The sequence below is a fragment of the Mesorhizobium sp. WSM1343 genome (genome assembly GCF_055901535.1).
Genome location: NZ_CM148370.1, coordinates 4,733,960 through 4,788,444 on the forward strand (window position 1 = coordinate 4,733,960; position 54,485 = coordinate 4,788,444).

The window sequence follows — 54,485 nt, forward strand, 5'->3', positions numbered from 1 at the left end:
CGGTCCCCATCGTCCAAGCACTTGCGACGGAAATCCGGCGACAATTTGTCTTCCGGAGTTTCGCGTGTTTACCTCAACCACTCGTTAAGGGCAACGCGCGGGCGGTTTTCACCCGCCCGGCGTGGCATTTGTGCACCGATCAAGCTGGCCGGCCTGTCAAAGCCGGCCAAGCGCCTTCAATTCATGCAGCACCGCCGCATCCCTGGCCGAAACATCCGGGAATTCCGGATCCTGGCCGACATCGGCGGTGTAGCGCCATGAGCGTGCGCATTTTAACAGGCCGCGATCCTCGGCCTTCTCGACCACCACGGCGACACCCCTGACGTCGTCGATCGCGAAGGCACCAGCCGGTGCCTCGCCATGCGCGATGACCAGATCGCTGGTGATCGCCATCTCGGCCATGTCGACATCTGAAATCGCCGCTTCGAGCGCTGCATCGTTGATGGTGACGACCGGCACCGCTTCCAGCGACGATCCGATTACCTTCTGGGCGCGCGCGATCTCCAGCGCGCCGGTAACGACGCGCCGCACCTGCCGCACCTGGCGCCACTTTTCCGCCAACGCCTCGTTCTTCCAGTCCGCCGGGATTTGCGGGAACTGGTCGAGATGCACCGAGACCGCGTCGGGATGACGATCGAGCCAGGCCTCCTCCATGGTGAAGGGCAGCATCGGCGCCAGCCATTTCACCAGGCAATCGAAGAGATGGCGCACCACCTGCACCGAAGCCTTGCGCTTCAGGCTCGACGGCGCGTCGCAGTAGAGCGCGTCCTTGCGGATGTCGAAATAGAACGCCGACAGCTCGACCACCATGAAATCGAGCAGCATGCGGGTGATGCGCTTGAATTCGAAGGCGTCGTAGCCCGAGCGCACGACCTCATCGAGCTCGGCCAGCCGGTGCAGCATCAGCCGCTCCAGCTCCGGCATCTTCTCCAGCGGCACCTCTTCGCCATCGTCATGGGCGAGCGTGCCGAGCATCCAGCGGATGGTGTTGCGCAGCTTGCGGTAGGCATCGATGTTGGTCTGCAGCACGTTCTTGCCGAGCCGCTGGTCCTCCCAGTAGTCGGTCGTCACCACCCACAGACGCAGGATATCGGCGCCCGACTGCTTGATGACGTCCTGCGGCACCACGGTGTTGCCGAGCGACTTCGACATCTTGCGGCCATCCTCGTCCATGGTGAAACCATGGGTGACGACAGTATCGTAAGGCGCCCTGCCCCTGGTGCCGCAGCTTTCCAGCAGCGAGGAATGGAACCAGCCGCGATGCTGGTCGGAGCCTTCGAGATAGACGTCGGCCGGCCATTTCAGGTCAGGGCGATCCTCCAGCGTGAAGACATGCGTCGAGCCCGAATCGAACCAGACGTCGAGGATGTCCATCACCTGCTTCCATTTGGAGGCATCGTGATTGCCAAGGAAACGCTCCTTGGCGCCAGCGGCGAACCAGGCGTCGGCGCCCTCCTTCTCGAAGGCGTCCATGATGCGCTGGTTGACCGCTTCGTCCTTCAGCACACTGCCGTCGACATCGGCGAAGACGGCGATCGGCACGCCCCAGGCGCGCTGGCGCGACAGCACCCAGTCCGGGCGCTCCTCGATCATGGCGCGGATGCGGTTCTGGCCGGCGGCGGGCACGAAACGGGTTTCGTCGATGGCCTTGAGCGCCCGGCTGCGCAACGTCGAGCCGTCGCCGAGGTCCTTGTCCATATAGACGAACCATTGCGGCGTGTTGCGGAAGATGATCGGTTTTTTGGACCGCCATGAATGCGGATAGCTGTGCTTCAGCCGGCCACGCGCGAACAGCGCGTTGCGTTTGATCAGCTCGTCGATGACGGCCTGGTTGGCGTTGCCCTTCTTGCCGTTGTCGTCGATGACGCGCGCCGGCCCACCCTCGCGGTCCGGTCCGAAACACGGCGCGTCCTTGGTGAAGAAGCCGCCATCGTCGACGGTGAACGGGATGGCGGGATCGATGCCGCGTGCACGCAGATCCACCGCCGCGTCCATCCAGGCGTCAAAGTCCTCGCGGCCGTGTCCGGGCGCGGTGTGGACGAAGCCGGTGCCGGCATCGTCGGTGACATGGTCGCCGGCGAGCATCGGAACGGCAAATTCGTAGCCGCCGCCCAAGCTCTTGAGCGGATGTGACAGCGTAAGGCTTCCAAGCTCTTGCGCCGAGACGCTGCGGAGACGATTCAAGGTGACCTTGGCCTTGGCCGAGGAGTCTTCGGCCAGTGCGTCGGCAAAGATCAGCTTTTCGCCCGGCTGCGGGCCGAATGCGTTCTCGGCCGCCGTAACCTCGTAGAGGCCGTAGTTTATGCGCGGCGAATAGTTGACGGCGCGGTTGCCTGGGATCGTCCACGGCGTCGTCGTCCAGATGACGACGTGGGCCTGCAGCAGATCGAGGGCGCCCTCCGTCAGCTTGGTCTGGCCATCGTCGATGGGGCGGACAAGGCTGGCGACCGGAAACTTCACCCAGATCGTGTCGCTCTCATAGTCGTGGTACTCGATCTCGGCCTCGGCCAGCGCCGTGCGCTCGACCACGCTCCACATCACCGGCTTGGAGCCGCGATAGAGCTGGCCCGACATGGCAAATTTCAAAAGCTCGCCGGCGATGCGCGACTCGGCATGGAAAGCCATCGTCGTATAGGGGTTCTTGAAGTCGCCGATGACGCCGAGGCGCTGGAACTCGGCCCCCTGCACCGTGATCCAACCCGCGGCGAATTCGCGGCATTCCTTGCGGAATTCGTTGACCGGCACCTCGTCCTTGTTCTTGCCCTTGGCGCGGTACTGCTCCTCGATCTTCCATTCGATCGGCAGGCCGTGACAGTCCCAGCCGGGCACATAGTTCGAGTCGTAACCGCGCATCTGGAACGAGCGGGTGATAACGTCCTTGAGGATCTTGTTCAGTGCATGGCCGATATGGATGTTGCCATTGGCGTAGGGCGGGCCGTCATGCAGCACGTATTTCGTGCGGCCGGCAGCGCTCTCGCGCAGCTTGCGGTAGAGATCCATGTCCTGCCAGCGCTTGACCAGCAGCGGCTCCTTCTCCGGCAAGCCGGCGCGCATCGGGAAGTCCGTCTGCGGCAAATAAAGCGTCTTGGAATAGTCGATCGTTTCAGTTGTGTCGGTCATTGGTCTGCCATGTGCATTGCCCGGCGGGCGTACAAGCTCGGGCGTGAACTATCATGTTATGAAAAAAGCGCGAGGGGCGCGCAGAAACTCCCGGCGGCTCCGGCGGCGCTCAGGCCACCCGGAACACCGGGCCTGTAATTCGTATCGCGATCGCGAAAAGGCGCGAAAAGCTGGTCATGGCTGGGCTTTTAGCCGAAGCCACGGCAGGAATAAAGCGTCTCTCGTTCGATTCACCTACATCGTGAAATCGAAGCGGTAGGTGGTCGACACGCCGACCGTGAACTGGTTGCGGTCGCCACGCTCCTTGACCAGGCTGGAATCGGCCGCCGGTCCCATCAGGCGCGAATATTCGCCAAACAGGCTGGCGGTCATCGGCTCGGTCACCTTCCAGGTTATGGCGCCGCCAAGGCCGGTCGATTTCAGCCCGCCACCGGGATGGTATTCGCTCAGGCCGGAGGCCACCGCTTCCTGCGCGTTGACGCCATAATAGGCGTCGAAATAGTTGCCCGAGGCGAAGGAAACACGCGGTCCTCCCGAAATCCTGACGGTCGGCGTCACGTCGTAGAAGGCATCGGCGGCGATGTCGGCGACAAAGCCGTTGTGGGCGCGAATGCCGTGGCGCAGCTCGGCGCGGGCGCGCAGCCAGTCCGTCGGATAGAATTCGAAGAAGCCGCCGACTTCGCCGCCCCAGCGCACCGGATCGAGGCCCTTCAGTTCATCGGCGTTGTCGTCGTCGCGGGAAAACAGGAACTTGCCGGTCAGGCCGGCGCGGACACCGCCATCGTCGACCAGCGCCAACGAGATGTTGTCGTTGCGCGAGACAAAGCGTGCCGCCGGTCCAGCCTTGCCCAATGAGATGATGGGCTGGGCGCTCAGCATGTATTTCCTGCCGCCCTCGAAATTGGGCGCGACCAGGCCGGTGGCGCCAACGGTCAGATACCAGTCGCCGGACAGCCAGCTGCCCTCGCCCGCATTGGCGGCGCCCGCCCCGCCCAGCACCGCAGCGGCCAACACCAGAGAGATTCTTCCGACCGGACTCATGGCCACTCCACTAACACAACGCATATGACTACCGATGACAGCTTTGACGGCCGTTTGGTAAAATTTGATTTAAACCCGAGACATACGCTCGCGCTTTGCCGCGATGCCGCTGCCGGTCATCGACTGGACGTTGGCCCGCGCCCGGATTACCTTCCATCCGCAGTATTCCGCAGCCCTCGATGGAGACCGCGACAATGACCCTGCATGGCGACGCCCTGAAAATCGCGATCGAACAGACACGGACAAAATGGGGATGGTTTGTCGCGCTCGGTGTGCTGCTGCTCATCTTCGGCGGCATTGCCTTCGCCAACCTGTTCGTCGCCACGGTGGCTTCCGTCTACGTCGTGGGATGGCTGATGCTGATGGCGGGCATCATCGAGATCGTGCACGCGTTCGGCGTCAAGACCTGGAGCCGCTTCTTCTACTGGCTGCTCAGCGGACTGCTGTACGCCGTTGCCGGCTTCTTCGCTTTCGGCAATCCGCTGCTTGCCTCGGCGGTGCTGACATTCCTGCTGGCGATTGCGCTGGTCGCGTCAGGGGTGCTCAGGGCCTGGGTCGGCTACAGCCATCGGCCGGAACGCGGCTGGGGCTGGATCGTCGCTGCCGGTGTCATCACCGCGCTTGCGGGCCTGATCATCGCCATGGGCTGGCCGGTCAACAGCCTGTGGGTGCTCGGTCTGTTCCTGGCGATCGATCTGATCTTCCAGGGCTGGACCTTCATCGCCGTTGGCCTGGCACTGAAGAAGTAGCTTAAAATGCCATCGCAGCGTCGAGGTCGGAGAGCGGCCTGACGCCGGCAAGCAGCGCGCGTGCCTCGGCTTCATCGCGCTTCATCTGCGCGACCAGCGCGTCGAGCCCCCCGAACTTCACCTCCGGACGCAGGAAACCGAAGAAGGAAACCTGACAAACCTCGCCATAGAGGTCACCAGAGAAATCGAAGACAAAGGTTTCCAGCAGCGGCGCGCCGTTGTCGTCGACTGTCGGGCGTCGGCCAAAGCTGGCGACGCCGTCGTGAAGCGTGCCGTCGGCGCGGCGGAAGCGGACGGCATAGATGCCCTCCTTGAGTGCGGCTTCAGCCGAAAGCCTCATGTTGGCAGTCGGAAAGCCAAGGGTGCGGCCGAGCTGCTGTCCGCCGACCACCTCGCTTTCGACGGTGAACCGGTAACCGAGCAGTCCGGCGGCTTCAGCCACCTCGCCCTCGCCCAGCAATCCGCGGATACGGCTGGACGACACCACCTCGGCGCCCTCGTCCCGGAACGCGTCGACGAGCGTGACGCCGAAGCCGTGACGTTCGCCGGCCGCCATCAGGTAGGCCGGGCCGCCCTGACGATCCTTGCCGAAATGGAAGTCGAACCCGGTCACGGCGTGAGTAATGCCGAGGTTCGTTTCCAGCACATCCGTCACGAACGCTTCCGCCGACAGCGAGGCGAAGTCGCGCGTGAACGGTTGTTCGACGAGTGCGGCAAAGCCCAGCAGCGACAGCAGCCGCGCCTTCATCGGCGGCGGCGTCAGCACGAACAACGGGATATCAGGCCTGAAGATCTTGCGCGGATGCGGTTCGAATGTCAGCACCAGGGCCGGCACGCCGCGCCGTCCTGCCTCCGCCGAGGCTCGCTCGAGCACCGCCTGATGGCCGCGATGGACGCCATCGAAATTGCCGATTGCCACGACGCCGCCGCGCAGGTCGGCGGGAAGCGGCGCGGTTGCCAGGATGCGCTGGAAGGCTGCCATCGTCACCTACCGAAGTCTGGGAATGACGGCCACCGGACCATAGCCATGCTTTTCCAGGAAGGCCGCCAATCTTGCCGGATCCGGTTGCAGGGCATCGCCATAGTCGCGGGCATGGATACCGCCGGAGACATAAAGAACATCGAAGCCATTGTCGGCGGCGCCCTTCACATCGGTCATCATGCCGTCGCCGATGGCCAGCACCTGGCCGCGCTCGACCGGCTGGCCAAGAATCTCGGCAACCTCCTTCATCGCGAGATTGTAGATCGGCGCGTAAGGTTTTCCAGCGATCAATGTGCGGCCGCCGAGCTGGGCATAGTCACGCGCCAGCGCGCCGGCACACCAGATGATGCGTTCGCCACGTTCGACCACGATGTCGGGATTTGCGCAGATGAAAGGCAGGTTCCTGGCGCGCAGCCGCCGCAGGAGCTCCGCGTAATCCTCGGGCTTCTCGACCTCGTCGTCGAACAGGCCGGTGCAGACGACGCCGGACGCCTCGAACTCCTCGACAAGCTCGACGTCGAGACCTTCATAGAGGGTGAAGTCGCGGTCGGCGCCGATATGGAAAATCTTGCGCGGCCCTTCGGCGATCAGATCCCGGGTCACGTCGCCTGAGGTAACCACCCGGTCGTAGGCTGACGGTGGAACACCGATCGCGTTCATCTGCGCCACGACATCGGCACTTCTGCGCGGCGAATTGGTGATCAGGACGACGGGGATTTTCGCCTCTCGAGCCCTTGCCAATGCGGAGGCCGCCACAGGGAAATGCGTTTCGCCATTATGGACCACGCCCCAGACGTCGCACAGGATTGCCGAATAGGCCTTCGACACGTCTTCGAGCGAGCCGATGATTTCAGGCGAATCCGCCATGCCGTTTCCTTCAGTCATGATCGTTGCGACCGCCACGACAGACGGTTCGCCGCAGCCGGTTCGGATTAGCCGAACCATTCCGGCCTGTCACCAGCTTTCGCCAGGCACGATTGGTTAGCGGTTGGTGAAGCGCTGCCCCGGCAATAGAGCGATTTGCCAAACCCGGCCTTCAGCGTTTTGTGGAAAGCTGGCGTCGATCGAGAATCCGCCGGCGGGGGCCGCTCCAAGACATGCATGGACTTTGGCGTCAGTTCTGCCGCGACCAACGCGGCAACTATGCTCTTATGACGGTCGTCGCGATGGTTCCGCTGATGGGCGCCCTGGCAATGGCCGTCGACTTCACCGAGATGAGCCGCGAAAAACAGGCAGTTTCGAACGCGCTCGATGCCGCAAACTTCGCCACGGCGCGCCGGCTGACGGAGGGTGCCACCGACGACCAGTTGCGGGCCTATGCGCTCGACTTCTTCAATGCCAACCTCAACAAGATCAATCCCGCCAATACGACGCTCACCGTTACCTTGCCAAGCAACACCACCGGCGGCGGCTTGCTCAAGATGACCGCGCGGCTGGACTACAAGCCCTATTTCTATCCGGTCTTCGGCCAGCTCGTCGGCAAATCCGAAACCGACGCCAACCAGAGGATCAGCTTCAACATCACCTCGGAAGTGCGGCTGAAGAACACTCTTGAAGTCGCCCTGGTACTCGACAATTCCGGGTCGATGACCAAGACCGGAACGGGCTCGGGGCAAACGCGCATCGACCTTCTCAAGACCGCGGCCAAACAGCTGGTCGACACGCTGGCCCAGCAGGCGGCGATGATCAAGCAGGTCGACAGGCCGGTGCAGTTCGGCCTCGTGCCGTTTGCCGCCTCGGTCAATGTCGGGCCCGGCAACGGCAATGCGCCCTGGATGGATACCGAAGGCCTGTCGCCGGTATCGAACGAGAATTTCGACTGGTCGACGCTGAACGCAGCCGACAAATACGCCCAGCAGACCAACGGCATCTGGTACAAGCGCGGCACCGGATGGGGAACCGACGAAGGCCAGATGCTGACCCGGTTTTCGCTCTATCGCGACATGAAGGTCGTCACCAACCATGAGCGTGTCGTCAACAGCAAGCGCGTGGTGTGCGACGAATACAACCCGAACAACACCTGCAAACGCGACCACGACGAATACGACTACATCGACACCTATGGCCCGTTCGCCAGTTGGCAGGGCTGCGTCGAGGCCAGGCCTTATCCCTACAATGTCAACGACGCGGCGCCTTCCGGCGGCTCGGCGAACACCGGCATAGGGGTCGGCGATCCGGCGACGATGTTTGTGCCGATGTTCGCCCCGGACGAACCCGGCAACCATTGGAGGCTCACCCAGGATCCCGACGAGGCCGCGCCGACGACCTATGGCGCCATCAACAGCTGGTGGAATGACGATCCGACGAGCAGCACCGGCCAATCCCGGCTGCGCAACATGTCCAAATATTTCCAACCGAGGCCGATCAATGCGCCGGCGCTGGCCGCCGGCAACGGGCCGAACTACAGCTGCTCCACCAACCCGATCACGCCGCTGACCGATGTCAGCGTTACCACTGGGCTTACCGCGATCAAGGCCGCGATCGACCTGATGAAGCCCGATGGCGGCACCAATGTTCCCGAAGGCATGGCCTGGGGTTGGCGGGTGGTTTCGAGCGGCGAGCCGTTCACGCAAGGCCGCCCGGAAACCGAAAGAGGCAACGACAAGGTCGTCATCGTGCTGACCGACGGCGCCAATACCTACTACACGCCGTCCTCGCTCAGCCATTCCGACCCCGCCGATTCGAAATCGACCTATGCGTCCTTCGGCTATCTCAACCCAGGCTACAACGGCACTTCGGTGGGCCGCCTGTTCATGGGCACATCGAGCGCCATTGGCCAGTTCGACTATTCGAACGGCAACTACACCAACGCGCTCAACGAGCAGGTGGCGACGCTTTGCAACAACGCCAAGGCAGCCAATATCATGGTGATGACGGTGGCGCTCGACCTGTCGACGACCAAAACCGCCGATCAGCAGGCGATCGAGGCGCTGAAATCCTGCTCGTCGAACTCGCGCTTCCGCAAGGATCCAACGGACGCGAGCAAGCCGGCAAAACTGTTCTGGAATGCCACCGGCGCCAGCTTGTCGAACGATTTCAAGGAAATCGGCAACGAATTGTCGAACCTGCGCATCGTCGGCTGATCCTCAGGCTTCGGGGGCTGGCTGGAACAACGGCTGGCGCCGCCATGCACTTGCGCGCGCCTCCCGGGACAGGCACATCTTGGCCGCCTGCCGGATCGCGCGTCCATTCGCGGCGCGCTGGGGAAGAACAGATGCCCGAAACAGCCAATCATCTCGCCTTCGCGCTGGTCTGCCTCGGCATGGTGCTGACGCCTGGCCCCAACATGATCTATTTGATCTCGCGTTCCCTGTCGCAGGGGCCGAAGGCGGGGCTCATCTCGCTTGGCGGCGTGGCGCTCGGCTTTGTCTTCTATGTACTGGCGGCGGCATTCGGCATCACCGCGCTGCTGCTCGCCGTGCCCTACGCCTATGATGCGCTGCGCTTTGCCGGCGTGCTCTATCTCCTGTGGCTGGCCTGGCAGGCGGTGAAGCCGGGCGGACGCTCGCCATTCGAAGTGCGCGAATTGCCGAGGGACCGGCCGCGCAAGCTTTTCGCCATGGGCCTGATGACCAATCTGCTCAATCCGAAGGTGGCCGTGCTCTATCTGTCGCTGTTGCCGCAATTCATCAGCCCCGGCAAGGGTCACGTCCTGTCGCAGCTCCTGGTGCTCGGCGCGACACAGATCTCGATCAGCCTCAGCGTCAATGCCGTCATCGCGGTGACGGCCGGTTCAATCGCCACCTTCCTCGCCGGACGGCCCTCGTGGCTGGTCATCCAGCGCTGGATGATGGGAACCGTGCTGGCGGCTCTCGCGCTGAAGATGGCGACCGACGCGCAGCGCTGAGAGCTAGCCTACATCGGTCGCCTTATCTGCTGTGCCCGCTCCGGCTCGACCACCTTGCGGTAGAGATGCCAGGTGGCATGGCCGAGCACCGGCATGACGACGGCGAGCCCGGCAAACAGCGGGATCGAACCGATCACCAGAAGCACGGCGACCAGCAAGCCCCACAGCGCCATTTGCAGCGGGTTGGCCATCACCGCCCGGGCCGAGGTCTCGATGGCTGAGACGGCGCCGACGTCGCGGTCGAGCAGCAGCGGGAAGGCAACCACAGTGGTGGCCAGCACGATTACGGCAAAGACAAAGCCCGCGGCATTACCGGCAAGGATCAGCGTCCAGCCCTTACTGGTGGTCAGCACGTCGCGGATGAAGCCGCCGATCGAGGCCGGCGGCTGGTCTCCGAACAGGCCAGTGTAGATCGATTGCGCGGTGTAGAGCCACAACAGGAACAGCGCCACCAGCATGACGCCGATGACGGCGATCGACGGGATCGCGGACGAGCGCCGGACATCAAACGCGTGCCGCCAGGAGGTGTTCATGCCGAGCTCGCGCCGGCGGCTGATCTCGTAAAGACCGAGCGCCGCAAACGGCCCGACCAGCGCGAAACCCGACATCAGGGGATAGATGAGCTGGATGGCATTGGCGCCGGACGTCCACTGCGTCAGGATCAGGCCGACGATGGGATAGATCAGGCATAGGAACACGTAGTGCGATGGTTTTGCCCAGAAATCCTCGAACCCGAGACGCAACGCATCCCAAAGGTCCGACGTGGCGATGCGGCGCACCGCCGGCTGCACATGCATTCCACGTGCGTCCGCCATGACATGAAAGCCGGCCATAACCTTCCTCCCGTGTGTCGGGGCGGTCACCGCCTGGATGGCCGCCAGAGCTGCCACTTCAAGATCGAGAAGCATGATAGCAGAGTTGGCGGCGATTGTCGCCGGGTCAATGGCCTGGGGAGCAACTCCTCGTTGTGTTCAACTCTCCGTATGGCCTCTCATATGGCGTACCTTGGCAGACCTTCGTTTTGGCCAATCATTGTGCTGCATTTTAGCATTTACGCATTTTAGCATTTACTTAAATTACTCGTAGGGATCCCTGGCGTATCACCTGAGCTTTACGAGTTTCGGCGAGGGACTATGTTCGCATTGAAAGCCTTCTGGTCTTCGGAGCGCGGCAACTTTGCCATAACGACCGCCTTCGCTATGCTGCCAATAATGATTGGTTTGGCCGGCGCCGTCGATCTGATCGGCACGAGCCATGACGCCTCGCAACTCCAGAACTCGCTGGACGCGGCTGGGCTCGCCATCGGCACGAAGTTCTCTCCCGATATGGCGGCTGGCGATGTCCAGCAGCTTGGGCTGCAGTTCTTCGCCGCCAATATGAGCGCGGCCGACCAGCAGGAATATTTGGGCAGCGTCTCCGCTTTCGCGGCAACGGCAAGCGGCAGTCCAAGCGCCTACTTTATCTCGCTGTCGTCCAGCATAAGCCGCCCAAGCTTCATCAGCGCCTCGGCCCCCTGGCAGGCCTACCGCTCGGCCTCGGTCAAGATAAAACCTGGCGCACAGGCCTGCGTGCTGGCGCTCGATCCGCATGCGTCCGCCGCCGTGAACCTGCAGGGCTCGACCAACGTCTCGATGGACAATTGCGTGATCGCGGCGAACTCGGACGCGTCGGATTCCGTCAACAGGGGTGGTTCCGCACTGGTTTCGGCCGGCTGTGTCTCAACCGTCGGTGGCACCAGCGGGCTGTTGCCACCCAGCGCCAGTCTCGCCTGCGGAACGCCGCACGAACATAGGTACGCGTCCTTTGATCCATTGGCCGACGTCGTTCCTCCCCCTTACACATTGTGTTTGCCTGTCCCGAACGGCAAAACCTACACGCTGTCGCCCGGCACTTATTGCGACAAGACATTATCGGGGAACATCACGCTTAATCCGGGCGTCTACATCATGCGCGGCACCACCATAAAGCCAGGGGGAAACGGCAGCCTGACTGGCCAGGGCGTGACCATTTTCCTCATGGAAAGCGCTCAGATCTACATAAATGCCAATGAGAAGGTGAACCTTTCCCCGCCCACGAGCGGCCCTTATGCTGGCATCACCATTTTCCAGGATCACGGCAACACGTCTGCCCTGACATTGAATGGTGGCGCAAATTCCGTGCTCAGCGGTTTCATCTACGCGCCGGACGCGCCCATTTCCTACGCCGGCAACTCTGATATGAGCGCCCAGGGCGACTGTCTCAGGCTTGTCGGCAATACGATACAGATGACCGGGAACTCTTCCGTCAAGTCGGACTGCGCGGCGGCGCTTGGAAATCGCACAATGTATGCCGATCGGATGATCACTCTGGTGAAATGAGAGACAACCTGACGTGCGGCGGCGCCAGCGGTAGCGTTGAGAAAAATGGCGGTAACGCACGGCCGGATCGGTTTCGATGCGAGGCGCAATCCGGCCAGCCTGGGATAGGCAGCGCCGTCGATCGCCTGGTGAAATTCCGCCCAGCATGCCACGCCGATCAGCGTTATACCGGCCAGCGTCAGTCTGTCGCCCCCTCTTCGATTTTTCGCCGCCCTGCCCGGCAAAAGCCATGATCGCCATTATCTCAGGGGCATGACCATAGCGAAAATCGAAACCCACCCGATCCCGAAGCTGAACAGGCGCATGGTGCTGACCGGCCTCGCAGCCCTGGCGGGGCTCGCCGCCTGCAGCACCGTTTCACTGCCAACCGGTGAAGGCGCCGGGGTCTCCTCCTCCGCCACCAGCACGCTGGCCAGCATCCGCGCCTCGGCCGGGCTCGCGCCGCTGGTCCCCGACCGGCAGCTCGAACAGGCCGCCCTGCAGCAGGCAGGCTACATGGCGCAGCGCCGCCGCATGAGCCACACCACCGGCTGGGGCAAGGATTTCGCCTCGCGCGTCAGGGACAATCGAATTTCCGGTGCCGCGGCGGAGAACATCGCCGAGGGTCGTTTCGACCTCGAGAAGCTGTTCGACATCTGGGTGCATTCACCAGGCCATCGCCGCAACATGCTCGACCCGCGCTTCACACGCTTCGGCCTTGCCTATGTGCGCGACGGCAGCGACAGCAAGCTCCGTTACTGGAGCCTCGTGCTCGGAAAATAGGAAAACGTGCCGGTTCGGTGCGCCACCCCCAAGACGATTTGATGGAAAGCTAGTCCATATGCGCCGCCGGCGCGCCGCCGGCTGGCGCCTGCTTCGGCTTGCGCAGCAGGAAAACAAACGGGATGGCAAGCAGCGTCATCACCATGAGTATTTTGAAGTCGTTGACGTAGGAGATCATCATGGCCTGGAGATTGACCATGCGATCGACCTGCGAGAGCGCCGTTGGGTCGCCGCCTGCGGCAGCCGGCGAGACAGCCCACAGATTGGGGTTGAACGGATTGATGAAGGCCGAAAGCTCGGCATGGTTGATCTGCGTGTTGCGCACCATCAACACCGTCACGACCGACACGCCGATCGACGAGCCAAGATTGCGCACCAGGCTGAACAGAGCCGTGGCATCGGTGCGGAAGCGCACGTCAAGCGTGGCGAAGGCGACGGTCGACAGCGGCACGAACACCATCCCCATGCCCAGGCCCTGGATGACGCCGGAGCTGATGATCAGCCAATTGTCCATCTGCGGGGTGAAGCTGGACATGGTGTAGAGCGACTGCGCGGTCAGCAGGAAGCCGATGACGACGAGGATCCTGGCGTCAATCCTGCTCATGAGCCGCCCGACGACGAGCATCGAAATCATGGTGCCGACGCCGCGTGGCCCCATGACGATGCCGATGGTGACGGTCGGATAGCCGAAGATGGTCGACAGCATCGGCGGCAGCAGCGACATGCTCGCCAGGATGAGCACACCCATGACGAAGATGAATGCCAGTCCGGTCACGAAATTGCGGTCGAGGAAGATCTTGGGATCGATGAAGGGGTGCTCGGCCGTCATGGTGTGAATGATGAACACCCAGAAGCCGGTGAGCGAAAGACCAAGTTCGATCCAGATCTCGACCGAGGAAAACCAGTCGACCTCGCCGCCGCGGTCGAGCAGCAGCTGAAGCGCGCCGACGCCGAGCGATATCATGGCGAAGCCGAAGAAATCGAAGCCGCGCACGCGCCGCGCGATAGCCGGCAAATAAGCGGCCATACCGAGAAAGGCGACGATGCCGACCGGCAGATTGATGAAGAACACCCAACGCCAGTTGAAATTCTCGGTCAGCCAGCCACCGAGTGTCGGGCCCAGAATCGGACCCAGCATGATGCCGGCGCCCCAGATGGCCATCGCCTGGCCATGGCGTTCCCTGGGATTGATGTCGAGCAGGAAGGTCTGCGACAGAGGCACGATCGCGGCGCCGAACACGCCTTGCATCAGCCGGAAGAACACCATGGTCTCCAGGCTCCAGGCGATGCCGCACAGCATCGAAAACACGGTGAAGCCGACCACCGCCGTCAGGAACAGTTCCTTGCGGCCGAAGCGATCGGCCAGCCAGCCGGTGACCGGCGTCATGATGGCGGCGGCAACGATGTAGGAGGTCAGCACCCAGTTGATGTTGTCAGGCGAGGCGCCGAGATCGCCGGTCATGGTCGGCAGCGCGACGTTGGCGATCGTCGTGTCGAGCGCCTGCATGATCGTCGCCAACATGAGCGCGACCGTGATCAGGCCGCGATGCGGCACTTCTTTGAAGGGTTCGGGCGTGCTCATGGCGTGGAACTTCCAGCAGGTAACAAAAACGTGTACAAGGGGTTTCCGGGCGGCAACGCCTTCCGTTGAGAGACCCTCGTCGCGGTGGGACGCGATTGTCGATGTGGGGGTTACATCGACTGAAAGTCTCTGATCAGCGGATGCCTGCCGCCCGGAAACATGAGGACCGACGGGTCCGCGTCGGAGATTTCAGACTTCGGCCAGGCCGCTGTGCGGCGTGCCCAAACGCTGATCCTTCCAGCTCCTCCCATCAGACCAATCCTGCTATTCACCTCCGCCGCTGGTCCTGCGGCATTCTGTTGACGTTACTGCGCGGCCTCGCCGGCCGTGGCGTGACCGAAGATCGAAGGCAGGCCACGCGCCACGCCGGTGTCGACGGTAACGGTGGCGCTCATGCCGGTGCGCAACGCCATCTTGGCGTCCGCATCGGTCAGTTCGAGACGAACCGGGATGCGCTGTGTGACCTTGACCCAGTTGCCGGTGGCATTCTGGGCCGGCAGCAGCGAGAACTCGGCTCCCGTGCCGGCGCCGATCGCCTTGACCGTCGCCTCGAAGGTGCGCCCCGGATAGGTGTCGACCACGATCTCGGCCTTCTGGCCGGGCTTCATGTGGGTGAGCTGCGTTTCCTTGAAATTGGCATCGATCCAGGTGTCGCCGGTCTCGACCAGCGAAAACAGCGGCGTGCCGGAACCGACATACTGGCCGACCTTGAACGACGAGGCCTGGCTGACGATGCCGTCAGCCGGCGCCTTGACCGTGGTCTGCGCCAGGTCGTAGGCGGCCTTGTCGCGCGCGGCGAGCGCGGCCATCACGGTCGGATGCTTGTCGGTTTCGATGTCGGGATTGCCGCCAAGGGCTGCCTTGGCGCTGATGATGCCTTGCTCGGCAACGGCGAGCTGCTGCTTGGCCTTGTCGAGATCGTTCTTGGCTTCGTCCAGCGACGATTTGGCGTTGATGCCCTTCTGGGCAAGATCGGCGGCGCGGTCGAACTGCGACTGGGCGAAGGCGACCTGGCTGGCATCGGACTTCTGCTGAGCCATCGACTGGCCATAGGCGGCGCGCAACTGCTCGACATTGAGACGCGCGCCCGCCACCGCCGCGTCGGCCTGCGCCAACGCGATCCGGTAGGGCTCGGGGTCGATGGCAAACAGCTCGTCACCCTGCTTGACCAGCTGGTTATCGAAGATGTCGACCTTGACGATGCGGCCGGCCGTGTCGGAAGCGATCGACACCTTGGCCTGCTGCAGATTGGCGTTCTCGGTCTCCTGATAACGGCCGCCGGTAACCCAGACATAGCCGCCGCCAACAGCCAATGCCGCAGGCAGCGCGACCATGAGCAGGAAGCGGCCCAGCCGGCGCTTTTTCTTCACCGGCGCCGGAGCCGGCTGCACCGGGGGAGCAACGGTTGCCGGGGCCGCGGCCGGCTGCGCCGGCGCTTCCATTTCCAGTTCGGTCACTTTCTCGTCTATCTTGGCTACCGCGTTCATGCTGCTGCGCCCTCTGTGTTCTTCACTTTTTCAATGGACGGCGTCTCGTCGTCGGTCAGGTTGCGGACCATCGCCTCAAGTCCCTCGACGAGGACGCGACGGGCTTCCGGTTTCACGCCGACCAGCGATTCCTCATAGACTTCTCCGGCAATGCTCTTGATCACGGCGTAGGCATCGCTTGCCTTGGGCGTCAGGAAGATCATGCGGACGCGGCGATCGGCAGCGTCGGAACGACGCTCGATCCAGCCTCCCTCCTCCATGCGATCGACCAGGCGCGAAACGCTGATCGGCTCGATTTCGAGAAGTTCGGCCAGCCGCGCCTGCGCGACACCGTCTTCCTTGGCAACGCGGACCAGAAGCCGCCATTGCGCCGAAGAAAGCCCCAAGCCACTGGCCCTCGCCTCGAAGCGCTTGCGCATCAGGCGCTGCACGTCGTGGATCAAGAAGCCCAATCTGTCGATGCCATCGGAAACCATGAGCAGGATATATAATAAGCGTGCTCACTATTCAAGGTGCCGCAGTGCACACAAAGCCGACAAATGTGCATGACAGCTTTGCCGGGCCAATCATGGTTATCGATTTGCGAACGCATGATGGCCGCGCCGCCTCTCCGCTGGTCGCGTCTGGCATATTGATGTACAGCCGCTGAACAGGATCGGGGGATCAACGCAATGCCGACGCTTTACGCTCTCAAGCCGGCCTTCCAGGGTCGACTGCGGCCGCTGGTCAATCGGCTGGCGGCCATCGGGGTCACCGCAAACAGCATAACCATCCTGGCGGCCGCGATGTCGATAGTCGCCGGCGCGGCCATTGCGATCCGGCATGAATGGCGCTGGCTGCTGTTGCTTATCCCCGTGGTGATGTTCGTGCGCATGGCGCTGAATGCCGTGGACGGCATGCTGGCGCGCGAGCATGGCCAAGCCTCGACGCTCGGCATGTATCTGAACGAGTTGTGCGACGTCGTTTCGGACCTCGCGCTGATCTTGCCTTTTGCCGTCTTTCCGGAATTTGGCGCATGGGGCGTCGTCGCCTTCGCAATATCGGCGGTGCTGACCGAGTTTGCCGGCGTGCTCGGCATCGCCGCCAAGATCGGCCGCAACTATGCCGGGCCGTTCGGCAAGAGCGACAGGGCGCTGGCGCTCGGCGTCGTCGCCGTGCTGTGCGCCCCAGGGCTGTGGCCGGTATCGATCGCGCCATTTGTGTTTCCGGCCATGGCAACGCTTTCGCTGCTGACCGCCATAAACCGGATACGCGCCGGGCTTATTGGCAGCGCCAGCTGAGCATCGAGGCTCGCCATGCCGCCAGTGGGGCCGCCAGAGGGAAAGACCATGATGCACGAACCGGTCGCCGCCGCGGCCACGGAAAGCCTTGCGCGGCAAGCGCAGGAGCGGGTCTTCCGCAGCCATGACGGGACGGAGATCTTCTACCGATTCTGGCCGGCGGCTTCGGCCGATGCCAAAGGCGCGGTGGTGCTCTTCCATCGCGGCCACGAGCATGGCGGCCGCATGGCCCATCTCGTCGATGAATTGCGGATGCCGGGCCACGCCTTCTATGCCTGGGATGCCCGCGGCAATGGCCGTTCGTCCGGCGAGCGCGGCTATGCCCCGTCCTTCTCGGCGCTGGTGCGCGACATCGACTGCTTCATGCGCGAGATCGCTGAAAGGGATGGCTTCGCCACGCGCGATATCGCGCTGATCGCGCAGTCCTTCGGCGCCGTTCTGGCCGCCGCCTGGGTGCATGACTATGCGCCGAAGCTGCGCGCCATGGTGCTGGCCTCACCGGCCTTCTCGGTAAAACTCTACGTGCCCTTCGCCAAGGAGGGCATAGCGCTCTGGCAGAAGATCAAGGGCCGCTTCTTCGTCAATTCCTACGTCAAGGCGAAATTCCTGACCCATGATCCCGTGCGAATCGCCTCTTTCGAGAGCGATCCACTGATCACGCGGCCGATCGCTTCCAACATCCTGGTCGAACTCTACCAGCATGCAGCCCGCATCGTTGCGGACGCCCGCGCCATCACCGCGCCGACGCAGCTTCTGCTTTCGGGCAGCGATTGGGTCGTGCGCCACGGCCCGCAGCACGAGTTCTTCGTCAATCTCGGCAGCCGCATCAAGGAACGTCATGTGCTGCCGGGCTTCTTCCACGACACGCTGGGCGAACGCGACCGGGCAAAGGCCCTCGACCTGATCCGGCCGTTCCTGGCCAGGCAGTTCGCGGCACCGGATGCGCCGGTCGACCTGAAGCAAGCGGACATTGCCGGCTACACACGCGACGAGGCCGACCGGCTTGCTTCACCGCTCGCTTTGATGTCGCCAAAGGGTCTCTATTGGGCATTCAGCCGCGCCTCCATCCGCATGGGCGCCTGGGTTTCCCAAGGCATGAAGACCGGCATTGCCACCGGCTTCGATTCCGGCTCGACGCTGGATTATGTCTACGAAAACGACGCACGCGGCCTTACGCCCCTTGGCCGCGTCGTCGACCGTGTCTTCCTGGAAGCCATCGGCTGGCGCGGCATCCGCCAGCGCAAGCTGCATCTCGAAGAACTGATCGGCTCTTGCCTGGCAACGCTCAAGGCCACTGGCCGGCCAGTGCATATTCTCGACATCGCCGCCGGCCACGGCCGCTATGTTCTCGATGCCATCGTGAAGAGCCCCGACCAGCCGGCGAGCGTGCGTCTGCAGGATTATTCCGACCTCAACGTGCAGCTTGGCCGCAAGCTGATCACGGAGCGGCAATTGCCGGCTGACGTCACGTTCCAGCGCGCCGACGCTTTCGATGCCGACATGCTCGCCAACGCCGATCCGGCGCCGGACCTCGCCATCGTTTCCGGCCTCTACGAGCTATTCTCGGACAATGCGATGATCGCCCGCTCGCTCGGTGGATTGGCCAGCGCCATGCAGCCGGGCAGCCTGTTGCTCTACACCAACCAGCCTTGGCACCCGCAGCTCGAGATGATCGCCCGCAGCCTGACCTCGCATCGCGGCGGCGAGGCCTGGGTGATGCGCCGGCGCACGCAAGGCGAAATGGACCAGCTCGTCGAAGCCGCCGGTTTCGAAAAGCTCGACCAGCGCATCGACCAATGGGGCATCTTCACCGTCTCGCTCGCGCGGCGCCGCTGAGCAGCATGGTGTCATCGCCTGCATCCGTGGCGCGTGCCGAACCCTATAGCCGGGTGGTCGTCAGGGCAGCCCTGTGGCTGGCCTTCCTGGCGCCGTTCTTCTATCTCAGCTACGGCTTCGCCAACTGGCTGGCGTCGCGGCGCGACGATGTCGGCAGTATCGTGTTCTCGTGGGAGCACGGCATCCCGTTCGTCGCCTGGACCATCGTGCCCTATTGGTCGATCAACCTGTTCTACGGCCTGTCGCTGCTGCTCAACAACGACAGGCAAGGGGTCGACCGTCTGGCCGGACGCTATCTCACCGCGCAAATCGTCGCCGTTATCAGCTTCATTCTGTTCCCGCTGACCGCTACATTCGTGCGACCGGCGACGACCGGCCTGCCGGGCTTCCTGTTTGCCGTGCTCGGCGGTTTCGACAAGCCGTTCAACCAGGCACCCTCGCTGCACATCGCCCTTTTGGCGATCATCTGGGATCATTGGCGCCACCGGCTCGGCGGGTTGCTCCTGCCGCTCTGGCATGGCTGGAGCTTCCTCATCGGCGCCTCGGTGCTGACGACCTGGCAGCATCACTTCATCGACATCCCGACCGGCGCGCTGCTCGGGTTCTTTGCGCTGTGGCTGTTTCCGCGTAGCGGCGCATTGCCGTTTGCGGGCTTCCGGCTGACCAACGATGCGAAAGCGCGGCGGCTGGCGCGGTTCTACGCGCTGGGCGCCGTCCTCGCGCTGGCCGGTGCCGCGCTCGGTGCCTTCCTTTGCGCTGTCGCGCTCTTCCTGCTTTGGCCGGCGCTGGCGCTGGCCATCGTCGCCTTCGCCTATGCTGGCGCAGGCGAAAAGGTGTTCCAGAAATCCGCCGATGGCAGCATCACGCTTGCAAGCCGTGTCCTGCTCTTGCCTTATCGCCTCGGCGCCAGGGCAAACATATGGGCCTGGACGCGCAATCTTGCCCCCCAGGTGGCGATTGCCGAAGGTGTCTTTCTCGGGCGCTTTCCCACGGCAAGCGAGGCCAACAGCTTCGGCACGGTCATCGACCTCGCCGCCGAACTCGAAAAGCCGGCGACAACCGATTGCCGCTGGATCAGCTTTCCGATGATCGACCTGTTGCCGCCGCCACTGGCGATACGGCAACAGGCAGCCGGCGCGCTGGAGAATGCACGCCGCGACGGCACCGTCCTGGTGTGCTGCGCGCTCGGCTTCCAGCGCAGCGCCGGCGTCGTCGCCGAATGGCTGGTGGCGACCGGCAGGGCCGGGACGCCGACGCTCGCCCGCGAGATGCTCGCGGCCGCCGGCCGGCCGGTCCACCTTGCAGAGGCCACTGGGCGGGCGGCGTCATGACAGGCAATACCTATCAGGACCGCACCGACCGCTTCGCCGGCATGCTGATGCGACAGGCCGCGTGGCCGGCCGCAATCGTGCTGGCCGCAAATGTCCTTGCGCCTCTAGCCGCGTCGGCGCGCGGTGCCTTCGAGACCTTGCCCGCGGCCATCGCTTTGTCGATCGCCGCCGCGAGCGCGGTTGCGGTGCTGGCGCTGTCGGCATTGCTGGCATTCGACGCGCTGCTGTTCCGACTGATGGCGAGCCATGACGACGAAGCTTCCGGCGGTGCCGCGGTAGATGACATGTTGGCGCGCATGCGCCTGAAACCGGCTCCGTTCGCGACACGCTTGCTCGATGACCGCATGGCCGGCACAAGCCGCTTGCTGTTCAAGCAGCGCGCTGCCCTGGCTCTGTTCGCCGCAGCGCTTCTGGCGGCAGGGTTTTGGGCGCCGCGATGAACAAGCTTTCGCTCAAGACCTTCACCTTGCTGCAGACGGTAACCTCCGTCGGCCTGTCGGCTCTGGCCCGGATGGTGACCGGGGTGCGGCCGATCTGGAACGGCAGCCTGCCCTCCGAGCGGCAGCGCATCTATTTCGCCAATCACACCAGCCATGGCGACTTCATCCTTTTGTCGGCCTGTCTCAGCGAAAGGGAGCGCGCGATCACCCATGCTGTTGCCGCAGGCGAATATTGGGGGAAGTCGCGGCTGCGCCGCTTCATCGCGCAGGACATGTTGTCGTCCGTGCTCATCAACCGGCAATGGACGAGACCTGAGGAAAACCCCATCGAGATCATGCTGTCGGTTCTCGACCAAGGGCACTCGCTTATCCTGTTTCCCGAGGGCACCCGCAACATGACAGACGAGCCGCTGCTGGCGTTCCGCTCCGGGCTCTACAATCTGTCGACGGCGCGGCCTGAGGTCGAGCTGATCCCGTGCTGGATCGAGAACATGTCGCGCGTGCTGCCCAAGGGCCAGTTCCTGCCGGTGCCGCTGCTGTGCCGCGTCGTTTTCGGCGCGCCTGTCGCGGTTGGCCCGGGCGAAGAACGCCGCGCCTTTCTCGAGCGCGCCCACGCCGCGCTTCTGGCGCTCAACCCGCGTCCCGAGCGAGACGATTGATGCGCCACGAGATCTCCATCCTGATCATCGGCCTGCTGGCGGTTTTGACCACCGCCAGCATCGTCGCCACCATCCTTTCGGCGCGAGCGCCGAAGCCGCTGAGCTCGACGCTTGTCAATCTCACGCAGCGCATCAACGCCTGGTGGGTGATGGTGGCGCTGATGACGGTCGCCTTCTTCTTCGGCCGTTACGGGATGACCATCCTGTTTGCGCTGATTTCCTTCGCCGCGCTGCGCGAATTCGTGACGCTGACGCATACGCGCCGCAGCGACCATTGGGTGCTGCTCGGCATGTTCGGCATCATCATCCCGTTTCAGTACTGGCTGGTGTGGACCGCCTGGTATGGGCTCTTCGTCATCTTCATTCCGGTCTACTGCTTCCTCTTGATGCCGGCCATCACGGCGCTGCATGGCGACACCGAACGCTTCCTCGAGCGGATCGCCGCGCAGCAATGGGCGGTGATGATCTCGGTCTATTGCGTCAGCCACGTCCCCGCCCTGCTGACACTCGACGTGCCAGGCTTCGAAGGCCGCACCTTGCTGCTGATCGCCTTCCTGATCATCGTCGTGCAAGGCAGCGACGTGCTGCAGTACATCTTCGGCAAGCTGTTTGGTAAACACCGGTTTTCGCCGAACGTCTCGCCGTCGAAAACCTGGGAAGGGCTGATCGGCGGATTGGTGTCGGCGAGCCTGCTCGGCGCGCTGTTGTCGTTCGTGACGCCCTTCTCGCCGCTGCAGGCGGCAGCCGTGGCCTTCGTCGCCTGCTCGATGGGATTCCTAGGCGGGCTGGTCGCCTCGGCCATCAAGCGCGACCAGGGCGTCAAGGACTGGGGCCATCTCATCGAAGGCCATGGCGGCATGATGGACCGCACCGACAGCCTGGTCTTCGCCGCCCCGGTGTTCTTCCACATCGTGCGCTATTTCTGGACCGTGTGATCCGGCGACCGGTTGCCAAACGCGCTCAAAGCCGGTTGCGGATCAGCATGGTGACGACGAAGAACGCACCGACCGAGCTGGTGATGATGCCGATCGGCAGTTCCTGCGGCGGCAGCAGCGTTCGGGCCAGAAGATCGCTGGCCAGCAAAAGCACCGCGCCGAAGACGGCGCAGCTGGCAACCAGGCGCAGATGCAAGGGGCCTGCCAGCGGCCGCGACAGATGCGGGATCATCAGCCCGACGAAGCCGATGACCCCGGCGACAGAGACCAGGATCGCCGTCGAGAAGGCGGCGACGAGAAACGTCATTCGGCGCATGCGCGCCACTGGCACGCCAAGGCTTTCGGCGGCGTTTTCGCCGGCCAGGAAGGCATCGAGCCGGCGGTGGTTCCACAGCGCGTAAGCCAGAATGGTGCCCGCACCCAGCGCGCCCAACCAGATATTGTCCCAGCGCGCCAGGCCAAGGCCGCCCATCGTCCAGAACAACACGGAGTGGGCGGCGCGCTGGTCGCCGGCAAAGACCAGGTAGTTGGTCAAGGCGGTGAACATGAAGGACACGGCAAGGCCGGCGAGGATCAGCCGCTCCGGCCCTTGGCCCCTCACCCGCGCGACCAGCAGCAGGACGACGCCGGCGGCCAATATGCCGCCGGTGAAGGCCGCGACCGGCAACGTCCAGATGCCAAAGCTGTCGCCGAAGACGGTGATGACGGAAACAGCACCGGCGGCGGCGCCCGACGACAGGCCGAACAGGAACGGATCGGCGAGATCGTTGCGGGTCACTGTCTGCAGCAGCGCGCCGACGACGCCGAGGCCCGCGCCGACGCAGATGGCCAGGATCGTGCGCGGCAGCCGCAGATCGACGACGATCTTGCCGACCGGCCCGGACACGTCGTGCCCGCCTAAGCCGATTGCGCGGCCAAGCGCTGCTACAACGTCGGCCAGCGGGATCAGCGTCGAGCCATAGGCGATCGACAGCAGAGCGAGAGCGGCGATCGCCGCCGCTCCCGCCAGCATGGCCAACGCAAATGCCGGATGGCGCAAGCTCAAAATGCTTCCGGGTGCATGGCCTTGGCGATCTTGTCGATCGCTTCGATGTTGGCGGGTCCAGGCATCAGCTCGGCGTAGCGGAGGGCAACGAAGCGCTCGTTCTTGACCGCGTCGGTCTCCTTCATGGCCGGATGCGCCTTCAGGAAGTCGAGCAGCTTCCTGTAGCCGCCACCGTCCTGGTAATCGAGCAGGATGAGGAATTGCGGATTGCGCGACGCCACCGTTTCCCAATCCGTGTTGCCCCAGCTGGTGTCCATGTCAGCCATGATGTTGTCGCCGCCGGCGGCAGTGATCATGGCGCTGGGGATGGCGAACTTGCCTGCGGTGAACGGCTTGTCCTCGCCGGAATCGTAGAGGAACACCCGCGTGCCCTTGGCGCTGCCGACCTTGGCGGTGATGTCGGCGAGCTGCGCCTTCCAGCCAGAGACAAGCTTTTCCGCCTCTGTCTCCTTGCCGAAGATCTTGCCCAGCTTTTCGACGTCGCCGTAGAGCAGGTCCATCGAGGCGGCGGGGCGCCTCTTGTCGAGATGGACGCAGCTTTCCGCCAGAACCAGCGTCTTGATGCCGTGCGGGGCAAGCGTGTCGGGCGTCACCTCGCCACCCGGCTTCATGCCGTAGTACCAGCCGGCGAAGAAGAAATCCGGCTCCACGGCCACGAGGTTTTCGAGCGTCGGATATTTCGGCGCCAGCTCCGGGATCGAACCCTGCTCTGCCTTGAATTCGGGACCGACCTTGTACCATCCGGTGATGCCGGTCAGGCCGACGATTGACGGCTGCAATTTCAGCGCGAAAGCCATCTCGGCCATGTTCAGATCATGGATGACAGCGCGCTTCGGCGGCGCGTCGAAGGTCAGCGGCTTGCCGCAGCTGTCGACGGTTACCGGGAAGGCGAAGGCGGTCGAGGTCAGCAGCGAGACGGCAAGCGAAAAAGCGAGGCGTTTCACGGGTATGCTCCTTGTGGGTGGGATCGGGTCGACTATGGAACGGCTTCAATCACGACGGCGGCGCGGCACGGTTCGGAACCTCGAACACCGTCAACTCTCGATCCTCGGTCGGATGGCGCAGGCGCAGCACATCGATGCCGAAAATCTCGCGGATCAGCTGTTGGGCCAGCGCTTCGCGCGGTGCGGCGAGCGCTTGCAGGCGGGCATGATTCATCACCGCAACCCTGGTGGCGAAGGGTGCTACCAGCGCCAGATCGTGCAGCACCGCGATCACCGTCATCTCGAAGCCTGCCACGAGGTCGAGCAGTTCGCCGCGGGCGCGCGGGTCCAGATGGTTGGTCGGTTCGTCGAGGAACAGGATTTTGGGCTGCTGGGCGATGGCGCGCGCCAGTTGGGCGCGCTGGCGCTCGCCGCCCGACAGCGAGCCGACGGTGCGGCCAAGCAGCGGCAGCAGGCCGGTCCGGCGCAGCGCATTGACGACAATGTCGCGTTCCTCGCTCCTGCGCCTCAGTCCGGCGTGCGGGACCCGGCCAAGCTCGACATAATCGATCACCGCCAGCCGCGGATCGGGCTGGTCGGTCTGGCCGACAACGGCGATATGCAACGCCCGCTCGGCGGCCGAAATCCTGTCCAGCCCGCGTCCGCCAAGCTTCACCTCGCCGGAACTTGGCCGCAGCATGCCCGACAGCATGCGCAGCAGCGTCGTCTTGCCGGCGCCGTTGGGACCGATGATGGCAAGGCGATCGCCAGCGGCCACCGAGAAGCTGACCGCCTGGACCAGATTCCGCCCATTCGCCATGGCACAGAGGTCATGGGCTTCGAGAAGCGCTGCGCTCATCGGCTGCAGCCCGCCGGATTGCGGGGACGGCAAAGCGTGCGCATGGTGATGCGATGATCGATGGAGCCGTCCAACTTTCCGTCACTTTCCAAAACTGGCGACGGAAGGAAGCTGGCGAACCGGCCGACAAGGCCGGGATTCGCGTTTCCTCCCGGCACACCCCGTCCGGTCAACTCAGTGATGGCAGGTCTCCTGGCTCGCGGGTCGTTGCGCCATCCTGCCTTCCCAGCCTTGCCGGCCAGTGGCATTCACGGATTTTGCTCGCCGCTTACAGTTGCGGGGGCAGCCACGGCCTCGACCTGAACAGGCCTCACCGTGTTCCCTTTTCACCCCTCGCCTTTCGGCTCGGGGACCATCACCACTTCAGCGTAGATTTCCACCAAACGCTTCGCAATGGATTTCTCGGACGAAGTGGTGGGCCAGCTAAGGGAAACAGGCATTGCACGCTCATTTTATGTAATAACATAACATTCTTAGGAGATGACGCGGCCCGCTGTCAAGCGAAAGCCCATGGGATCGGCGCAGATTGCACGGAATGCGCAATTTCGATCAAACTGGCCGCGCCAGGAAACGCCAAGATGATCCGGCCAATGCGAAAAGGAGCCCCATGAACCCGACCGAGAAAGCGCTGTGGTTCGTCGAGAGCCATCTGCCGGAGGCGATCTCGCTTGACGATGTCGCGCAAAGCAGCGGCGTGTCGCGTTTTCATGTGACGCGCGCCTTCGGCGCCGCAACCGGCCGCTCGGTGATGGGTTACATGCGCTCACGCCGGCTGACCGAGGCGGCGCGCAAGCTGGCCGGCGGAGCGCCCGACATCCTCGTCGTCGCGCTCGACGCCGGCTACAACTCGCATGAGGCGTTCACCCGTGCCTTCCGCGATCAGTTCGGCACCACGCCGGAACTGGTGCGCGCGCAAGGCTCGACCAACAACCTCGACCTCGTGGAGCCGATCCTGATGGACCAGTCCCTCCTCACCAATCTCGAACCACCGCGCTTCGAGACCAGCCGGCCGTTCCTGATCGCCGGCCTCGGCGAACGCTACAGCTGTGAAACCAGCGCCGGGATTCCGATGCAGTGGCAGCGTTTTGCACCCTTTATCGGCAACATCCCCGGCGAGATCTCAGGCGTTTTCTACGGCGTGTGCCTTAATGGCGACGACGCGGGCAATTTCGACTATGTCGTCGGCGTCGAAGTGTCCGGCTTTGCGGATCTGCCGAAGGACTTCTATCGGGTGCGGGTGCCGGCGCAGAAATATGCGGTGTTCTCGCACCGCGAGCACATCTCATCCATCCGCCGGACGATCAACACGATCTGGAACAGCTGGCTGCCCGCCTCCGGTCACGAAATCGCGGATGCACCGGAATTCGAGCGCTATGGACCGGAGTTCGATGCCCACAGCGGCAATGGCGGCCTGGAGATCTGGGTACCGGTGAAGGCGTAGCTCGATCACGCCATCGGCAGCGCCGGCCAGCGATCGATGACCTTTCCGCCGGAAAACACGGCGATCGACCCGAATTGCTGCAGCACGGCCTCGCTCTGCGTCGGCCTTAGAAACGCGTAGTCGCCTGTCCTTGCGGTCGCATCGGCGGGCAAGCCCATGAATTGCTGGTTGGAGGACAGGCCGAGCAGGCCGTTCGTCTTCATGCCTTGGGGGAAGACCGGCTCGGCCATCCACTTGCCGCCATAGAGATAGCAGCCCTTGCGCGGAAACCGGCCGAGCGCCTGCAGCAGGCGGGTGACGGCCGGCGGGCCAGGCAGCATCGGCTCGACCACTTTCAGGATCGGCGTGGCGATGAAAGCCGCCGGCTGGAAGCCGTCGAGGCCTGGCGTATCGAAGTCGCTGGGCAGCACGAAGGCCGAGCCCATCGACACTTCATTGGCCGCGCCGCCACGATGAAGCAGCGCGGTCTTGCTGCCGCCGATGTTGAGGATACGGCGCTGGTCGGCGCCGAGACAGGCGACGAACGCCGCAGCCTGCGCCGACGCCTCCGCCAATGCCTTTGCCGGTCCGCCGAAAAGGCCGGGAATGAGCGGTGCATGCGCCTCGTAGGCCATGACGCCTTCGCAATGCAGCCGGGCCGGCAACGCGCTCAACGCCTTCGACAAGGCCGCGGGATCAGCAAAGCCGCCGCGATGCAGCCCGACATCGATCTCGAAAGCGATGCGCAGGCCGATGCCGAGTTCGTCAGCGAGAGCACCGTATTCCGCCAGTCTCTCCTCGCTGTCGATCAGCCAGCAGACACGCGACCAGTCGGCATCACCCTTCACCAGCGCAGCCCTTGCCGCACCGATCGGCATCGGCTTGCCGTAGAGCAGATCGGCATCCGGAAACGCCTTCAGCACCGCCTCGCTGATCGGCGGGTGGAAGGTCATGAAGCGCTCATGGCGAAGCGCCTTGCCTATATGCGCAAGCAGCGGCAGGCAGGCGAGCGATTTGTCGACCAGCCGCACGGCCAGGCCGGGATCCAGCCTCCTTTTTACCAGGGCAATGTTTCCGTCCAGCCGATCGCGGTCGAGCAGCAGGCAGGGTCGGAAGATGCCGGCGGTCTTCAGCGCATCCGAGAGGGTGGAAAAATAGGTGCTCATCATTCGATGCCGAACAGGCCGGCCATGTAGGGCGACACGAAGCGGTTTTCCGGATCGATGTCGCGGCGCGCCGCCATGGCATCGTCCCAGCGCGGGTAGAGCTTTTTCAGCTCCGCCGCCTTGAGGCTATGCATCTTGCCCCAATGCGGCCGGCCGCCATATCTGCGAAAGATCGGCTCTGCCGCCCGCATGAACGGCAAAGGATCGTTCGCGGCGTCATGGTGGATGGCGATGGAGCAGGTCAGCCTGTTGTAGAATGGCGAAAGCCAGAACTGGTCCGGCGCGACCGAGCGCACCTCCATCGGGAAATAGACCTCGGGAAAGCGCTTCTCGGTCAGCTCGATGATCTCGGCCAGCGCCTTCGGCCCTTCCTCGAACGGCAAATGATATTCCATCTCGTTGAACTTGGTCTGCCGGTCGCTGGCATAGACGTTGAGCCAGTCCTGCACGTAGTCCTCGGCGGGAAATTTGGCGGCCGCCGATCGGATCAGGCGGCCACGCAGCGATGGCAGCCAGGCAAGTGAAGTGCGCAGCCTGCGCAGTGTCCTCAAACCCGCCTCGTCCTCTTCCGGCGGCCGCGTGGTGGGTGCGGCATCGCTGAAATCGCTGGCGATGAACTGCGCATAGCCGGAAAACGGAATGTAGTAGAATTCGGCCGAGCGATGCGCGGCCATCATCGCCTCGAAATCACGCAGCATCTCGGTGATCGGCAGCACATATTTGCGGCGGCGCAACCGGTAGGTCGCGATGTTGTTCAGCGTCACTTCGGTGAGCACGCCGAAAGCGCCGAGCGCAACACCGATGGCGTGGATCATGTCCCGATCCCCTGCCCGCTTGAAGTCGCGGACCTTGCCAAGCCCGTCGACGATCTGCACCGTCTCCAGCTGCGTGTGATAGGCGCCGAGCGTCGGTCCCGAGCCGTGCGTGGCTGTGCCCAGCGCGCCGCCGATCGCCTGGCGGTCGATATCGCCCATGTTGGGCAGGCCCTGGCCAATGCCTTGCAGGATGTGCATGAGCGGGCCGAGCCGGGTCCCTGCCCGCACCCGCGCCTGATGTTTTTGCGCGTCGTGCGAGACCAGCCCTTCCAGTCTCTCCAGGGACAGGATCGTGCCCTGCGATTTCACCAGCGGTGTGAAGGAATGACCGGCGCCGGCCACGCGCACCGGGCCAGGCGCGGTCCGGACGAGATCACCGAGTTCACCGACATCGCCGGGGCTGGCGATCAGCTTGGGCTCGGCACTTACGAAGCCCGACCAGTTGCTCCAGGTGTTCGACATGCGCTCCCCGCTCAGGCAACCGCACGACGGCGACGTGACACAAGAACGAAGAGACCGAGCAGCGCCACGCTTGCCACCGCGCTGGCGGCGGCGAATTCCGGCACCGGCCGGAAATCCTTGCCGTCGATGAGCAGCGACGCCGCAATCGGCCCGATCGCCAGGCCGAACAGTTGGGCTGCCGGCACCAGCAGCACGGCGGTGCGCGTCTCGTCGGCGGTGATCGCCAGACGGATCTGGTAGGGCACGATGAACAGCAGGATAAAGCCCATGGCCAGGGCAGCGACCCAGAACGTCGTCAGGCCGGGGCTGCTGGCAAGAACCAGGGAACTGACAAGCGCCACGACGCCGATCGCCGCGATGGCAAGGCGATAATCGATGCGCGCCTCGAACGCGGTCGCCGTCATCGCCCCCAGGACCTGCACCGCGAGGCTGGCCGAGACGATCAGGCCGACGGTGCGGCCATCGATGCCGTATTGCGCGCCTAGCGGCTCCAGGAAAGCCCAGACCGCGCCGAAGAACATGAAGTAGCAGAAGACCGACAGCAGCGCGGTCATCGAGGAAACCGTCAGCACATTGGCCAGATTCTCTTCCTTGGGCAGGTCGGCATAGTCACCTGGGACAGTGAAAGCGACCGCCAGCGACACGACGCAGACGACGGCAAGAACGATGAAGCCACCCGCCGACCCTGCGGCCGGGATGACATAGAGCGCCAGCAACAGGGCGAGCGCGCATTGCGCCAGCGTCTGCATGGTGACGAAATAGCCGCCGATGCGCTCGGCACGCCGCGAGCGGGCGATCAGTTCGGTGGCGATGGCGACCAGACCGCCCTCGGCGAGCCCGGCAAGGGCGCGGGCCGCAATCAGCATGTTGGCGCTCGCGGCATAGGCCGTCCACACATTGGCCAGCGCCAGCAGCAGCAGAAGGACGGCACTTTTCCAGCGCATATTGTGGGCCGAAAGCAGCATCGCCACGACGGCCGAACCGATGGCAATGGCGATCATCTCGGCGGTGGCGACCAGCGCCAGTTCGTCGCCGCTGACATGGCCTTCGGTGTAGAGAGCTCCGAGCAGCACCGGCTGCAGGCCGAGGATGAGCAGGCCGACCGAACCGATCCACAGGGCCGAGGCGAGCTGCCAGCCGGTCGGATTGCCGACCAGCCAGTCGCCACTGCCTGCGTGGCCGATATCTGTCGAAGCCAAAGGCGCCTCCCCAACGTCCTTGCCGCGCGGCAAAAAAGCTGACAACCTGTCAGTATTTCAGAAACTGATACTTGATCATATTTCTTGTCAACCGGAATCTAAAAACCGTGCGAAAGATCGGTGCATGACGGAATTGAAGAGAATGGCGACCGAGCCGAGGCGCAAGCCCAAGCAGGAACGCAGCCGCGAGCGCATCGACGCGATCCTGTCGACGACCATGCGGCTGATCGGGGAAAAGGGTATCGACGCCGTCACTATGAAGGAGGTCGGCATGCTGGCGGGCGGGCCAATCGCCACCGTCTACCACTACTTTCCCAACAAATCGGCGATCCTGGCGATGCTCTATGAGCGGTTTTCAGAGGTCAGCCGGGCACGGCTGACGACGATCATCGCCGAAATCCACGAGGCGAAAGATGTCATCGTGGCCGCTGACCGGCTGCTCGATGATTATCTCAGCCGTGTCGCCGGCGATCCGGCCATCCAGGATCTGCAGAACGCCATCCAGGCCGACAAGGCGCTCAAGAACCTCGACCTCGCCGAAACGCGGCACCAAGCCAAAATGTTCTGCGACCATGTCATCGCCTTGCTGGAGCCCGAGAGGCGCGAGCAGTTCGAACGCATGGTTCTGCTGATCTTCCAGCTCGCCGGCGGCGTGGTGCGCCTGGCGCTTGCCGAGGGCGAAGCGGAAAGCCGCCGGACCATCGAGGATTACCGGTCTATCATTCACACGCAGCTGCGGCTGTTCCTCTAGAGCCGCGCCTATTTCGCCCGATGGACGAGGCCTTCGAAGCCGTGTGTCAGATCCGAAGCGCCGGCCGCGAACATCTTGACGAGATTTTGCGGACGGCCGGGAGTCTTGTTCGCATCGAGGAGGATGGCCCTGCCCTCATGCATGACGAAATCGAATTTTCCATAGTCGAAGCCGAGTTCACGCCGGCGCTCACGCAGTTCGTCGGGCACCGGGACGGGCTCGCGCCGGATCGTCTCCGATGCCTTGACCAGGCCGTTCGGGGAGACGTAGCGGGTGCAGCGCTCTCGCTCTCCGCAAAACACCCAGAAACGAACAGCAAAACCGTCGGGTTCTCTCTCCGGAATGAACTTTTCCACGACGAGATCGTCGCAATCAAAGACGCCGTCTGGAACGTCGCCGAGAGATCCGTGGATCTCATAGGGGTGCAAGATTGGCAAATGCGGAAACGGCGGCTGTTTGCCCGCGCGCTCGGATCGCCGGTTGAGGAGCGTCTCCGGGATTCCCCGATTGTTGAGATTGCTTTTGACGATCACCTGACCTTGCCAGCTGTCGGTTTTGTCGATCAATGCACCACTGATCCGCCGTTTGGATATGTCGGCGGCGCCGATGTTGAGGCAGAATGCAAAACTCCGGGCATAGTCGACATAGTCCGTGGGCGTCACCGTGGCATCGACATGCAATACCGCCATATCGGCGCTGACCGGCTTCGACAGGCCTTGCTGAACCCGAACCGAATGGCCGCGCCTTTTCAATTCCGCAAGAATGTCGAACAGCATGTATGGGCTGCTCCTGCGCAGCAGAATATCGCGCCTGCCCAGGAACCTGTCATGCTCATGCGTTATCACGGCGATACGCGCCACTATCCACCTCCTGGACTGTCTGTAGATGCCTTGAAATGTCTTGGCTTGTCCAACGACCTCTATTAAGCCCCGGTGATATCCAAAATCCAGGCGTGCAGGGGGCCAATGGAATTGCATGACAAATCATTGGGACGATTACCACCGCCATTGGAAACTTCTGGAAGCGCCGCTCCGGCCGACAGCGGAAACCGTCGCTATATTCGATCGCGAACTTGATCTCGGAAATGCCGATGTCCTTCTCTTGGGGGTTACCCCGGAATTGGCAGTTCTGGGCAAGTCGATGTTGGCGGTCGACCAGTCGGCGGCCATGATTTCCGGCGTATGGGCTGGCGACGACGGCTCGCGACGGGCAATCGCCGGCAACTGGCTTAACCTGCCCGTGGACCGCGCAAGCATCGACGCCGTCATCGGCGACGGATGCCTGTCGGCGGTCGCTTCCCAGGCGGCGCGCAGTTCGTTGTTTGGCGAGGTCGCCAGGGTGCTGAAGCCTGGCAGGCGCGCAGCGATCCGCGTCTTCGCACGACCGGAAACGGCGGACGATCTGTGCGGCATCGAAGCTCTGGTTCTGGCCGGCGGGATCGAGAATTTCCACGCGCTCAAATGGCGGATTGCGATGGCGTGTACGACCGACGACCGCGATTTTACCATCAAGGTGGCAACGATCCGCGATGCATTCGGCAGACTGTTTCCGGACCGCGAAGCTCTTGCCGCGCGAACAGGATGGAGCATGAGCTCGATCAACACGATCGACGTCTATGCAGGCTCGGACATAAGCTACAGCTTCGCGACGCTGGCCACGCTGACCAACGAGGCAGCCAACTGGTTCGGCGACGTGCGCGTCGTGCCGAGCGGAAGCTATCCGCTGGCGGAACGGTGCCCGCTTCTGGTGCTCGGTTCGGCCAGGCACCGGTAAGTTCATCATCATGCGCCAAGAGGCGCTCCGAGCGCCTTGACTCCGGCGCGCCGCCAGCCTATTTCAGCGCCACGTTAGCACTCGCCTTTGGTGAGTGCTAACCACATGTCCGGCGCCGCCGGATGGAGGAACTGTTTCTCACGTTCTCATCGAGGAAGAAAAAATGGCAAAGTCGAAGTTCCGCCCGCTTCATGACCGCGTGGTCGTTCGCCGGGTCGAATCCGAATCCAAGACCGCTGGCGGGATCATCATCCCCGACACGGCAAAGGAAAAGCCGCAGGAAGGCGAGATCATCGCTGTCGGCTCCGGCGCTCGTGACGAAGCTGGCAAGCTGGTCCCGCTGGACGTCAAGGCCGGCGACCGCATCCTGTTCGGCAAGTGGTCGGGCACCGAAGTCAAGCTCAATGGCGAAGACCTTCTGATCATGAAGGAATCCGACATCATGGGCATCATCGGCTGATATCAGGCCTTTCCGTCAACTGAATTCCCGGGCTCGATCGAAGCCCCTGCCAGGAGCTAAAAATGGCTGCCAAAGACGTAAAATTCTCCCGTGATGCCCGCGAGCGCATGCTGCGCGGCGTCAACATCCTCGCCGACGCGGTGAAGGTCACGCTCGGCCCCAAGGGCCGCAACGTCGTCATCGACAAGTCGTTCGGCGCCCCGCGCATCACCAAGGACGGCGTCACCGTCGCCAAGGAAATCGAGCTTGAAGACAAGTTCGAGAACATGGGCGCGCAGATGGTCCGCGAAGTTGCTTCGAAGACCAACGACATCGCCGGCGACGGCACCACGACCGCGACCGTTCTGGCGCAGTCGATCGTCCAGGAAGGCCACAAGGCCGTTGCCGCCGGCATGAACCCGATGGACCTGAAGCGCGGCATCGATCTGGCCGTGACCGAAGTCGTCTCGGCGCTCGGCAAGGCTGCCAAGAAGATCAAGACCTCCGAGGAAGTTGCCCAGGTCGGCACGATCTCGGCCAATGGCGACGAGTCGGTCGGCAAGATGATCGCGGAAGCGATGCAGAAGGTCGGCAACGAAGGCGTCATCACGGTTGAAGAAGCCAAGACCGCCGAGACCGAACTCGAAGTCGTCGAAGGCATGCAGTTCGACCGCGGCTATCTCTCGCCCTACTTCGTCACCAACGCCGACAAGATGGTTGCCGAGCTCGAGGACGTCTACATCCTCCTGCACGAGAAGAAGCTGTCCAACCTCCAGGCCATGCTGCCGGTTCTCGAAGCCGTCGTGCAGACCTCGAAGCCGCTGCTCATCATCTCGGAAGACGTCGAAGGCGAGGCTCTGGCCACGCTGGTCGTCAACAAGCTGCGTGGCGGCCTGAAGATCGCTGCCGTCAAGGCGCCGGGCTTCGGTGATCGCCGCAAGGCCATGCTGGAAGACATCGCCATCCTCACCGGTGGCCAGGTCATCTCGGAAGACCTCGGCATCAAGCTCGAGAACGTCGGCCTCAACATGCTCGGCCGCGCCAAGAAGGTGTCGATCTCCAAGGAGAACACCACCATCGTCGACGGCGCCGGCAAGAAGGCCGAGATCCAGGGCCGCGTTGCCCAGATCAAGCAGCAGATCGAAGAGACCACTTCGGACTACGACAAGGAGAAGCTGCAGGAACGTCTGGCGAAGCTCGCCGGCGGCGTTGCGGTGATCCGCGTCGGCGGTGCGACGGAAGTCGAAGTCAAGGAAAAGAAGGACCGCGTCGATGACGCCCTCAACGCGACCCGCGCGGCCGTGGAAGAAGGCATCGTTGCTGGTGGTGGCGTCGCGCTGCTGCGCGCTTCGGCCAACATCAAGGCCACCGGCGTCAACGCCGATCAGGCCGCCGGCATCAACATCGTTCGTCGTGCGCTGCAGGCTCCGGCCCGCCAGATCGCGGCCAACGCCGGTGCGGAAGCATCGATCGTTGCCGGCAAGATCCTTGAGAACAAGGGCGCGACCTTCGGCTACAACGCCCAGACCGGCGACTATGGCGACATGATCGCCATGGGTATCGTCGATCCGGTCAAGGTCGTTCGCACCGCTCTCCAGGACGCGGCCTCGGTCGCCGGCCTGCTGGTCACCACCGAAGCCATGATCGCGGAGGCTCCGAAGAAGGAGTCGGCTGGCGGCGGCGGCATGCCTGGCGGCATGGGCGGCGGCATGGGCGGCATGGGCGGCATGGATTTCTAATCCAGCCCTATCAGCCTTCAGATACGGAAAGGGCGGCAGAGATGCCGCCCTTTTCGTTTACGCGGACCTCGATCGCCGCGCCTCCGTCGGTTCTCAGACGGCGGCATCCGCGCGTTGCTTTACCTCGCCATCAAGCACCGCGGCTTCGATCAACGCCGCGACCTCATCGGCCACGGCCTGTACCGGGGCGCGGTCTCGGGTGGCGCGGGCGATCACCATCAGCCCTTCCAGTGACGATTCGACCAGTAGTGCCAATGCATGCGCGCGGCGCGCGGGCACCCCTGCCCTGACGAAGGCGTCCCGCAGCAGGCCTATCCACTGTTCGAAGGCCGAGCGGCACAACTCCGCCAGTTCCGGCACGTCGGTGGGCGAGTCCAGCACGACAGGCGCGATCGGACAGCCGAGTGAAAACTGGTTGTCTTCCAGCATGCGCCCCACCGACTGGTAGATATGATGGACGGCTACCGCCGGATCCTTTTCGGCGGCCAGCGCTTCGCCCAGCCTCTCCGTCACGTCGGCAACGCTGGCGCGCGTCACCTCGATGACCAATTGGTCCTTGCCGCCGGGAAAATGAAAATACAGCGAGCCCCGCGGTGCGCCGCTGGCGCTCAATATGTCGTTGAGCGAGGTGCCGTGATAGCCGCGCTGCCTGAGCAGCAGCCCAGTCGTCTCGAGTATGCGGGTGCGGGTGTCGTTGGCCATGTCAACCTCTGTCAGTAGGAATCATTATAGGCCTTGCGCAGAATATGACAATCGGTCTACATAATATGTAGATCAGTCTATATATTCCTTGAGGAGAACGAAATGCGCAACTACCGCCTCGAAGGATCCGGGACCGAATCCCTGGTGATGCGCGAGGCGGCGCAGCCAGAGCCGAAACCGCATGAGATCGTGGTGCGCGTTCGCGCCACATCGCTCAACCGACGCGACACGATGATCCTCAACGGCACCTATCCGCTGCCGCCACGCCAAGGCGTCGTTCCGCTGAGCGACGGGGCTGGTGAGGTTGTCGCCGTCGGCGCTGCCGTCACCCGCTTTGCCGTCGGCGACCGTGTCACCGGCAGCTATTTCGCGCGCTGGATCGACGGCCGCATCCATGCCGGGCTCGTCGACCAGCTCGGCTGCACGCTGGACGGCATGCTGGCGGAATATGCGGTTCTCGACGAACAATGGGCGGTGCGGCTGCCCGATCATCTCGACTGGCAAGAGGCCGCAACGCTGACCTGCGCCGGCCTGACCGCCTGGAATGCGGTGACGGGCGCCGGAATTCCGAAGCCCGGCCAATGGGTTCTGGTCATCGGCTCGGGCGGCGTCTCGCTCTTTGCATTGCAGTTCGCCAAGCTGCTCGGCTGCCATGTCGCCGTCGTCACCTCGCGCGGCGAGAAAGCCGACAGGCTGCGGGCGCTGGGCGCCGACCTGGTGATTTCGACACCGGATATGCCGCAATGGGGTGCGGCCGTCCGCGACCAGACCGGCGGCATCGATCTCGTCGTCGAGACCGGTGGCCCGGCGACCTTCGCGCAGTCGCTGATCGCCAGCACGCTTTACGGGCACATCGTGCTCTTGACGCTGCAGGATGCGAAAGGCGGATCGATCCAGCTGCCGGCGGCACTCTACCAGCGCAGCCTCGCCACCATCAGCCGCCTGTTCGTCGGCAGCCGGACCAATCTCGAAGCCATGCTGCGCGCCGTCTCGCAGCACCGCCTGCGGCCCGTCATCGACAAGGTCTTCGCCTTCACCGAGGCCGGCGATGCCTACCGCTTTTTCCAGCAGGGCGACGTCGTTGGGAAGGTGATCATCGACGGCGCCTGACCCATCGAGTCCTCAAACCCAAGGGAGAACGACCATGACAATTCGTGAAGCCTCGGCCAAGTGGCAAGGGACGCTGAAGGAAGGTTCGGGCCGGTTGCGGCTCGGCAGCGGCGTCTTCGAAGGCGCCTATTCCTTCCCGTCGCGTTTCGAGAACGGGCCGGGCACCAACCCGGAAGAACTGATCGCCGCGGCGCATGCAGGCTGCTTCTCGATGGCGCTGAGCGCCATGCTGGGCAACGCCAATCATGTCCCGACAAGCATCAGCACCGTCGCCAAGGTGCATCTTGGCGCAACCGCTGCCGGTCCGACGATCACCCGCATCGAACTCGAAACCGAGGCAGAGGTCGCGGGACTTGCCGAAGATGAATTCGAGCGCCTTGCACAGTCCGCCAAGGCGGGCTGCCTCGTCTCGCGGGCCCTTGGCGGCGTGTCTCAGATCACCCTCAAGGCAACGCTCGTCGAAGCCACCAAAGGTCAATGAAGCCAGGAGAAAGAAGATGACACAGGAGATTGTCATGGACGCAAACGCGTACGGTCTGTCCCAGAAGACGGCCGAGATCATGCGGCGCTACAACGACGTATTCCAACGCCATGATCCTTCGGCACTCGCCGAGCTGGTGGCCGACAATTGCGTGATCGAGAACACCGTGCCGGCGCCGGACGGCGCCCGCCATGCCGGCAAGGAAGCGTGCGTCGGGCTTTGGACGGCGATCGCGACCCAGGCCGGCACGCGCTTCGATATCGAGGAAACCTTCATTGCCGGTGACCGGGCAACGATCCGCTGGCGCTATTTCATGACCGACGGCAATTCGCTGCGCGGCGTCAACCTCATGCGTGTGGCCGATGGGCGGATCGTCGAAGCGATGGGCTATGTGAAGGGGTAGCGCGCCCCGAGCAATGCCCCGAAAGCGCATAACCGCTTTTCGCCCGGAATAGCGCAACAAAGGAGAGCGGATCAGCGAGACTGAACCGCTCCCCGCTACCGATCGGCCAGCGCCAGCTTTGCGCCGAGCATGACGAAGGCGCCGGCGAAGGTCCGGCGCATCCAGGTCAACACCATTGGCCGCGAGACGACATGGCTGCGGATCGAGGCTGCGAAGATGCCGTAGCCGACGAAAACCACGAAGGTCAAAAGCATGAAGACGGAACTCAGTTCCAGCATTTTCGACAGCGCATTGGGCTCGGTGGTGCTGACGAACTGCGGCAGGAAGGCGAAGAAGAAGATCGACAGTTTCGGATTGAGCACGTTGACGAGGATACCGGTGGCAATCACCTTGCCGGCCGAGCGCGGCGTCACATCCTGCTCGACGCTGAGGCCGCCCTTTTCCTTCAACGTGTTCCAGGCCATGTAGAGCAGGTAGGCGACGCCGAGATATTTCAGCGTCTCGAAGGCGAGCGCACTGGTGTGCAGCAGCGCCGCCAGGCCAGTGATTGCGGCGGCCATGTGCGGGATGATGCCGAGCGTGCAGCCGAAGGCGGCGATGATCGAAGCCCGCGCCCCGCGCGAGAGGCCGGCGCTCAGCGTGTAGAGAACGCCGGTGCCGGGCGAAGCCACGACAATCAGGGACGTCAACAGAAATTCGATGCTCACGATGGTTCCTCCGGCACCCTACCCGGCCAGGAAGGTACCGGGCTGCGGGTCGGCGCACAAGCGGAGGCGACGGGAGATTGGCTACACCGGTAATCCGAGCGCCTGGCGTGCCATCAGACACTCCTCGTCGCCGGGCATGCAGGCGCGACAGACGTCCGGCCGCACGTCGTAGATGCCGCAAGCGGTCGACTTGCCGATCTCGCCGGACAGCGCCGAGCAGCGCACGCCCTCGCAACGCATGCCTGACAGGTCGGATGCGACATATTTTTCCGGGATACGGTCGAGCTGTGCGTCATCTTCGGTGGAAAAGCGCGGCCACTCGGCCGAATAGGAACAGCAGGCACCGCAGCTTTGGCAATCGAAGGTGCCCTGTTGCGACGACAAAACGCTTGCGGCGGCCACCAGGGCGGACAGCCCTGGCGCGGCGGGGTTGTGATCTGCGTCTTGCGGCAAGGCGCTATTTCTTCTTGGCCGTCTTGCCCTTCGGCGAATCCGCCGGCGACTTGAACAGGTCGGTCGCCGCCTCGGTGGCGTCGCCGGCTTTCGGCGCGGCAACCGGCTTGGCCGGTTTTGCCGCGGCACCCGAGGCTGCCGGCTGATCCTTGGAGGAGAATTTTATGGCCATGTCAGTCCTCGTCGGCGAAGCGCGATGATGGCGCGCGCGGATTGCGCAGGCGGCCGATCAGCGCTGAAACGGCCGTGATGTTCATTTCCTCGGGCGACCAGTTTTTCACCGCCTCGATGTGATGGGCCGCCAGCTCGCGATGCGTGCTGCCGCTGTAGGCGGCGTCCTGATACGTCACCCGCTCATGGGTCTTGGCGTCTTCGCGGACATACTCGATCAGGTAGTTCGGGCATTCGGCGCGGCCGCGCACGCCGACGCGAACCTGGGCATCACCGTGGGCACGCTTGCAGCGTTCGAGCTTTTCCAGCACACGCCGGACGAATTCGACCGGTTTGTCGAGGCCTTCGACCATATCGGCAATGGTTGCGTCGGCGGCGATCGGTGTTGGCGGTACGCGTTTGGTGGCCATCAGCGTCGTCCGGCCCGCTTCGGCAAAGCGGCTAGCGCGGCGGCGGCGGCCATCTCGTCGGCCTCCTTCTCCAGGCGCAATTCGCGCAGACGCGCGGTCTTGGCTTCGCGTGCCTCGCTGACGGCGTCGCGCTCGGAATTGATGCGGTTGAGCGACATCGACTGGGTTTGCGTCTTGCTGAACAGGGACACGGCCTGATCGACGGTTGTCTTTGAACTGGTGGTCAAATCTTTCTCCTGTCAGGAGCCTGTGCCGATGGAGCGAGACCGGGTCTTCGGTCAGGATCACGCACAAAGCAACACGCGCGGCGAATTCAAATTGCTGGAGCGTCCCTTAGCACGTCCAGGCCGGCGCGCAGCGCACTTTCGGCGGCAAGGCGCGGAAAATGAAAAAGGCCAGGCACCGCCTGACCTTCCATGAGAGCGTCGCGCAACCAGATGACATCCAAAAGGATGCACCGCACGGGAACGCCCTGCTTATGCACATGATATGCCGTGGAAACTCAGGTCGCCGCGGCCATGCGCCCGAATTCGCCACTCACCGGTGCCAGTACATCCGTGGTCACCGGGAGAGCAGAATTCGTTTTTCAGGCCGCCTTCAACTGGTCGGCGGACATCTTGCCCGACTTGTTGTCGCGGACCATCTCGTAGCCGAGCTTCTGGCCCTCGACGATGTCACGCATGCCGGCGCGCTCTACGGCCGAGATGTGGACAAAAACGTCGGCCGAGCCGTCGTCAGGCTGAATAAAACCAAAACCTTTGGTGGCGTTGAACCATTTAACTGTGCCGGTGCTCATGACGAACCCTTTCCATGGCAAATATTCGTTCGACGCCATGCGGATGCACAACGTCGTTTGTCCCGATTTTTGATGTGGGAAGTTCGTCAAAGGCGCGCTCGAAAGCGCGGATAACAAAAGTCAGTCAAACAAATATCGACGATTTGCTTGTAGGCTTCTTTTGGCGCGCTGTCAAATTTGCATAAAGCCACAGATGCGGATTTCTCCCAAAACACCAGGCCAAACCAGCTGGCATGACGGCAAACCGGGCGCCAAACAGCGCGCTTGCGCCAAGTTGAAAAAATTTTCTGGCATCCAGGAACCATCCACGCAAAGGCGCATTTATGCCTTGTCGTCAGCAGTTCGTGAGAGCAATCGAAAGAACGGTTGATGGCAAAGACGCCCCCCGCACGATAAAAGGTGCGAGGGGCGTTTTCGTTGGATCCGGCTATTCGTCCGGCCCGGGTTCCGGCCACCTCTCCTTGGCCGCCTCGGCATACCAGTGCCGCATCGCCGGCGTTGCCAGCACGGCGTCGAGATAGGCGCGCGTATCCGGCGCAAGCGTGCCGCCATAGGTGTCGAAACGGGTGACGACAGGCGCATACATGGCGTCGGCCGCGGTGAAATGGCCAAACAGGAACGGGCCGCCCCTGCCGTATTTTTCCCGGCACTCGCGCCACAGCGCCTCGATGCGGGCGCGTTGCGCCTCGCCCTCGGCGTCGAGCGGCTTGTGGCCCTTCGGCCGGCGCAAATTCATCGGCCAGCCATAGCGGACCTCGCGAAAGCCGGAATGCATCTCGCTCGCGGCCGAACGCGCCAGCGCGCGGGCGTCGATATCGGCCGGCCAGAGCTTTTTCTCGGGAAACAGGTCGGCGAGATATTCAAGGATAGCAAGGGTTTCCCAGACGATCTTGCCATTGTGATTCAGCACCGGCACCTGACCGGTCGGCGACACTTTCGCCAGATTGGCAAAGGTTTCAGGCGTGCGCAGCCGCACGAAACCTTCCTCGAACGGGATCTCCAGATGCCTCATCGCCAGCCATGGCCGCAACGACCATGAGGAGAAACACTTGTTGCCGATATAGAGCGTGAATTCAGCCATTTTTCTCCCCGCATGCACGGCCATCCAAATTCCATGGTCGACACGTGTTCGCAGCCTAGCCCACCAGCCTTGCCCCAGGGCGGCGGCCGCGCGACCTGATCTGCCGTCCGGGCGACGCCTGGAACCTAACCGACGCCGGCTCGTTAGCTACCGCAAATGAATTCCTCCGAATTCAGAGCCCCAGGAGATGCGCAAAAAATGGTGAATAAGGATCAGGTTGCGGGCGTGGCCAAGCAGGTCAAGGGCTCGGTCAAGGAAGCCGCAGGCAAGGCAACCGGCAACAGGCAGACCCAGGCCGAAGGCACGGGCGACCGGACCGCCGGTAAGGTGCAGAAGGCCTATGGCGACGTCAAGGACAAGGTCAAGAAGGCGCTCTGATCCGACATCGGCAAACGCGCTTTATCGAGGGAAAGGCGGTCGCGAAGGCCGCCTTTTTCAGGTGCTCCAACCCTTGCTGAAAGCATTGGTGAAGACGACCTCGCCGTGATCGCCGGCCGCCTCGACCAGCACCACGTCCATGCCGTCGCTGGTCACCCTGGTCAGCGCGAAACCGCCCATATAGGCAGCCTTCGGCTTGAACAGGTCGATCCCGTCCCTGCGATAGATCAGCGGCGTTTCGTGCTGGTGGCCATGGAAAATGCCGACGACATTGTAGCCCTTCAGCGCCGCCAGCAACGCCTGCCGGTCGGCCTCGCTCCACCAATGCGGCGCACCACTGCCGTCATCATCGAAGTGCCGCTTGGCGGCATCCCAACGTTCCACCGAGAAAGTGTCCCAGCCATAGTGCTGGAACAGGATGACCGGACGGCCGTCCGCCGCATAGGTCGCCAGATCCTGCTTCAGCCATGGCAGGCTGCTCTCGGCGCCGTGGCCGGTATCGCCGGCGAAACGATGCGTCTGGATCAGATGCAGGCCGCCCCAGTCCCAGGAGTAACAGTCGGTGTCGACATCATAGTCGGTGGCCGGCACCGGCGGCTTGAAGAACACGCCGGCGCGATGGTTGACCTCGACATAGTCGCGCAGTTCGCGCCGATACCAGTCGACATGGTGCGGCGGGCCGTTCTGGTCGAGATCATGGTTGCCGAGCCCGATATAAACCGGCATGTGCACGCGATCGGGACCGACGCCCTGGCTGTAGCGCTGGCTGAACTGGAGCAGTTGGGTGCCCTCGCTCGGCTGCGTGATCTGGCCGCCGCCATCGTCGGTGATGTCGCCGCCGACGACAAGGCCGAGCGGCGTGCCTATCCTGCCGGCCGAACGCAGGCCGGTGGCGACGCCATTGATCTCAGTTGGCCAGTCCTTGTCGCCAAGCGCATTCAGCGCCGCCACGTTGCGCAGCAGCGCGGCGTCGGTCTTGCCTTCCTGCAGGCAGTTGGGGCTCAAGCCGCTCGCCATGCGGCAGGCATGGACATCGGCGATGAACAGGAAAGTGGCGTCGATCGACTGGACGCGTTGCCCGGTCTGGCTGAAGGCCGGGCGCGACAAGGCGCCGGCCGCGGCAAATCCTGCAGCCTGCGCCAGGAAGTTGCGTCGGGAAAGCGATGCAGTCGAACGGCGATTCATCATACGCTGATTCAGCATGGACAGCGGCCGGTCGTCCAGCGCCTCTGCGCCATCATCGACATGATGCCACGGGTCTGGCATGTCTCGCTTGCGCAAGCGGAGGAGGACGAAAAATGAAAGCCGCACCTATCTGCATGATCCTGGCCGCGATGTTGTGCGCGAGCACTGCGCATGCGGCCGGTTGCGTCGACGTCAAGTCCGCCAGAAAGGGTTTCGTTCTGGCGAGGCCCGGCATCCAGAGCGAATTTCGGCCCGTGGCCGGCGGGATGATGTCGGTTGCCAACACCTACGAATCGCAATCGCCGCAAACCCAGTATCTGTTTGCCGGCCTGATCGAGGTGTTTCGCGACAGCGACACCGGTCGCCTGGCGATGATCCCGCTTTCCGATCTGCGAAAGCTGTTTCCGCTGAAGGCGGGGACAAAGGCCGCGATAGAGTTCGTCGAGCTGTCGCCGAACAAGCCGCCGAAGGGCACCAAGACGCTGAGCCTGGTCGTCAAGGGCAAGGAGACATTCAGCCTGGGCGAGTGCAAATACAATGTCCTGGCGGTCAAGGAGACCTTCAAGAACGGTGCCGGCGAGACGCTGGATCATTTACCGCCCTCTATGCGCCAGATCTGCAAGCCGCGCTCGCGCGGCGCTACGATGAAGGCACCAGTTCGGAATCCGTCAACGGCTACGAGACGATCAAGCCGCTGGCCGAGTAGCTGAACCAGAGCACGGCGAGTCAAGGGGTTCCCGGCCGTGGCAGTATCCTGTTGCGTCGCCTGGCCGCCAATGCGCCCTGCGATGGCGACGGCGCGCTTCGCTCAAGTCCCGCCAGACAATCCCGCAGCACACCGGCATCCTGCGTGGCCTTGGCCATCGACATCGCTCCGGAATAGGCGGCGACCGTCAGCGCGGCGAAGCGTTCGGGGTCCGTGCCCTCTTCCCTGCCCGCCTGCTGGTCGGCTCGCAGCTTGTCGGAAATCGCCCGCCGCCACCCGGCAAAAATACCGGCAAGGGCAATGCGAAAATCGGGATCGGCAAGCGACAGTTCGTGCGCCAGATTGTTGAGCGGGCAGCCGCGCACGAAACCCTGCTGCTCCAGTTCCGCCGCCACGGCCTCGAACACCGCGCGCACGCCTTCGCGGGCCGACGCCGCCGCCAGCACCGGCGCGATCCATGTCTCTTCGACCGCTGCCGCCACACGCTCGTCGATCACCGCCAGCGCGAGCGCCTTCTTGGTCGGGAAATGGTGATGCAGCGCGCCGCCGCTGACATCAGCCGCCGCCATCAGGTCGCCGATGCTGGAGGCGTGGTAGCCGCGCGCCTGGAACGCATCCTCGGCGACATCGAGCACTTTCTTGCGCATGCCCTCAGGGTCGTTGATGCGTTTTCCCGGGCGCGGTTTTGGTTGAGCGATCATCTCTGCTGACATTGCCGGACATTAGCATATTGACAAAACAGGACAACCGGTCTGTTTTACAAACAGGACAATCACCCTGTTTTGAAGAATGCCGGATGAACCTGCCCCAGAACGTCGCGACGAAACCCTCAGCGCTCGCCTCGCCTGTCGTCGAGCTGCGGCAATACACGCTGAAACCCGGCCGGCGCGACACGCTCATCGACATCTTCGACGGCAGATTGATCGAGGGCCAGGAGGACACCGGAATGACCATCATCGGCCAGTTCCGGGACCTCGACCGCCCGGACATGTTCGTCTGGATGCGCGGCTTCGACGGCATGGCTGCGCGGAAAAATGCTCTCGCCGCTTTCTATGGCGGGCCGGTCTGGGCGGCGCACCGCGATGCGGCCAACGCGACGATGATCGATTCCGACGATGTGCTGCTGCTCAAGCCGGCGTGGCCGGGCGCCGGCTTCGACCTCGCGGGGGCGCAGCGGCCAAACCTGGGCGGCGACGAAAAGCCCATTCGAAACAGGCCGCTGACCGGCATCGTTGTCATCGAGATTCATCAATTGCAGCCCGGCACGGAGGCAGATTTCACCACCCGCTTCGAGATTGAGACGGCGTGCCTGATGACGGCCGACGCACGCCTGCTCGCCGCGTTCGTGACCGAGCCTGCCGAAAACAATTTTCCGCGCCTGCCGGTACGGGCTGACGAAAACGTCTTCATCAGCGTCATGGGTTTTGCCAGCACAGAAGCGCATGCCCGCCACAAGGCCGCGCTTGCCGCCTCGCCGGCATGGCAGGATTTTTGGCGGGCCGCGCAACCCGGCCTGACCAAACCCACGGAGACCTTGCGGCTGTCGCCGACATCGCAATCACTGGTCGGGATCTATTCCTAAAGCGCGTCGACGCGCTTAGGAATAGATCCTTTTTTGTGCATGTCGTTCTCCCAAAACCGGGGCCACTTTTGGGCGACATGCATCAGACTTCAAATGCCTCGACGATGGTCTTGGCGACAAGGGCCGGGTCTTCCCAATGCGGGTTGTGGCCACAGCTCTCGGCCCGGACGAAGACGGCTCCGGCAAGAGCGGATTGCAACGCCTGCTGGTGCGCCTCGCCGAACAGCGGGTCGCAGGCGCCGGCGATGATCAGCGTCCGGGCCTGCACGGCCCGCGCCGCATCGCTCAGATCGGCGCGGCGGATTTCCTCGAGAATCGCGCGCCAGCGCGGCGTCGGCATCGCCGAGGCCTCTTGCGCCAGGCTGGCGAGAAAGGCTGGAGGCACGTCGGGACTGCAGGCATGCCACCAGGCGTAGAACGGATCGGCCGGCGATATCGGGTCGCGCAGCGCCTCGACGCCCGCGACCAGCGGATGATCCGGCGCGAAATCGGGCTTTAGCGTGCCGGCCAGCACCACCAGCCCGCCAATCAGCTCCCTGTGTCGCCCTGCCAATGCGATGGCCACCATGGCGCCCAGCGAATGGCCGACGACGAGCGGCCGGTCGAGCCGCAAGCGTAGGATCAGCCCGGCAATATCGTCGGCGAAATCGGCTATGCCGCAGCCTTTGCCGGCCTGCGAGGCGCCGTGGCCGCGCAGATCCGGCATGATCAGACGGCGGCCGGCCAGATAGGGCGCCAGAAGCGAAAAGCTGCGGCTGGTGTCGGTGAAGCCGTGCACCAACAGCAGTGCCGGCTCGGCGCCTGTTATCTCGACATAGGCGATGTCGAGATTGCCGACAGTGACGAACTGCTTGCGGCCGGCCCAGCCGTCCTGGTTCGCGCAGGCATTCAGCACCGCCGCCCTCACAGGCCGAGCTTTTCCTTGACCGCGGCAAGGCCGGGTTGGCCGTCGAAGGTGGTGACACCGGCGAGCCAGGCATCGAGACGGCTCTTGTTGGCCGTGATTGCCTTCAGCGCGCCGTCCTCCGGCTTCATGCCGTCATTGATCAGATAACCCATGCCGACATTCTCGAAATCGATGTCGAAGGCGAGGTTTTTCAAGAACTGTGCGACGTTCGGGCATTGCTGCAGATAGCCCTTGCGCACCTGCGTCGTCACCGTCGCGGCGCCGAAATTCGGGCCGAAGAACTTGTCGCCGCCGGTCAGATATTTGAAGTCGTACATCATGTTCATCGGGTGCGGCGCCCAGCCCTGGAAGACGATGAACTGCTTCTCCTTGATCTCGTAGCCGACCTCGGAAAGCATGCCGGCTTCGCTCGATTCGACCACCTGCCAGCCGTCCAGGCCAAAGGCGGGATCGGCGATAGCGTCCATCATCAACTGGTTTGAACCGGGCTCGATGCCGTACATTTTCTTGCCGAATTTGTCGGCGAATTTGTGCAGGTCGGAAATGTCCTTGACGCCGGCTTCCCAGACATAGGTCGGCACGGCGAATGTGTATTTGGCGCCTACGAGATTGACGCGCACATTCTCGACCGAGCCGTCATTCTTGTAGGGCTCGTAATAGGTGACCATGGCCGGGTCCCAGTAGCCGAGGAACAGGTCGAGGTCCCTGTTTTTCATGCCCTCATAGATGACATTGATGCCGAGCACCTGGCTTTGCGACTGATAGCCGAGCGCCTCCAACAAGACGTTGGCGACCCCTGTGGTGAAGGCAAGGTCGTTCCAGCCGGGTTCGGCCATGCGGACCGTCTTGCACTCTTCGGCCTCGGCCGCCTGGGCCGCATGAGTGGCCAACATGAGGCCGGCAAGGCAGACGCCATTTGCAAGGATGCGCAACATTTCGGTTCTCCTCGTCCGTAAAATTGACCAATTGGTCTTTTTATTGTCCCATGGGTCAATTCTTGATCTGAACGGACGAAGATGTCAACGTGGATTCGACATGCATGGACCGATTCCGTGAAACTCAAGCGTCTCAGTGAGATCCGCCGCAAGGAATTGCGGCAGGCGGCCTTCGCAGTGCTGGAGCGCGAGGGAATTGCCGGCGCGACACTGGAAAAGGTGGCGGCGCAGGCCGGTGCCTCCAAGGGCATCGTGCTGCACTATTTCCGCAACAAGCAGGAATTGTTCGAGCACGCGATGCGTGAGGCAAACGCCGTCCTGTGCCAAGCGGTGATCGCGCGGCTTCGCCGGGCGCAGACACCGATGGAGCGCATGGATGCGGTGATCGAAGGCAATTTCGAGGAGCATCTGTTCCAGCCGCCTCTCTGCCATGCCTGGCTGTCGCTCTGCGCCGAGGTGCCGCGCGACGAGAAGATGGCTCGTATCCAGAGGGTGATCCATGCGCGCATGCGCTCGAACCTGTTGTCGGGCCTGCGCGGCCTCGCCTCGCCCGGAGATGCCGACGACATCGCGCTTGGCGTCACCGCGCTGATCGACGGGCTTTGGTTGCGGCTCGGCCTGCAGCCGGGCAGCGTGTCGCGCGAACAGGCTGTCCGCCAGGTCAAGAATTATGTCGCGGGACGGCTGGCTTTGGGGGAGCTTGCGACCGCCGGCGCTTAAACCAGCCTCGGCCGGCCTGCCGGATGGCAGCGGTCGAAGTTCATACCGTGGGATAGGCTGACGGCTTGACCTTGGCCGCCACTATACGGTGCTCTCGACGACGCAGAAATCTCGGAGCATCCGATGAGACTTCACAACAAGCGCGCGCTGGTTACCGGCGGGTCGGACGGTATCGGCCTGGCGATCGCCGAGGCCTTTTCGCGCGAGGGCGCGGACGTCCTGATCGTCGGCCGCGACACCAAGAAGCTCGACGCCGCCCATAAGCACCTCGGCGGCACTATCGAGACGCTGTCGGCCGATCTCGCCACATCGGCCGGCATTGCGGCCGTCGTCGAGCACATCAAAAAATCCGGCAGGCCGCTCGATATTCTCGTCAACAATGCCGGGGTGGCTTTCCTGGTGCCGTTCGAGACCGTCAGCGAGGCGCAGTTCCAACAATCCTTCGCGCTCAATGTGACGGCGGTGTTCTTCCTCACGCAGGGTCTGCTGCCGCATCTGGCGGCCGGCGCGTCGGTGATCAACATCTCGTCCTATTTCGCCAACAAGATGATCCCGAAGCGGCCCTCGAGCCTCTATTCCCTGTCAAAGGGCGCGTTGAACTCGCTGACCAAATCGCTGGCCTTCGAACTCGGCCCGCGCAGCATCCGCGTCAACGCCATCGCGCCCGGCACTGTCGACACCGCCATGCGACGCAAGACCGTCGACAATTTGCCGGCCGAGGCAAAGGCCGAGCTGAAAGTCTATGTCGAGCGCAGCTATCCGCTTGGCAGAATCGGCCGCCCCGACGATCTGGCGGGCATCGCAGTGTACCTCGCTAGCGACGAGGCGGCCTGGACCAGCGGCGGGGTCTTCTCCGTCGACGGTGGTTATACTGCGGGCTGATCCGTCCGGGCGCCACGCCAAGCGCCGACATTTTCAGCGACGCCACTTTCTACAAATCCAAGTACGCCTACCGCCTCCAGGACCTGATCGCGAACCCAGCGATGGGGTGGCTCGTCGTCGTGGCGCGCGTGCCAGTACATCCTGATTTCCGGAACAGCAATGGGAAGCGGCGGTTCAAAGATGACGAGCGGCAGGGTCTCGGCCGCCCAAACCGCGAACTGCCTGGGCACCGCCGACAGGTGGTTTCCATTTGCCACGGCTAATGCGACAGCCTGAAAGTGCGGCAGGGTCAGGCTTACACGGCGCGTTCGCCCGATCTTGCGGAGCGCCTCGTCGGTGGAGCCCGACATCGAGCCGTCGATAGAACGAAGAATATGGGGCAGTTCGCAGAAGAGGTCGATCGGCAGAGTCTTGCCTTCCATGATTCCCGCCTGCCTGATCGCAGCGTTGTCGTGCGCGGCGATGATGGCGAATGGTGAATGGAACAGAGGCGTGCTTGAGACCCAGTCGGAGACCTCCAGCGGACGCTCGAGCGCTACGTCGATTTCATCGTCCTGGAGCAGCCGCGAGACATCGCCGCGCGCGCTATCGAGAAACCTTAGCGACGCGCGCGGCGCGGCGCCAGCGATGCGTGCCGCCAGCGCTGGCATCAGCATCATGGAAAAGAAATCCGCCCCCATGAACGTGAAGGTTCGCTCCAGTTCCGCCGGATCGAACGCCTTGGCCGAATGGAAGACGCGTTCGATCTCGCGAAGCGCCACGCGCAACGGCTCGGCCATGCTCTCGGCGCGCGGTGTCGGCATCATGTCATTGCCCCGTCGCACGAACAGCTGGTCGTTGAGGAGATGTCGCAAGCGATTGAGCGCAGCGCTGACGGCAGGCTGGCTGAGGCCGATCTGCTCGCCGGCACGCGTAACGCTTCTCTCCCGCAGAAGGGCGTCGAACACCTTGATGAGATTGAGGTCGAGCGCGTTCAAATTCATCGCATCAATTCGCCCCATACGATCATTCGATTTCCGTTGTCGGCGTATCCCTGGCTAGATCGTCATCGGCCCAGCAGGCACAGGCAACAGAAGGATCAGACACGCCATGACAATGACCCCCGGCACGATCACAGGCAAGGAACTCTTCTGGTTCAACAACACGCTCGTCGCGATCCACGTCTCGTCGATGGCAGGAGAGGACGGCATCTGCGTCGTCGAGCATCACATGCCCTATGGCGACTCGCCGCCGCTGCATGTGCATCGCAGGGAAGACGAAGTGTTTCACATCCTGGAGGGGAGATTGCGCTTTCAGATCGACGGCCACGAACGCATTGCGGACGCCGGCGAAACCGTCATCGCACCGAAAGGCCTGCCGCACACCTACCGGGTCGAATCCCCGGAAGGTGCGCGCACCCTCACCATCACGCGCGGTTCGGATTTTGAGACGATGCTGCGTCAGGCGAGCCGTCCCGCCGAACAGCCCGAACTGCCGCCGCTGATGGAACCAACACCGGAAATCATCGCGGCACTGGTGCAGCTTTGCGCAAAAAACGGCATCGACATTGTCGGTCCGCCGCTGGGGTGAGAGGCCGAAACTGCGCAGCCCTTCCCTTCTTTCCTTTGTGGGAAGGAGAGAAGCGCCGCGCCTTCAACCGATTTGCATCCTCGCCGCCCGCATTCTCCGCTTGAAGCCGTTTGTGCAACGCGATACGCCGTTGCCGACTTCGACAAGGAGAGACCCGTGACCGCTGCAAAGACCAGAACCGAAACCGACACGTTCGGTCCCATCGAAGTCGCCGCCGACCGGTATTGGGGCGCGCAGGCGCAGCGTTCGCTTGGCAATTTCAAGATCGGCTGGGAAAAGCAGCCGGCGTCGATCGTGCGCGCATTGGGCATCGTCAAGCGGGCGGCGGCCGAAGCCAACATGGAGCTCAAGCGGCTCGATCCGGCGATCGGCAAGACGATTGTCGAGGCAGCGCAAGAGGTCATCGACGGCAAGCTCGATGAGCATTTCCCGCTGGTGGTCTGGCAGACCGGTTCGGGCACCCAGTCCAACATGAACGCCAATGAGGTGATCTCCAACCGGGCGATTGAGATGCTGGGCGGTGTTATGGGCTCCAAGAAGCCGGTGCATCCCAACGATCACGTCAATATGAGCCAATCGTCGAACGACACCTATCCGACAGCCATGCACATCGCCTGCGCCGAACGTATCGTGCACGATCTGTTGCCGGCACTGAAGCACCTGCACAAGGCGCTCGCCGCCAAGAGCAGAGAGTTCAATCACATCATCAAGATCGGCCGCACGCACACGCAGGATGCCACCCCCCTTACGCTTGGCCAGGAATTTTCGGGCTATGCCGCGCAGGTCGCTTCGTCGATCAAGCGCATCGAGCTGACGTTGCCCGGCTTGCAGGAACTGGCGCAGGGCGGCACCGCCGTCGGCACCGGCCTCAACGCGCCGGTCGGCTTCGCCGAAAGGGTCGCGGATCGCATCGCCTCCATCACCGGCATCGCCTTCGTCACCGCGCCGAACAAGTTCGAGGCGCTGGCGGCCCATGATTCCATGGTGTTTTCGCACGGCGCCATCAATGCGGCGGCCGCCGCGCTGTTCAAGATCGCCAACGACATCCGCTTCCTCGGCTCAGGCCCGCGCTCGGGCCTTGGCGAACTGTCGCTGCCGGAAAACGAACCGGGCTCGTCGATCATGCCGGGCAAGGTCAACCCGACCCAGTGCGAGGCGCTGACGCAGGTCTGCGTACAGGTGTTCGGCAACAATGCGGCGCTCACCTTCGCCGGCAGCCAGGGTCATTTCGAGCTCAATGTCTACAATCCGCTGATGGCCTACAACTTCCTGCAGTCGGTGCAGTTGCTCTCCGACGCCTCGGTCTCCTTCACCGATAATTGCGTCGTCGGCATCGAGGCCCGCGAAGACAACATCAAGGCGGCACTCGACCGATCGCTGATGCTGGTGACGGCGCTGGCGCCGACCATCGGCTACGACAATGCCGCCAAGATCGCCAAGACCGCGCACAAGAAGGGCACCACTTTGCGCGAGGAAGCGCTCGCCACCGGGCTGGTCAGCGAAGCCGATTACGACCGGCTGGTGCGGCCGGAGGATATGACGCATCCGGGGTAGGCAATTCCAGGAAAAGTGTCTGCGGTTTTCGGTCCGGAATTGCGTCAACCAAAAGCCCGGTATTTCGTGAGGGGAGAATTTACTCCCGTCACGACCTCACCCGAAGCGAATTTTGCGCAGGCCGCCCGATCACGGAAACGTAGGCACTGTGAACAATGTGTCGCCAGTCTGGTGGCTTTGGTGAACAGTCGGTTTGCTCTATCTCCCCGGCATCAACCCATCCCGGAGAGCCACCATGTCCACCAACATTTCAGTCGCCGGTTCCGGCGCATCCAATGCCTCGACCACCATCCTGCTCGGCCGCGTCCTGCTCGCGGTCATCTTCCTGCTTTCAGGTTTCGGCAAGCTCACCGCCATTAGCGGAACAGCGGGCTATTTCGGCAGCCTCGGCCTGCCCTTGCCGACCGTAACGGCCACCCTCGTCGGCCTGATCGAGCTTCTCGGCGGCCTCGCCATCCTCGTCGGCTTCAAGACCCGGATTGTCGCCTGGGTGCTGGCGGTCTTCACGGTCGCTACCGGTTTGGTCGCCCATACCGGTTGGGCCGACCAGATGCAGATGATCCAGTTTCTCAAGAACCTCGCCATTGCGGGCGGCTTCCTCGTGCTGGCTTCCTCGGGCGCCGGTGCCTATTCGATCGACGCCAAGCGCGGCTGAGCCAATAGCCGGCAATAGCCGAACAAGAAAGCGGCGCGGAATTTTCCGCGCCGCTTTTTCGTTGTTGGTACATGCCCGCCGATCTGTCGGCCGGAGTTTTCTGATAGGATCGGCTATCGGGACGAGGCCGGCCGGCGGCCGACAACGGAGGTGAACATGCCCCGCAACGCGCTGCTCCTGCTCTCCCGGCTGCTGCTCGCCGCCCTGTTCGTGCCTTCCGGTTTCCATGCATTGAGCGACATCGCCGGCACCACAGGCTATTTCGCCGGCCTCGGCCTGCCGCTGCCGACACTTGCCGCCTGGGGCACGGGACTGTTCGAACTGATCGCCGGGCTGCTCATCCTGGTCGGTTTCCAGACCCGGATCATAGCGCTTCTGCTCGCTGCCTTCTGTATCGTCGCCGGCTTCATCGGCCATTATGGCCAGGGCGGCGGCGACGCGATGCTCGCCTTCCTGCACCAGCAGATGCTGATGAAGGACATTGCGATATCAGGTGGGTTTGTAGCGCTGGCGATGGACGGCGCCGGCGCATGGTCGATCGACGGGCGCGGCGCGGTTTGATATTTTTGCTTACACGCGCCCGAGCTGGTCGACCCCCACTCCGTCCCGGCTTTGCCGAGCCCTGATTGACGGGGTAGAGGAAGGGCGCGAGCCTATTGCCGCCAACGCTCTTCCAACGAGGCTCCCTTCCTTTCCCTCCGGAGGGGGGAAAGGTGGCGCTGCAAAGCAGCGACGGATTGGGGGAAGCCGGTCTACAAACGCGATGCCGCCGGCGAAGTACGACCGGCAGGTCTCCGCTTAAGTCAGATAAGACACGGGTCTGCTAGCAGCTAGCGCCTTATTTCACCGACATGCTGGGGCCACCCTCGACGGCCAGCACCAGCCGGCGGTTGGTGATCCTGGCCAGCTGCGCCAGGCGCCCGGCCGGCCGCTCGCCATAGAGATCGGCCAGCGATGCCGGCAAGACCAGCGCCAGCACGCCGTTGGCGCGCTGTTCCCATTTCAGCCTGGGCATGATGCCGGGCATCGACGCCGTCAGCAGGTAGACGACGCGCATCATCGCGGCGAGCACGCGGGCGCGCTCCAGATAACGCGGCGATGCCAGAGCCTTGATCTCGGGGGCGATGGCTTCGTTGAAGATGCCGTCGTGACGATAGGCGTTGGCCATCGCCAGGAAAGCACGGCCAGGATGGTCGACGCCGAAGAAGGACGCGTGCGCAATGATGTTGAGCGATTGCTTGCCGCGGTATTCGGGATGCGCGCGCCAGCCGATGTCCGCCAGCAATGCGGCCGCGTGGCGGTAGCGCGCCTCGTCCTCGGTCTCGTCGATGCCGAAGGCGGCAAAGGTCTTGGCGGTCCAGTCGACAAGTTCGTGCGCATGGGTGACGGAGCGCGAGCGCAGGCGGGCGAGTTCCTCCGAGGCCGAAATCAGCGGATCGGCCTTCTGCTCCGCCTCGTCGAGCAGCGAATAGAGAAAGCCTTCGCGCACGCCGAGCGCCGAGACGATGATCTTCGACGGCTGCATCGCCGCCATGATCTCCTGCAGCACGATGGCGCCATAGGGCAGCAGCGAACGGCGGTTCTTCGAAACGCCTTCGATGCCCTTGACCTTCTCGATCTCGGCCTTGGCCACCTGCTTGAGGAAGTTCGCCGCGCTTTCGGCCGATATCTCGTAATGGTGCATGACGCCAAGCGGATAGTTGGTCATTTCCATGTGCAGCCGGGCAAGATTTCGCCAGGTGCCGCCGACGGCGTAGAAGGGCCTGCCCTGCCCGCCTTTCAACAGCTTGGCCTTCGCCAGTTCGTCACGCGCGATCCTGGCCGCCTGGGCCAGCGAGTTCTTCGCCATGTCTTGCAGGCGCAGGCCGCCCAGCGGCAGCGTGATGCCGTCGCCGATCGCCTCGCCGCTGACATCGACCAGTTCGAGGCTGCCGCCGCCCAGATCGCCGGCGATGCCATCGGCCGGATGGAAACCGGAAATGACGCCGAGCGCGGAATAGTACGCTTCCTGACGACCGCTGATCACTCGGATCTCGGTCTTCAGCACATCCTCGGCGCGGTGGATGAAATCGGGGCCGTTGACCGCCTCGCGGGCCGCC

57 protein-coding genes and 1 riboswitch (1 of these 58 cut by a window edge) are annotated in these 54,485 nt (G+C 63.4%); of the genes, 28 read left to right on the forward strand and 29 right to left on the reverse strand.

From position 1 onward, the window contains the following. Nucleotides 1-156 precede the first annotated feature (156 nt). Together ileS and AC0NIL_RS23200 are read right to left on the reverse strand one after the other, a co-directional pair. Nucleotides 157-3,120 (reverse strand): isoleucine--tRNA ligase, encoded by a 2,964-nt coding sequence (gene ileS, locus AC0NIL_RS23195; protein WP_473573517.1) that lies wholly within the window; start codon nt 3,118-3,120, stop codon nt 157-159. A 234-nt stretch (nt 3,121-3,354) separates the two neighbouring features. Further along, the gene (locus AC0NIL_RS23200) at nt 3,355-4,161 is read right to left on the reverse strand and encodes a MipA/OmpV family protein (RefSeq protein WP_024504841.1); all 807 of its coding nucleotides are present in this window, start codon (nt 4,159-4,161) and stop codon (nt 3,355-3,357) included. Nucleotides 4,162-4,355: 194 nt separating this feature from the next. On the opposite strand from AC0NIL_RS23200, the gene AC0NIL_RS23205 reads away from it, so the two are divergent. Then, nucleotides 4,356-4,910 carry an HdeD family acid-resistance protein gene (locus AC0NIL_RS23205; RefSeq protein ID WP_013532362.1) on the forward strand — a complete coding sequence of 185 codons (555 nt, stop codon included), beginning with the start codon at nt 4,356-4,358 and terminating at the stop codon, nt 4,908-4,910. Between the two features lies 1 nt (nt 4,911). Here the strand turns inward: AC0NIL_RS23205 and AC0NIL_RS23210 are convergent, their stop codons facing one another. Together AC0NIL_RS23210 and AC0NIL_RS23215 are read right to left on the reverse strand one after the other, a co-directional pair. Then, entirely contained in the window at nt 4,912-5,892 is a 981-nt protein-coding gene (locus AC0NIL_RS23210) for a bifunctional riboflavin kinase/FAD synthetase (RefSeq protein ID WP_473573520.1), read from the reverse strand. A gap of 6 nt (nt 5,893-5,898) precedes the next feature. Beyond that, entirely contained in the window at nt 5,899-6,759 is an 861-nt protein-coding gene (locus AC0NIL_RS23215) for a TIGR01459 family HAD-type hydrolase (RefSeq protein WP_063170199.1), read from the reverse strand. 230 nt (nt 6,760-6,989) lie between these two features. Between AC0NIL_RS23215 and AC0NIL_RS23220 the strand changes: the two genes are divergently transcribed. Both AC0NIL_RS23220 and AC0NIL_RS23225 read left to right on the forward strand, forming a co-directional pair. Further along, nucleotides 6,990-8,975 (forward strand): TadE/TadG family type IV pilus assembly protein, encoded by a 1,986-nt coding sequence (locus tag AC0NIL_RS23220; protein WP_206523607.1) that lies wholly within the window; start codon nt 6,990-6,992, stop codon nt 8,973-8,975. Between the two features lie 131 nt (nt 8,976-9,106). Next, the gene (locus AC0NIL_RS23225; protein ID WP_127366966.1) at nt 9,107-9,739 is read left to right on the forward strand and encodes a LysE family translocator; all 633 of its coding nucleotides are present in this window, start codon (nt 9,107-9,109) and stop codon (nt 9,737-9,739) included. Nucleotides 9,740-9,747: 8 nt separating this feature from the next. Here the strand turns inward: AC0NIL_RS23225 and AC0NIL_RS23230 are convergent, their stop codons facing one another. After that, the gene (locus AC0NIL_RS23230; protein ID WP_063173641.1) at nt 9,748-10,572 is read right to left on the reverse strand and encodes a DUF2189 domain-containing protein; all 825 of its coding nucleotides are present in this window, start codon (nt 10,570-10,572) and stop codon (nt 9,748-9,750) included. A 300-nt stretch (nt 10,573-10,872) separates the two neighbouring features. On the opposite strand from AC0NIL_RS23230, the gene AC0NIL_RS23235 reads away from it, so the two are divergent. Further along, a complete protein-coding gene (locus AC0NIL_RS23235) occupies nt 10,873-12,096 on the forward strand; it encodes a TadE/TadG family type IV pilus assembly protein (protein WP_027163217.1) in 1,224 nt (407 codons plus the stop codon). A 252-nt stretch (nt 12,097-12,348) separates the two neighbouring features. Further along, nucleotides 12,349-12,858 (forward strand): CAP domain-containing protein, encoded by a 510-nt coding sequence (locus tag AC0NIL_RS23240; RefSeq protein WP_032899511.1) that lies wholly within the window; start codon nt 12,349-12,351, stop codon nt 12,856-12,858. A 49-nt stretch (nt 12,859-12,907) separates the two neighbouring features. On the opposite strand, the gene AC0NIL_RS23245 is transcribed toward AC0NIL_RS23240, so the two are convergent. From AC0NIL_RS23245 to AC0NIL_RS23255, 3 genes are all read right to left on the reverse strand, one after another. Next, nucleotides 12,908-14,440: a DHA2 family efflux MFS transporter permease subunit gene (locus AC0NIL_RS23245; protein WP_013532370.1), complete on the reverse strand. Its 1,533-nt coding sequence runs from the start codon at nt 14,438-14,440 to the stop codon at nt 12,908-12,910. A gap of 305 nt (nt 14,441-14,745) precedes the next feature. Further along, entirely contained in the window at nt 14,746-15,927 is a 1,182-nt protein-coding gene (locus AC0NIL_RS23250; protein ID WP_013532371.1) for an HlyD family secretion protein, read from the reverse strand. Then, nucleotides 15,924-16,403, reverse strand: a complete 480-nt coding sequence (locus AC0NIL_RS23255) for a MarR family winged helix-turn-helix transcriptional regulator (RefSeq protein ID WP_013532372.1) — start codon at nt 16,401-16,403, stop codon at nt 15,924-15,926. Before AC0NIL_RS23255 ends, AC0NIL_RS23250 begins: the two co-directional genes overlap by 4 nt. Nucleotides 16,404-16,598: 195 nt before the next feature. Between AC0NIL_RS23255 and AC0NIL_RS23260 the strand changes: the two genes are divergently transcribed. Genes AC0NIL_RS23260 through AC0NIL_RS23285 form a run of 6 tightly spaced genes read left to right on the forward strand, consistent with a single transcriptional unit; the run spans nt 16,599 to nt 22,408 of the window. Continuing rightward, a complete protein-coding gene (locus AC0NIL_RS23260; RefSeq protein WP_275954751.1) occupies nt 16,599-17,207 on the forward strand; it encodes a CDP-alcohol phosphatidyltransferase family protein in 609 nt (202 codons plus the stop codon). A gap of 51 nt (nt 17,208-17,258) precedes the next feature. After that, nucleotides 17,259-19,043 (forward strand): bifunctional alpha/beta hydrolase/class I SAM-dependent methyltransferase, encoded by a 1,785-nt coding sequence (locus AC0NIL_RS23265; protein ID WP_473573537.1) that lies wholly within the window; start codon nt 17,259-17,261, stop codon nt 19,041-19,043. A gap of 5 nt (nt 19,044-19,048) precedes the next feature. Further along, nucleotides 19,049-20,374 (forward strand): phosphatase PAP2/dual specificity phosphatase family protein, encoded by a 1,326-nt coding sequence (locus AC0NIL_RS23270; protein WP_275954753.1) that lies wholly within the window; start codon nt 19,049-19,051, stop codon nt 20,372-20,374. Next, nucleotides 20,371-20,814, forward strand: a complete 444-nt coding sequence (locus AC0NIL_RS23275; protein WP_013532376.1) for a hypothetical protein — start codon at nt 20,371-20,373, stop codon at nt 20,812-20,814. Before AC0NIL_RS23270 ends, AC0NIL_RS23275 begins: the two co-directional genes overlap by 4 nt. Beyond that, nucleotides 20,811-21,473, forward strand: a complete 663-nt coding sequence (locus tag AC0NIL_RS23280; protein WP_013532377.1) for a lysophospholipid acyltransferase family protein — start codon at nt 20,811-20,813, stop codon at nt 21,471-21,473. Before AC0NIL_RS23275 ends, AC0NIL_RS23280 begins: the two co-directional genes overlap by 4 nt. Beyond that, entirely contained in the window at nt 21,473-22,408 is a 936-nt protein-coding gene (locus AC0NIL_RS23285) for a phosphatidate cytidylyltransferase (RefSeq protein ID WP_027163212.1), read from the forward strand. The genes AC0NIL_RS23280 and AC0NIL_RS23285 overlap by 1 nt, the downstream gene beginning before the upstream one ends. 25 nt (nt 22,409-22,433) lie before the next feature. Here AC0NIL_RS23285 and AC0NIL_RS23290 read toward each other — a convergent pair whose 3' ends face one another. Genes AC0NIL_RS23290 through AC0NIL_RS23300 form a run of 3 tightly spaced genes read right to left on the reverse strand, consistent with a single transcriptional unit; the run spans nt 22,434 to nt 25,235 of the window. After that, entirely contained in the window at nt 22,434-23,420 is a 987-nt protein-coding gene (locus AC0NIL_RS23290; protein WP_081714386.1) for a FecCD family ABC transporter permease, read from the reverse strand. Between the two features lie 29 nt (nt 23,421-23,449). Beyond that, the gene (locus tag AC0NIL_RS23295) at nt 23,450-24,397 is read right to left on the reverse strand and encodes an ABC transporter substrate-binding protein (protein WP_473573525.1); all 948 of its coding nucleotides are present in this window, start codon (nt 24,395-24,397) and stop codon (nt 23,450-23,452) included. Nucleotides 24,398-24,446: 49 nt separating this feature from the next. Further along, on the reverse strand, nt 24,447-25,235 hold the full coding sequence (locus AC0NIL_RS23300) for an ABC transporter ATP-binding protein (protein WP_024504856.1): 789 nt from the start codon (nt 25,233-25,235) through the stop codon (nt 24,447-24,449). Between the two features lie 165 nt (nt 25,236-25,400). Beyond that, nucleotides 25,401-25,607: riboswitch (cobalamin riboswitch) on the reverse strand. Nucleotides 25,608-25,842: 235 nt separating this feature from the next. On the opposite strand from AC0NIL_RS23300, the gene AC0NIL_RS23305 reads away from it, so the two are divergent. Next, the gene (locus AC0NIL_RS23305) at nt 25,843-26,676 is read left to right on the forward strand and encodes an AraC family transcriptional regulator (protein ID WP_027163209.1); all 834 of its coding nucleotides are present in this window, start codon (nt 25,843-25,845) and stop codon (nt 26,674-26,676) included. Between the two features lie 5 nt (nt 26,677-26,681). Here the strand turns inward: AC0NIL_RS23305 and AC0NIL_RS23310 are convergent, their stop codons facing one another. Genes AC0NIL_RS23310 through AC0NIL_RS23320 form a run of 3 tightly spaced genes read right to left on the reverse strand, consistent with a single transcriptional unit; the run spans nt 26,682 to nt 30,297 of the window. Then, nucleotides 26,682-27,821, reverse strand: coding sequence for an alanine racemase (locus tag AC0NIL_RS23310; protein WP_473573528.1), 1,140 nt, complete (start codon nt 27,819-27,821; stop codon nt 26,682-26,684). Then, a complete protein-coding gene (locus AC0NIL_RS23315; protein ID WP_027163207.1) occupies nt 27,821-29,098 on the reverse strand; it encodes a D-arabinono-1,4-lactone oxidase in 1,278 nt (425 codons plus the stop codon). Before AC0NIL_RS23315 ends, AC0NIL_RS23310 begins: the two co-directional genes overlap by 1 nt. A gap of 11 nt (nt 29,099-29,109) precedes the next feature. After that, nucleotides 29,110-30,297 (reverse strand): MFS transporter, encoded by a 1,188-nt coding sequence (locus AC0NIL_RS23320; RefSeq protein ID WP_027163206.1) that lies wholly within the window; start codon nt 30,295-30,297, stop codon nt 29,110-29,112. A gap of 124 nt (nt 30,298-30,421) precedes the next feature. Between AC0NIL_RS23320 and AC0NIL_RS23325 the strand changes: the two genes are divergently transcribed. Further along, on the forward strand, nt 30,422-31,048 hold the full coding sequence (locus AC0NIL_RS23325) for a TetR/AcrR family transcriptional regulator (protein ID WP_027163205.1): 627 nt from the start codon (nt 30,422-30,424) through the stop codon (nt 31,046-31,048). An 8-nt stretch (nt 31,049-31,056) separates the two neighbouring features. Here AC0NIL_RS23325 and AC0NIL_RS23330 read toward each other — a convergent pair whose 3' ends face one another. After that, complete coding sequence (locus AC0NIL_RS23330; RefSeq protein ID WP_224620299.1) at nt 31,057-32,025, reverse strand: ATP-grasp domain-containing protein; 969 nt, start codon at nt 32,023-32,025, stop codon at nt 31,057-31,059. Between AC0NIL_RS23330 and AC0NIL_RS23335 the strand changes: the two genes are divergently transcribed. The 3 genes from AC0NIL_RS23335 to groL all read left to right on the forward strand — a co-directional run bounded on the left by AC0NIL_RS23335 (nt 32,024) and on the right by groL (nt 34,999). Then, nucleotides 32,024-32,821 (forward strand): class I SAM-dependent methyltransferase, encoded by a 798-nt coding sequence (locus AC0NIL_RS23335; protein WP_013532388.1) that lies wholly within the window; start codon nt 32,024-32,026, stop codon nt 32,819-32,821. The genes AC0NIL_RS23330 and AC0NIL_RS23335 overlap by 2 nt on opposite strands. Nucleotides 32,822-32,984: 163 nt before the next feature. After that, on the forward strand, nt 32,985-33,281 hold the full coding sequence (groES, locus tag AC0NIL_RS23340; protein WP_006203049.1) for a co-chaperone GroES: 297 nt from the start codon (nt 32,985-32,987) through the stop codon (nt 33,279-33,281). 62 nt (nt 33,282-33,343) lie between these two features. After that, nucleotides 33,344-34,999 (forward strand): chaperonin GroEL, encoded by a 1,656-nt coding sequence (groL, locus tag AC0NIL_RS23345; protein ID WP_224620301.1) that lies wholly within the window; start codon nt 33,344-33,346, stop codon nt 34,997-34,999. A 93-nt stretch (nt 35,000-35,092) separates the two neighbouring features. Here the strand turns inward: groL and AC0NIL_RS23350 are convergent, their stop codons facing one another. Continuing rightward, complete coding sequence (locus AC0NIL_RS23350; RefSeq protein WP_027163313.1) at nt 35,093-35,701, reverse strand: TetR/AcrR family transcriptional regulator; 609 nt, start codon at nt 35,699-35,701, stop codon at nt 35,093-35,095. Nucleotides 35,702-35,803: 102 nt separating this feature from the next. Between AC0NIL_RS23350 and AC0NIL_RS23355 the strand changes: the two genes are divergently transcribed. The 3 genes from AC0NIL_RS23355 to AC0NIL_RS23365 are packed head-to-tail and all read left to right on the forward strand — an operon-like array spanning nt 35,804 to nt 37,695. After that, nucleotides 35,804-36,811, forward strand: coding sequence for a zinc-dependent alcohol dehydrogenase family protein (locus AC0NIL_RS23355; RefSeq protein ID WP_027163314.1), 1,008 nt, complete (start codon nt 35,804-35,806; stop codon nt 36,809-36,811). Between the two features lie 34 nt (nt 36,812-36,845). Further along, nucleotides 36,846-37,292 carry an OsmC family protein gene (locus tag AC0NIL_RS23360; protein ID WP_027163315.1) on the forward strand — a complete coding sequence of 149 codons (447 nt, stop codon included), beginning with the start codon at nt 36,846-36,848 and terminating at the stop codon, nt 37,290-37,292. Between the two features lie 16 nt (nt 37,293-37,308). After that, on the forward strand, nt 37,309-37,695 hold the full coding sequence (locus tag AC0NIL_RS23365; protein WP_027163316.1) for a nuclear transport factor 2 family protein: 387 nt from the start codon (nt 37,309-37,311) through the stop codon (nt 37,693-37,695). A gap of 95 nt (nt 37,696-37,790) precedes the next feature. Here AC0NIL_RS23365 and AC0NIL_RS23370 read toward each other — a convergent pair whose 3' ends face one another. The 7 genes from AC0NIL_RS23370 to AC0NIL_RS23400 form a co-directional block, all read right to left on the reverse strand. Beyond that, the gene (locus tag AC0NIL_RS23370) at nt 37,791-38,402 is read right to left on the reverse strand and encodes a LysE family translocator (RefSeq protein WP_027163317.1); all 612 of its coding nucleotides are present in this window, start codon (nt 38,400-38,402) and stop codon (nt 37,791-37,793) included. 81 nt (nt 38,403-38,483) lie between these two features. Further along, nucleotides 38,484-38,804, reverse strand: coding sequence for a YkgJ family cysteine cluster protein (locus AC0NIL_RS23375; RefSeq protein WP_032809400.1), 321 nt, complete (start codon nt 38,802-38,804; stop codon nt 38,484-38,486). Nucleotides 38,805-38,859: 55 nt separating this feature from the next. Next, nucleotides 38,860-39,027 carry a hypothetical protein gene (locus tag AC0NIL_RS23380; protein WP_013532397.1) on the reverse strand — a complete coding sequence of 56 codons (168 nt, stop codon included), beginning with the start codon at nt 39,025-39,027 and terminating at the stop codon, nt 38,860-38,862. A 1-nt stretch (nt 39,028) separates the two neighbouring features. Then, nucleotides 39,029-39,436, reverse strand: a complete 408-nt coding sequence (locus tag AC0NIL_RS23385) for a hypothetical protein (protein WP_013532398.1) — start codon at nt 39,434-39,436, stop codon at nt 39,029-39,031. Further along, nucleotides 39,436-39,663, reverse strand: a complete 228-nt coding sequence (locus AC0NIL_RS23390) for a hypothetical protein (RefSeq protein ID WP_013532399.1) — start codon at nt 39,661-39,663, stop codon at nt 39,436-39,438. Before AC0NIL_RS23390 ends, AC0NIL_RS23385 begins: the two co-directional genes overlap by 1 nt. Before the next feature lie 359 nt (nt 39,664-40,022). Then, entirely contained in the window at nt 40,023-40,232 is a 210-nt protein-coding gene (locus tag AC0NIL_RS23395) for a cold-shock protein (RefSeq protein ID WP_010915421.1), read from the reverse strand. A gap of 427 nt (nt 40,233-40,659) precedes the next feature. Continuing rightward, complete coding sequence (locus AC0NIL_RS23400) at nt 40,660-41,313, reverse strand: glutathione S-transferase family protein (RefSeq protein WP_063167709.1); 654 nt, start codon at nt 41,311-41,313, stop codon at nt 40,660-40,662. Nucleotides 41,314-41,511: 198 nt separating this feature from the next. On the opposite strand from AC0NIL_RS23400, the gene AC0NIL_RS23405 reads away from it, so the two are divergent. Beyond that, the gene (locus AC0NIL_RS23405; protein WP_024505721.1) at nt 41,512-41,691 is read left to right on the forward strand and encodes a CsbD family protein; all 180 of its coding nucleotides are present in this window, start codon (nt 41,512-41,514) and stop codon (nt 41,689-41,691) included. A gap of 57 nt (nt 41,692-41,748) precedes the next feature. Here the strand turns inward: AC0NIL_RS23405 and AC0NIL_RS23410 are convergent, their stop codons facing one another. Continuing rightward, entirely contained in the window at nt 41,749-42,879 is a 1,131-nt protein-coding gene (locus tag AC0NIL_RS23410) for a metallophosphoesterase (protein WP_473573780.1), read from the reverse strand. A gap of 110 nt (nt 42,880-42,989) precedes the next feature. Between AC0NIL_RS23410 and AC0NIL_RS23415 the strand changes: the two genes are divergently transcribed. Next, entirely contained in the window at nt 42,990-43,586 is a 597-nt protein-coding gene (locus tag AC0NIL_RS23415; protein WP_473573737.1) for a hypothetical protein, read from the forward strand. A gap of 16 nt (nt 43,587-43,602) precedes the next feature. On the opposite strand, the gene AC0NIL_RS23420 is transcribed toward AC0NIL_RS23415, so the two are convergent. Beyond that, complete coding sequence (locus AC0NIL_RS23420) at nt 43,603-44,229, reverse strand: TetR/AcrR family transcriptional regulator (RefSeq protein WP_473573738.1); 627 nt, start codon at nt 44,227-44,229, stop codon at nt 43,603-43,605. A 149-nt stretch (nt 44,230-44,378) separates the two neighbouring features. Here AC0NIL_RS23420 and AC0NIL_RS23425 point away from each other — a divergent pair, with 149 nt between their 5' ends. Further along, the gene (locus tag AC0NIL_RS23425) at nt 44,379-45,164 is read left to right on the forward strand and encodes an NIPSNAP family protein (protein WP_473573739.1); all 786 of its coding nucleotides are present in this window, start codon (nt 44,379-44,381) and stop codon (nt 45,162-45,164) included. A gap of 82 nt (nt 45,165-45,246) precedes the next feature. On the opposite strand, the gene AC0NIL_RS23430 is transcribed toward AC0NIL_RS23425, so the two are convergent. Together AC0NIL_RS23430 and choX are read right to left on the reverse strand one after the other, a co-directional pair. Further along, the gene (locus AC0NIL_RS23430) at nt 45,247-46,071 is read right to left on the reverse strand and encodes an alpha/beta fold hydrolase (RefSeq protein ID WP_473573740.1); all 825 of its coding nucleotides are present in this window, start codon (nt 46,069-46,071) and stop codon (nt 45,247-45,249) included. Next, nucleotides 46,068-47,006: a choline ABC transporter substrate-binding protein gene (gene choX / locus AC0NIL_RS23435; protein WP_275953542.1), complete on the reverse strand. Its 939-nt coding sequence runs from the start codon at nt 47,004-47,006 to the stop codon at nt 46,068-46,070. Before choX ends, AC0NIL_RS23430 begins: the two co-directional genes overlap by 4 nt. An 81-nt stretch (nt 47,007-47,087) precedes the next feature. Here choX and betI point away from each other — a divergent pair, with 81 nt between their 5' ends. Together betI and AC0NIL_RS23445 are read left to right on the forward strand one after the other, a co-directional pair. Then, nucleotides 47,088-47,726 (forward strand): choline-binding transcriptional repressor BetI, encoded by a 639-nt coding sequence (betI, locus tag AC0NIL_RS23440; protein WP_473573741.1) that lies wholly within the window; start codon nt 47,088-47,090, stop codon nt 47,724-47,726. 123 nt (nt 47,727-47,849) lie between these two features. Next, the gene (locus tag AC0NIL_RS23445; RefSeq protein ID WP_275953543.1) at nt 47,850-48,608 is read left to right on the forward strand and encodes an SDR family NAD(P)-dependent oxidoreductase; all 759 of its coding nucleotides are present in this window, start codon (nt 47,850-47,852) and stop codon (nt 48,606-48,608) included. Here AC0NIL_RS23445 and AC0NIL_RS23450 read toward each other — a convergent pair. Continuing rightward, a complete protein-coding gene (locus tag AC0NIL_RS23450; RefSeq protein ID WP_245469215.1) occupies nt 48,593-49,609 on the reverse strand; it encodes a LysR family transcriptional regulator in 1,017 nt (338 codons plus the stop codon). The two genes, AC0NIL_RS23445 and AC0NIL_RS23450, sit on opposite strands and share 16 nt — an antisense overlap. An 88-nt stretch (nt 49,610-49,697) precedes the next feature. Here AC0NIL_RS23450 and AC0NIL_RS23455 point away from each other — a divergent pair, with 88 nt between their 5' ends. The 4 genes from AC0NIL_RS23455 to AC0NIL_RS23470 all read left to right on the forward strand — a co-directional run bounded on the left by AC0NIL_RS23455 (nt 49,698) and on the right by AC0NIL_RS23470 (nt 52,947). Then, nucleotides 49,698-50,177, forward strand: a complete 480-nt coding sequence (locus AC0NIL_RS23455; RefSeq protein ID WP_275953544.1) for a cupin domain-containing protein — start codon at nt 49,698-49,700, stop codon at nt 50,175-50,177. 156 nt (nt 50,178-50,333) lie between these two features. After that, nucleotides 50,334-51,731 carry a class II fumarate hydratase gene (gene fumC / locus AC0NIL_RS23460; protein WP_127368335.1) on the forward strand — a complete coding sequence of 466 codons (1,398 nt, stop codon included), beginning with the start codon at nt 50,334-50,336 and terminating at the stop codon, nt 51,729-51,731. Between the two features lie 235 nt (nt 51,732-51,966). Further along, complete coding sequence (locus AC0NIL_RS23465; protein ID WP_127367736.1) at nt 51,967-52,386, forward strand: DoxX family protein; 420 nt, start codon at nt 51,967-51,969, stop codon at nt 52,384-52,386. A gap of 156 nt (nt 52,387-52,542) precedes the next feature. Beyond that, the gene (locus tag AC0NIL_RS23470) at nt 52,543-52,947 is read left to right on the forward strand and encodes a DoxX family protein (RefSeq protein ID WP_275953545.1); all 405 of its coding nucleotides are present in this window, start codon (nt 52,543-52,545) and stop codon (nt 52,945-52,947) included. A gap of 277 nt (nt 52,948-53,224) precedes the next feature. On the opposite strand, the gene ppx is transcribed toward AC0NIL_RS23470, so the two are convergent. Then, on the reverse strand, nt 53,225-54,485 hold the 3' portion of the coding sequence (gene ppx, locus AC0NIL_RS23475) for an exopolyphosphatase (protein ID WP_024505005.1). Its footprint extends 275 nt past the window's final position; 1,261 of the gene's 1,536 nt are visible here — the last part of the coding sequence; its start codon lies beyond the right edge, outside the window; the stop codon is at nt 53,225-53,227.

What these genes read in the sequence shown, in the direction of transcription:
- ileS (WP_473573517.1), bottom strand. Translation starts at nt 3,120, where the DNA reads ATGACCGACACAACTGAAACGATCGACTATTCCAAGACGCTTTATTTG.
- AC0NIL_RS23200 (WP_024504841.1), bottom strand. Translation starts at nt 4,161, where the DNA reads ATGAGTCCGGTCGGAAGAATCTCTCTGGTGTTGGCCGCTGCGGTGCTG.
- AC0NIL_RS23205 (WP_013532362.1), top strand. Translation starts at nt 4,356, where the DNA reads ATGACCCTGCATGGCGACGCCCTGAAAATCGCGATCGAACAGACACGG.
- AC0NIL_RS23210 (WP_473573520.1), bottom strand. Translation starts at nt 5,892, where the DNA reads ATGGCAGCCTTCCAGCGCATCCTGGCAACCGCGCCGCTTCCCGCCGAC.
- AC0NIL_RS23215 (WP_063170199.1), bottom strand. Translation starts at nt 6,759, where the DNA reads ATGGCGGATTCGCCTGAAATCATCGGCTCGCTCGAAGACGTGTCGAAG.
- AC0NIL_RS23220 (WP_206523607.1), top strand. Translation starts at nt 6,990, where the DNA reads ATGCATGGACTTTGGCGTCAGTTCTGCCGCGACCAACGCGGCAACTAT.
- AC0NIL_RS23225 (WP_127366966.1), top strand. Translation starts at nt 9,107, where the DNA reads ATGCCCGAAACAGCCAATCATCTCGCCTTCGCGCTGGTCTGCCTCGGC.
- AC0NIL_RS23230 (WP_063173641.1), bottom strand. Translation starts at nt 10,572, where the DNA reads ATGGCCGGCTTTCATGTCATGGCGGACGCACGTGGAATGCATGTGCAG.
- AC0NIL_RS23235 (WP_027163217.1), top strand. Translation starts at nt 10,873, where the DNA reads ATGTTCGCATTGAAAGCCTTCTGGTCTTCGGAGCGCGGCAACTTTGCC.
- AC0NIL_RS23240 (WP_032899511.1), top strand. Translation starts at nt 12,349, where the DNA reads ATGACCATAGCGAAAATCGAAACCCACCCGATCCCGAAGCTGAACAGG.
- AC0NIL_RS23245 (WP_013532370.1), bottom strand. Translation starts at nt 14,440, where the DNA reads ATGAGCACGCCCGAACCCTTCAAAGAAGTGCCGCATCGCGGCCTGATC.
- AC0NIL_RS23250 (WP_013532371.1), bottom strand. Translation starts at nt 15,927, where the DNA reads ATGAACGCGGTAGCCAAGATAGACGAGAAAGTGACCGAACTGGAAATG.
- AC0NIL_RS23255 (WP_013532372.1), bottom strand. Translation starts at nt 16,403, where the DNA reads ATGGTTTCCGATGGCATCGACAGATTGGGCTTCTTGATCCACGACGTG.
- AC0NIL_RS23260 (WP_275954751.1), top strand. Translation starts at nt 16,599, where the DNA reads ATGCCGACGCTTTACGCTCTCAAGCCGGCCTTCCAGGGTCGACTGCGG.
- AC0NIL_RS23265 (WP_473573537.1), top strand. Translation starts at nt 17,259, where the DNA reads ATGCACGAACCGGTCGCCGCCGCGGCCACGGAAAGCCTTGCGCGGCAA.
- AC0NIL_RS23270 (WP_275954753.1), top strand. Translation starts at nt 19,049, where the DNA reads ATGGTGTCATCGCCTGCATCCGTGGCGCGTGCCGAACCCTATAGCCGG.
- AC0NIL_RS23275 (WP_013532376.1), top strand. Translation starts at nt 20,371, where the DNA reads ATGACAGGCAATACCTATCAGGACCGCACCGACCGCTTCGCCGGCATG.
- AC0NIL_RS23280 (WP_013532377.1), top strand. Translation starts at nt 20,811, where the DNA reads ATGAACAAGCTTTCGCTCAAGACCTTCACCTTGCTGCAGACGGTAACC.
- AC0NIL_RS23285 (WP_027163212.1), top strand. Translation starts at nt 21,473, where the DNA reads ATGCGCCACGAGATCTCCATCCTGATCATCGGCCTGCTGGCGGTTTTG.
- AC0NIL_RS23290 (WP_081714386.1), bottom strand. Translation starts at nt 23,420, where the DNA reads ATGCTGGCGGGAGCGGCGGCGATCGCCGCTCTCGCTCTGCTGTCGATC.
- AC0NIL_RS23300 (WP_024504856.1), bottom strand. Translation starts at nt 25,235, where the DNA reads ATGAGCGCAGCGCTTCTCGAAGCCCATGACCTCTGTGCCATGGCGAAT.
- AC0NIL_RS23305 (WP_027163209.1), top strand. Translation starts at nt 25,843, where the DNA reads ATGAACCCGACCGAGAAAGCGCTGTGGTTCGTCGAGAGCCATCTGCCG.
- AC0NIL_RS23310 (WP_473573528.1), bottom strand. Translation starts at nt 27,821, where the DNA reads ATGAGCACCTATTTTTCCACCCTCTCGGATGCGCTGAAGACCGCCGGC.
- AC0NIL_RS23315 (WP_027163207.1), bottom strand. Translation starts at nt 29,098, where the DNA reads ATGTCGAACACCTGGAGCAACTGGTCGGGCTTCGTAAGTGCCGAGCCC.
- AC0NIL_RS23325 (WP_027163205.1), top strand. Translation starts at nt 30,422, where the DNA reads ATGACGGAATTGAAGAGAATGGCGACCGAGCCGAGGCGCAAGCCCAAG.
- AC0NIL_RS23335 (WP_013532388.1), top strand. Translation starts at nt 32,024, where the DNA reads ATGACAAATCATTGGGACGATTACCACCGCCATTGGAAACTTCTGGAA.
- AC0NIL_RS23330 (WP_224620299.1), bottom strand. Translation starts at nt 32,025, where the DNA reads ATGCAATTCCATTGGCCCCCTGCACGCCTGGATTTTGGATATCACCGG.
- groES (WP_006203049.1), top strand. Translation starts at nt 32,985, where the DNA reads ATGGCAAAGTCGAAGTTCCGCCCGCTTCATGACCGCGTGGTCGTTCGC.
- groL (WP_224620301.1), top strand. Translation starts at nt 33,344, where the DNA reads ATGGCTGCCAAAGACGTAAAATTCTCCCGTGATGCCCGCGAGCGCATG.
- AC0NIL_RS23350 (WP_027163313.1), bottom strand. Translation starts at nt 35,701, where the DNA reads ATGGCCAACGACACCCGCACCCGCATACTCGAGACGACTGGGCTGCTG.
- AC0NIL_RS23355 (WP_027163314.1), top strand. Translation starts at nt 35,804, where the DNA reads ATGCGCAACTACCGCCTCGAAGGATCCGGGACCGAATCCCTGGTGATG.
- AC0NIL_RS23360 (WP_027163315.1), top strand. Translation starts at nt 36,846, where the DNA reads ATGACAATTCGTGAAGCCTCGGCCAAGTGGCAAGGGACGCTGAAGGAA.
- AC0NIL_RS23365 (WP_027163316.1), top strand. Translation starts at nt 37,309, where the DNA reads ATGACACAGGAGATTGTCATGGACGCAAACGCGTACGGTCTGTCCCAG.
- AC0NIL_RS23380 (WP_013532397.1), bottom strand. Translation starts at nt 39,027, where the DNA reads ATGGCCATAAAATTCTCCTCCAAGGATCAGCCGGCAGCCTCGGGTGCC.
- AC0NIL_RS23385 (WP_013532398.1), bottom strand. Translation starts at nt 39,436, where the DNA reads ATGGCCACCAAACGCGTACCGCCAACACCGATCGCCGCCGACGCAACC.
- AC0NIL_RS23395 (WP_010915421.1), bottom strand. Translation starts at nt 40,232, where the DNA reads ATGAGCACCGGCACAGTTAAATGGTTCAACGCCACCAAAGGTTTTGGT.
- AC0NIL_RS23400 (WP_063167709.1), bottom strand. Translation starts at nt 41,313, where the DNA reads ATGGCTGAATTCACGCTCTATATCGGCAACAAGTGTTTCTCCTCATGG.
- AC0NIL_RS23405 (WP_024505721.1), top strand. Translation starts at nt 41,512, where the DNA reads ATGGTGAATAAGGATCAGGTTGCGGGCGTGGCCAAGCAGGTCAAGGGC.
- AC0NIL_RS23410 (WP_473573780.1), bottom strand. Translation starts at nt 42,879, where the DNA reads ATGATGAATCGCCGTTCGACTGCATCGCTTTCCCGACGCAACTTCCTG.
- AC0NIL_RS23415 (WP_473573737.1), top strand. Translation starts at nt 42,990, where the DNA reads ATGAAAGCCGCACCTATCTGCATGATCCTGGCCGCGATGTTGTGCGCG.
- AC0NIL_RS23420 (WP_473573738.1), bottom strand. Translation starts at nt 44,229, where the DNA reads ATGCGCAAGAAAGTGCTCGATGTCGCCGAGGATGCGTTCCAGGCGCGC.
- AC0NIL_RS23425 (WP_473573739.1), top strand. Translation starts at nt 44,379, where the DNA reads ATGAACCTGCCCCAGAACGTCGCGACGAAACCCTCAGCGCTCGCCTCG.
- choX (WP_275953542.1), bottom strand. Translation starts at nt 47,006, where the DNA reads ATGTTGCGCATCCTTGCAAATGGCGTCTGCCTTGCCGGCCTCATGTTG.
- betI (WP_473573741.1), top strand. Translation starts at nt 47,088, where the DNA reads ATGTCAACGTGGATTCGACATGCATGGACCGATTCCGTGAAACTCAAG.
- AC0NIL_RS23445 (WP_275953543.1), top strand. Translation starts at nt 47,850, where the DNA reads ATGAGACTTCACAACAAGCGCGCGCTGGTTACCGGCGGGTCGGACGGT.
- AC0NIL_RS23450 (WP_245469215.1), bottom strand. Translation starts at nt 49,609, where the DNA reads ATGGGGCGAATTGATGCGATGAATTTGAACGCGCTCGACCTCAATCTC.
- AC0NIL_RS23455 (WP_275953544.1), top strand. Translation starts at nt 49,698, where the DNA reads ATGACAATGACCCCCGGCACGATCACAGGCAAGGAACTCTTCTGGTTC.
- AC0NIL_RS23465 (WP_127367736.1), top strand. Translation starts at nt 51,967, where the DNA reads ATGTCCACCAACATTTCAGTCGCCGGTTCCGGCGCATCCAATGCCTCG.
- AC0NIL_RS23470 (WP_275953545.1), top strand. Translation starts at nt 52,543, where the DNA reads ATGCCCCGCAACGCGCTGCTCCTGCTCTCCCGGCTGCTGCTCGCCGCC.